General features: G+C 74.2%; 30 protein-coding genes (1 of these 30 running past the window's edge). 13 read left to right on the forward strand and 17 right to left on the reverse strand.

The window, feature by feature from the left end:
* Positions 1–136 precede the first annotated feature (136 nt).
* Both AB5J73_RS39210 and AB5J73_RS39215 read left to right on the forward strand, forming a co-directional pair.
* Positions 137–1591: a PKD domain-containing protein gene (locus AB5J73_RS39210; protein ID WP_370963903.1), complete on the forward strand. Its 1455-nt coding sequence runs from the start codon at positions 137–139 to the stop codon at positions 1589–1591.
* Positions 1592–1607: 16 nt separating this feature from the next.
* Positions 1608–3059, forward strand: a complete 1452-nt coding sequence (locus tag AB5J73_RS39215) for a hypothetical protein (protein ID WP_370963904.1) — start codon at positions 1608–1610, stop codon at positions 3057–3059.
* A 39-nt stretch (positions 3060–3098) separates the two neighbouring features.
* On the opposite strand, the gene AB5J73_RS39220 is transcribed toward AB5J73_RS39215, so the two are convergent.
* A complete protein-coding gene (locus AB5J73_RS39220; RefSeq protein WP_370963906.1) occupies positions 3099–3566 on the reverse strand; it encodes a DUF4231 domain-containing protein in 468 nt (155 codons plus the stop codon).
* A 56-nt stretch (positions 3567–3622) separates the two neighbouring features.
* The gene (locus AB5J73_RS39225; protein ID WP_370963907.1) at positions 3623–5308 is read right to left on the reverse strand and encodes an AMP-binding protein; all 1686 of its coding nucleotides are present in this window, start codon (positions 5306–5308) and stop codon (positions 3623–3625) included.
* Positions 5309–5401: 93 nt separating this feature from the next.
* On the opposite strand from AB5J73_RS39225, the gene AB5J73_RS39230 reads away from it, so the two are divergent.
* A complete protein-coding gene (locus tag AB5J73_RS39230) occupies positions 5402–6199 on the forward strand; it encodes a LuxR C-terminal-related transcriptional regulator (RefSeq protein WP_370963909.1) in 798 nt (265 codons plus the stop codon).
* A gap of 4 nt (positions 6200–6203) precedes the next feature.
* Here the strand turns inward: AB5J73_RS39230 and AB5J73_RS39235 are convergent, their stop codons facing one another.
* The 3 genes from AB5J73_RS39235 to AB5J73_RS39245 are packed head-to-tail and all read right to left on the reverse strand — an operon-like array spanning position 6204 to position 8901.
* Positions 6204–7145, reverse strand: coding sequence for an amidohydrolase family protein (locus tag AB5J73_RS39235; protein WP_370963911.1), 942 nt, complete (start codon positions 7143–7145; stop codon positions 6204–6206).
* On the reverse strand, positions 7142–8185 hold the full coding sequence (locus AB5J73_RS39240) for an amidohydrolase family protein (protein ID WP_370963912.1): 1044 nt from the start codon (positions 8183–8185) through the stop codon (positions 7142–7144). The genes AB5J73_RS39235 and AB5J73_RS39240 overlap by 4 nt, the downstream gene beginning before the upstream one ends.
* Entirely contained in the window at positions 8182–8901 is a 720-nt protein-coding gene (locus tag AB5J73_RS39245) for a GntR family transcriptional regulator (RefSeq protein WP_370963913.1), read from the reverse strand. Before AB5J73_RS39245 ends, AB5J73_RS39240 begins: the two co-directional genes overlap by 4 nt.
* 108 nt (positions 8902–9009) lie before the next feature.
* Between AB5J73_RS39245 and AB5J73_RS39250 the strand changes: the two genes are divergently transcribed.
* The 6 genes from AB5J73_RS39250 to AB5J73_RS39275 all read left to right on the forward strand — a co-directional run bounded on the left by AB5J73_RS39250 (position 9010) and on the right by AB5J73_RS39275 (position 14571).
* Positions 9010–9852: a fumarylacetoacetate hydrolase family protein gene (locus AB5J73_RS39250; protein WP_370963914.1), complete on the forward strand. Its 843-nt coding sequence runs from the start codon at positions 9010–9012 to the stop codon at positions 9850–9852.
* Positions 9849–10379, forward strand: coding sequence for a flavin reductase family protein (locus AB5J73_RS39255; protein WP_370963916.1), 531 nt, complete (start codon positions 9849–9851; stop codon positions 10377–10379). The genes AB5J73_RS39250 and AB5J73_RS39255 overlap by 4 nt, the downstream gene beginning before the upstream one ends.
* Before the next feature lie 25 nt (positions 10380–10404).
* Positions 10405–11601: an acyl-CoA dehydrogenase family protein gene (locus tag AB5J73_RS39260; RefSeq protein ID WP_370963918.1), complete on the forward strand. Its 1197-nt coding sequence runs from the start codon at positions 10405–10407 to the stop codon at positions 11599–11601.
* A gap of 18 nt (positions 11602–11619) precedes the next feature.
* On the forward strand, positions 11620–12540 hold the full coding sequence (locus AB5J73_RS39265) for a VOC family protein (RefSeq protein WP_370963920.1): 921 nt from the start codon (positions 11620–11622) through the stop codon (positions 12538–12540).
* An 85-nt stretch (positions 12541–12625) separates the two neighbouring features.
* Positions 12626–13330: a DUF6218 family protein gene (locus tag AB5J73_RS39270; RefSeq protein ID WP_370963922.1), complete on the forward strand. Its 705-nt coding sequence runs from the start codon at positions 12626–12628 to the stop codon at positions 13328–13330.
* Positions 13327–14571: an exonuclease domain-containing protein gene (locus AB5J73_RS39275; protein WP_370963923.1), complete on the forward strand. Its 1245-nt coding sequence runs from the start codon at positions 13327–13329 to the stop codon at positions 14569–14571. The genes AB5J73_RS39270 and AB5J73_RS39275 overlap by 4 nt, the downstream gene beginning before the upstream one ends.
* Before the next feature lie 10 nt (positions 14572–14581).
* Here the strand turns inward: AB5J73_RS39275 and AB5J73_RS39280 are convergent, their stop codons facing one another.
* Together AB5J73_RS39280 and AB5J73_RS39285 are read right to left on the reverse strand one after the other, a co-directional pair.
* Entirely contained in the window at positions 14582–16027 is a 1446-nt protein-coding gene (locus AB5J73_RS39280; protein ID WP_370963925.1) for an aldehyde dehydrogenase, read from the reverse strand.
* A gap of 116 nt (positions 16028–16143) precedes the next feature.
* Positions 16144–16533, reverse strand: coding sequence for a hypothetical protein (locus AB5J73_RS39285; protein WP_370963927.1), 390 nt, complete (start codon positions 16531–16533; stop codon positions 16144–16146).
* 139 nt (positions 16534–16672) lie between these two features.
* On the opposite strand from AB5J73_RS39285, the gene AB5J73_RS39290 reads away from it, so the two are divergent.
* The gene (locus AB5J73_RS39290; RefSeq protein ID WP_370963929.1) at positions 16673–16951 is read left to right on the forward strand and encodes a hypothetical protein; all 279 of its coding nucleotides are present in this window, start codon (positions 16673–16675) and stop codon (positions 16949–16951) included.
* Positions 16952–17050: 99 nt separating this feature from the next.
* Positions 17051–17260, forward strand: a complete 210-nt coding sequence (locus AB5J73_RS39295) for a three-helix bundle dimerization domain-containing protein (protein WP_370963930.1) — start codon at positions 17051–17053, stop codon at positions 17258–17260.
* A gap of 29 nt (positions 17261–17289) precedes the next feature.
* Here AB5J73_RS39295 and AB5J73_RS39300 read toward each other — a convergent pair whose 3' ends face one another.
* Positions 17290–17772 (reverse strand): TspO/MBR family protein, encoded by a 483-nt coding sequence (locus AB5J73_RS39300; RefSeq protein WP_370963932.1) that lies wholly within the window; start codon positions 17770–17772, stop codon positions 17290–17292.
* Between the two features lie 136 nt (positions 17773–17908).
* On the opposite strand from AB5J73_RS39300, the gene AB5J73_RS39305 reads away from it, so the two are divergent.
* Positions 17909–19135 carry an NAD(P)/FAD-dependent oxidoreductase gene (locus AB5J73_RS39305; protein ID WP_370963933.1) on the forward strand — a complete coding sequence of 409 codons (1227 nt, stop codon included), beginning with the start codon at positions 17909–17911 and terminating at the stop codon, positions 19133–19135.
* Between the two features lie 4 nt (positions 19136–19139).
* Here AB5J73_RS39305 and AB5J73_RS39310 read toward each other — a convergent pair whose 3' ends face one another.
* From AB5J73_RS39310 to AB5J73_RS39345, 8 genes are all read right to left on the reverse strand, one after another.
* Positions 19140–19406 (reverse strand): hypothetical protein, encoded by a 267-nt coding sequence (locus tag AB5J73_RS39310; protein WP_370963935.1) that lies wholly within the window; start codon positions 19404–19406, stop codon positions 19140–19142.
* A gap of 193 nt (positions 19407–19599) precedes the next feature.
* Complete coding sequence (locus AB5J73_RS39315) at positions 19600–19797, reverse strand: MbtH family protein (RefSeq protein WP_370963936.1); 198 nt, start codon at positions 19795–19797, stop codon at positions 19600–19602.
* Positions 19797–20972 carry an MFS transporter gene (locus tag AB5J73_RS39320; protein WP_370963937.1) on the reverse strand — a complete coding sequence of 392 codons (1176 nt, stop codon included), beginning with the start codon at positions 20970–20972 and terminating at the stop codon, positions 19797–19799. The genes AB5J73_RS39315 and AB5J73_RS39320 overlap by 1 nt, the downstream gene beginning before the upstream one ends.
* Positions 20969–21355, reverse strand: a complete 387-nt coding sequence (locus AB5J73_RS39325; protein WP_370963938.1) for a hypothetical protein — start codon at positions 21353–21355, stop codon at positions 20969–20971. Before AB5J73_RS39325 ends, AB5J73_RS39320 begins: the two co-directional genes overlap by 4 nt.
* 51 nt (positions 21356–21406) lie before the next feature.
* Positions 21407–36160 carry a non-ribosomal peptide synthase/polyketide synthase gene (locus AB5J73_RS39330; protein ID WP_370963939.1) on the reverse strand — a complete coding sequence of 4918 codons (14754 nt, stop codon included), beginning with the start codon at positions 36158–36160 and terminating at the stop codon, positions 21407–21409.
* 228 nt (positions 36161–36388) lie between these two features.
* The gene (locus tag AB5J73_RS39335) at positions 36389–53983 is read right to left on the reverse strand and encodes a non-ribosomal peptide synthase/polyketide synthase (protein ID WP_370963941.1); all 17595 of its coding nucleotides are present in this window, start codon (positions 53981–53983) and stop codon (positions 36389–36391) included.
* 70 nt (positions 53984–54053) lie between these two features.
* On the reverse strand, positions 54054–55352 hold the full coding sequence (locus tag AB5J73_RS39340; protein ID WP_370963943.1) for a serine hydrolase domain-containing protein: 1299 nt from the start codon (positions 55350–55352) through the stop codon (positions 54054–54056).
* Positions 55353–56271: 919 nt separating this feature from the next.
* Positions 56272–56421 carry a hypothetical protein gene (locus AB5J73_RS39345; RefSeq protein WP_370963945.1) on the reverse strand — a complete coding sequence of 50 codons (150 nt, stop codon included), beginning with the start codon at positions 56419–56421 and terminating at the stop codon, positions 56272–56274.
* Between the two features lie 186 nt (positions 56422–56607).
* Here AB5J73_RS39345 and AB5J73_RS39350 point away from each other — a divergent pair, with 186 nt between their 5' ends.
* Positions 56608–57162: a DUF4230 domain-containing protein gene (locus AB5J73_RS39350; protein ID WP_370963947.1), complete on the forward strand. Its 555-nt coding sequence runs from the start codon at positions 56608–56610 to the stop codon at positions 57160–57162.
* Here AB5J73_RS39350 and AB5J73_RS39355 read toward each other — a convergent pair.
* Positions 57125–57671, reverse strand: the 3' portion of a protein-coding gene (locus AB5J73_RS39355) for a TetR/AcrR family transcriptional regulator (protein ID WP_370963948.1). It continues 50 nt past the right edge of the window; the window shows 547 of its 597 coding nt (coding positions 51–597); its start codon lies beyond the right edge, outside the window — the gene reads right to left on this strand; its stop codon occupies positions 57125–57127. The genes AB5J73_RS39350 and AB5J73_RS39355 overlap by 38 nt on opposite strands.

A 57671-nucleotide genomic window follows, 5' to 3' on the forward strand; every position in this document is an offset into this window, starting at 1 on the left:
AATTCCGCCCCGACCCGGTCACATCGGACGGCGCAGCGCCGATACGTCCGGCAGGGATCTTCGTCATGGGGGCGGGGTAGTTCACGAGGGGGAACGAATCGTGCTGTTTTCTTCACGCCCGAGAGGGCGGTCGGCCGTGGTCGCCGTGCTGGCCGCGGCGCTGGCCACCGCGGTGCCGGGGGTCGCGCACGCGGCGGCGGCGCCGTCGAACGACGACTTCGACAGCCCGGCCGCCGTCGCCGCGCTGCCGTTCACCGCGCAGGAGGACACCAGCGCCGCCACCGAGGCGGCCGACGACCCGGCCTGGTGCGAGGGGGACGCCGCGAGCGGGACCGTCTGGTTCCGGTACACCGCGACCCAGGACGGCCTGCTGCGCGCCACGACGACGGGCAGCGACCACCGCACCGTCCTGTCCGCGACCACCGGGGCGCGCGGGCACCTGCAGCCCGTCGCCGACGGCTGCGACTACGGGACGGACGCCACCATCACCTTCCGGGCCACGGCCGGGACGACCTACTCCTTCCAGGTCTCCGGCATCGAAACCCCGGGCGGCGCGCTGTCGTTCGCGCTCGACGCGATCGCGCCGGCGGCCAACGACGCCTTCGCCGACGCCGAGCCGGTGACCGCCCTGCCGTTCACGCGGCAGCCGGACCTCTCGCTCGCCTCCGCCGAGGCCGGGGAGCCGGAGTCGACCTGCGTGGACGACGAGGCCCAGCCGTCGGTCTGGTACTCCCTCCCGGCGGCGGACGCGGCGCGCTCGCTCACCGCCCGGGCCGAGGGGACCGCCGCGGCCGTCACCGTGTACTCCGGGAACTCGCTGGCGGAGCTGACGCAGGTCGCGTGCGACCGGAACTCCCTCGACCCGGTCGCGTTCGGGGCGGCGGCCGGCACCCGCTACGCCGTCCGCGTCACCGCGGCGCACCGCAGCTACGGGCCGACCGAGCTGGAACTGGCCGAGGCGCCGCCGCTGGACCCGTACGTCTACGTGTCACCGACGTCCGCGTCCGTGTTCGACAACGTCGGCTTCTCCGCTTCGTCGTGGAAGGCGATCGACCGGCCGCTGGGCGGGACGTGGGACTTCGGCGACGGCAAGACCGCCCCGGTCGGCACCGATACCGTTTATCACCGCTACGCGGCCGACGGCGTCTACCCGGCCACGCTCCACGCGACTTCGCCCGACGGGCGCACCGCGACCATCGCCACCCCGGTCACCGTGACCACGCACGACGTCGGGATCGCCAAGTTCGTCGTCCCCACCGCGGCTCGGCAGGGGGAAAGCAAGCCGGTCTCGGTGGACGTGACCAACACGCGGTACGCCGAGACGGTCACCGTCGTGCTGTCCAAGCAGTCCGCGGACTCCTGGACCGAGGTCGGCCGGCTCACGCTGCAGGTGCCCGCGCGGGCCACCGGGAAGGTCCGGTTCCCGTTCTCCTACACCTTCGCCCCCGAGGACGCTCTCGCCGGCAAGGTCGCGTTCCGCGCCGAGGCCCGGCTGCAGTACCCGGTGGAGGACGCCTTCACGGCGGACAACGCGGCGATCTCGATCGCCACCACCGTCAAGCCGCCCGCCACGCGCATCGCCGCCGTCTGACCAGGGGGAACACACCATGAAACCATCCATTCGCGCACTGCTCGCGAGCCTCGTGGCCGGCACGGCCGCGCTGCTGGTCCCCGGCGTCGCCCACGCGGCGGCGCCGTCCAACGACGACTTCGGCTCCGCCACGCCCGTCACCGCGCTGCCGTTCCAGGCGTCCCAGGACGCCCGCGAGGCGACGACGGCGCCCGGCGACCCGACGCCGTGCGGGACCTACACCACCTGGAACGTCTGGTACGACTACACCGCCGCCGCGGACGCGATCGTCCGGGTGACACCGTCGTCGAGCACCTCCGCGCGACCGTTCGTCGCGGTCTACACCGGTGACCGCGGTGCGCTGACGCAGGTGCCGGGCGCCTGCGCGGCGTGGGGCAACCCCGGTTCGGCGACGTTCCACGCCACCGCCGGGACGACCTACCACGTCCTGCTCGCCCAGCAGTACAACCAGGGCGACCTGACCGTCGGGTTCGCCGCGGTGCCGCCGGCGCCGAACGACGACTTCGCCACCGGCCCGGCGGTCACGGTCCCCGGGCAATACGCCGGCGACCTGACCGTGGCCTCGGCCGAGCCCGGCGAAGTCAAGCCGAGCTGCGACCCGGCAGCCGAACGGTCCGTGTGGTTCCGGTTCACCCCCGACCGCACCCGGCCGGTGAGCGTGCGGGCGATGTACGACTGGGGCCCGGGCATCACGGTGTACCGCGGCACGGCACCGGACGCACTGTCCGAAGTGGACTGCGTGGCCTCCGGCGACCGCCGCCCCGCCGTGTTCTCCGGCGTCGCCGGGGAGACGTACCAGATCCGCGTCGCCGACGACGTCGACGCCGCGTCGCTGTACAACATCGAGCTCGAGGTGGCACCGCCCCTTTCGCCGTGGGTCAGCACGTACCCGGACACCCCGACGGTCTACGACGAGGTCACCATGACGCCCTACACGGGCGACAGCCTGAACCGGCAGTTCGTCAGCGGTGAGGTGCGCTTCGGCGACGGCGGTTCGGCCCCCATCACCGGCGCGCCGATCAAGCACCGCTACGCCGCCGACGGCGAGTACCGCGTCGAGGTGACCGGTGCGACCGCCGACGGCCGCACCGGGACCGCCGCCGGCACGCTGAAGGTCGAGACGCACGACGTCGCGCTGTCGGACTTCGTCGTGCCGGCCAAGGCGCGGGTGGACGACACCAAGCAGATCAAGGTGTCGGTCTCGAACACCCGCTACGCCGAGACCGTCACGGTCACGCTGTACCGGCTGACCGACCAGGGCTACTACCAGCAGGTCGGGAAGGCGGAGCAGTGGGTGCCGGCGGCGGCGGGCCGCAAGACGGTGTTCCCGTTCGCGTACACGTACACGGCGGCGGACGTCGCGGCGGGCAAGACGTCGTTCAAGGTGGTGGCGAGCATCGACGCCCCCTACCCCGGCGACGCCCGCCCCGCCGACAACGAGCTCCTCGGCACGACGACGGTCCGCTAACCGGCTCGTGAGTGGGAAACAGGGTCAGAACCCTGTTTCTCACTCACGACCGGTGTTCTCCTGCAGCTTGCGCCGCCGGGTCGCCCAGCGCTGGGTCTCCGAGGTGACGATCTCGTCGACGGCGGCCAGCAGCGCCCGGCGGTCCGCCTCGCCGCGGCGGTCTTCGGGCAGCAGGCGGTACTGGTGGATGACGCTCCGCAGGTCCGACCAGCGGCCGATGAACTCGACCCAGTTCTCGTGCCAGTCGAAGGAGCGGCGCAACCCGGTGACGACCAGGGTGGTCGCGGCCAGCACCGCGGTGACCCAGGCCGTGGCCCCGAGCGCGGCGGCGACCGTGGTGGCCGCCGAGCCGAGCAGCAGCGCGACCTCGGTGACGCGGTTGGCGAGCCGGTTCCGGTCGGCGTTCCGCCGGTACCACCCCAGCTCCCGAAGCGCGACGGCCAGCGCGGGATCCGGCTCGTCCCACGGGTCGTCGGCGCTCTCGCCACGAGGACTTCGCGAATTCATGGCGCGACAGTAGCGCCTCGCGAGGGCTGCGCCCGTCGCCGACGTCTTGACCGGCCTCACCCCGCGAAGTCGTGCTCGGTGTACTCACCCTCGACCGGCCCCGCCCCCGCGTGCAGCTCCTCCTCGCGCTCCCGCAGCTCGACGCGGCGGATCTTGCCCGAGATCGTCTTCGGCAGGCCGGCGAACTCGAGCCGCCGGATCCGCTTGTACGGCGCCAGGTTCTCCCGCGCGTACCGCAGGATCGCGGCCGCCGTGCCCGCGTCCGGCCGGTGGCCGGCGGCGAGGACGACGTACGCCTTCGGCACCGCCAGCCGCACCGGGTCGGGCGACGGGACGACCGCCGCCTCGGCCACGGCTTCGTGCTCCAGCAGCACGCTCTCCAGCTCGAACGGCGAGATCCGGTAGTCCGAGGCCTTGAACACGTCGTCGGCGCGGCCGACGTAGGTGAGGTAGCCGTCTTCGTCGCGGCTGCCGACATCGCCGGTGTGGTAGAAGCCGCCACGCATGACCTCGGCGGTGCGCTCGGGGTCGTCGCGGTAGCCCGCCATCAACCCGAGCGGGCGGTCGCGCAGGTCGAGGCAGATCTCACCCTCGTCACCGGGCTCGCCGGTCGCCGGGTCGACGAGCACGACCGGGTAGCCGGGCATCGGGCGGCCCATCGACCCGGGCTTGACCCGCTGGCCGGGCGCGTTGGCGATCTGGACGGTGGTCTCCGTCTGGCCGAAGCCGTCCCGGATCGTGACGCCCCAGGCCCGCTCGACCTGCTCGATCACCTCGGGGTTGAGCGGCTCCCCCGCCCCGACGACCTTCTCCGGCGGCGTCTTGAGCGTCGTCAGGTCGGCCTGGATGAGCATCCGCCACACCGTCGGCGGCGCGCAGAAGCTCGTCACCCCGCACCGGTCCATCTGCGCCAGCAACGCGTTCGCGTCGAAGCGTTCGTAGTTGAAGATGAACACGGTCGCCCCCGCGTTCCACGGCGCGAAGACGTTGCTCCACGCGTGTTTCGCCCAGCCCGGCGAGGAGATGTTGAGGTGGACGTCGCCGGGTTCGAGCCCGATCCAGTACATCGTGGACAGGTGGCCCACCGGGTAGCTGGCGTGCGTGTGCTCGACCAGCTTCGGCAGCGCCGTCGTGCCGGAGGTGAAGTACAGCAGCAGGGGGTCCGACGCCCGGGTCGGGCCGTCCGGGGTGAACTCGGGCTCGCTCGCGTACGCCCGGCCGAAGTCCAGCCAGCCCTCGGCGGGCTCGCCGACGGCGATCCGGGTGTAGCCGCCGTCCGGGAACTTGGCGGTGTCGCGGTCGCGGGCCACGACGTGCCGGACGCGGCCGCGGGTGACGCGGTCGGGCAGGTCGGCCGGGCCGAGCAGGGTGGACGCGGGGATCACCACGGCACCGAGCTTCATCGCCGCGAGCAGCACCTCCCACAGCTCCACCTGGTTGCCCAGCATGAGCAGCAGCCGGTCGCCCCGGCGGACGCCCTGCGCGCGCAGCCAGTTCGCGACCCGGTTCGAGCGTTCGGCGAGCTCGGCGAACGTGTACTTCGCTTCGCTGCCGTCCTCCTCGACCAGCCACAGGGCGGGCCGCGCCGCCGACTCCGGGTCCGCGGCCAGCGCGTCGAACCAGTCGAGCGCCCAGTTGAACCCGGTCAGCTCGGGCCACCGGAACCCGGCGACGGCGGTGTCGTGGTCGTCGCGGTGCGCAAGCAGGAACCGGCGGGCGGACCGGAACGGCTCGTCAGTCATGGGCTCTCCTCGTCGAGTGCGGGGCCGTATCATCCGGAGCACCCGCCCCTGCCGACTACCCCCGAGCGGGGGTACCCCCTTGGGAGGCCCACCGTGGTGCTGCGCCCCGCCGACGGCGACCTCTACCGGCAGGCCCTGCGCGGCGTCCGGCAGCGCACCGGGGTGCCGCTGGCCTTCGCCGGCGAGCTGCGTGACCGGCGGCTGGTGCTCTCCCACTTCCTCGGCGCCCGGACGAGCGGGCTGCGCGACCTGCGGGTCGAGCCGGGCAAGGGCGTCGGCGGGACGGTGCTCGCCCGGCTGCGCCCGCACGGGGTGGCCGACTACCGGGCGGCCCGGTCGATCACCCACGACTACGACGACCCGGTGCTCGGCGAAGGCATCCAGGCGACGATCGCCGTCCCGGTCGCGGCCCGCGGCCGCGTCCACGGCGTGCTCTACGCGGCGGTCCGCGACGACCGGCCGCTCGGCGACCGCGCCACCGCCGCCCTGCTCGCCATCGCCGACGGCGTGGCCCGCGAGCTGGCGATCCGTGACGAGGTCGACCACCGCTTGGAACTGCTCGGCGCGGCCGAACCGGGCGGCCTCCCCGAGCTGCGCGCCGAGCTGGCCGCCATCGCGGCCGACGCGCCCCCGGGCCCGCTCCGCGACCGCCTGCTGCGCGCGTGCGCGCGGTTCGACGGCCCGCCCGTCCCCGAGACGTCGTTGTCCGCACGGGAACTCGACGTCCTCGGCCAGGTGGCACTGGGCTGCACGAACGCGGAAGCCGCCGCACGGCTCGCGCTGAAGCCCGAGACCGTGAAGGCGTACTTGCGCAGCGCGATGGCGAAGCTCGGCGTGCACGGCCGCCGGCAGGCCGTGCAAGCCGCCCGCCGGCTCGGCGTCCTCCCCTGACCGGTCAGCGCCGCGGGAACAGCTTCGCGCAGTTGCGGGTCGTCAGCTCCCGCCAGGTCGTTCCGGCCGGCTGCGGTGCCGCGTCGATGCTCGCCAGCTGGGCGTCCACCGCCGCCGGCGGGGTCCAGCAGAAGTCGCTGCCGTACAGCAGGCGGCCGGTGCCGAACGCGCGCTCGAACGCCGGGACCTGGTGCGGGAACGGCGTTCCCGCGATGTCGAACCACAGCTCGCCGATCTGCTCGGGCACCGTCGGGCCGGCGGTCTCCCCGGTGAACGCCGAGCGGAACAGCTCGAGGCGCCCGGCCAGCAGCGGCAGCACCCCGCCGCCGTGGGTGAAGATCCACGGGACGCCCGGGTACTGCGTGAGGACGCCCGCGAAGACCAGGTCGCTCACCGCGCGGCCGGTGTCGTAGAGGAACTCCAGCATCGGCCGCGGCCTGCCGAGCGCGATCTCCGCGGCGTGCGGGGGTGACGTCGGGTGGACGAACACCGGCGTCCGGCGGCGCTCCAGCTCGGTCCACAAGGGAGCGAACGCCGGGTCGCCGAGGTAGCGGCCGGCCGCGTTGGTCTCGACCGTGACCCCGTCGCAGCCCAGTTCGTCCACGGCGTGGGCGAGTTCGGCCAGCGCACCGTCCACATCGGGCAGTGGCAGGGACGCGAACTGCCCGAACCGGTCCGGGTGCGCGCGGCGGGCCTCCGCTCCGGTCTCGTTGACGTGCCGCGCGAGTTGCCGCGCCGCGGCGTCGTCGCCGAAGTGGACACCCGGCGACGAAATCGACAGCAGGGAAACCGCGACGCCCCAGCGGTCCATCAGCTCGAGGTGCCGCGTCGCCGACCAGGTGGGCCAGCCCGGCATGCCGTCCGGCGAGCCGTGCCCGGCCGCGATCGCGGCTTCGACGTACTCCGGGGTGAGGAAGTGCGCGTGGACGTCGACCAGCCCGGTCACGCGACGACCTCGCCGGCCGCCCAGACGCGGCGGACCTTCGCCGTCGCCGTGATGTCCCGGGTCGGGTCGCCGTCGACGAGCACCAGGTCCGCCCGCAGTCCTTCCCGTACGGCCCCGCGATCCGGCAGCCCGAAGTGGCGGGCCGGCAGCTCGGTCGCCGCGCGCAGGACGTCCACTTCGGACAGTCCGGCGCCGGCCAGCAGGCCGAGCTCTTCGTGCAGGCTCGCGCCCTGGACGACCGGGAACGGCAGCATCGGCGCGGAAAAGGCGTCCGTGCCGGCGAGGATCGGCACGCCGGCCGCGTGCAGCGCCGCGACCGAGCGGCGGCCGGCCTCGTAGCCCTCGGCGCCGAGCTTGGTCGTCAGCGCCGCCATCATCGCCAGCGTGGGCACGGCGACCTGGCCCTGCTCGGCCATCCGGGACGCGGTCTCCGCGTCGAGGACGCCGTCGCGCGGGACGTGGGTGACGACGTCCGCGCCGGCCCGGACGGCGCGGCGGAAGGCGTCGACGGACGAAGCGTGGGCGACGGTGCGCTTGCCGTGCGCCTTGCCCTCGGCGACCACGGCGTCGATGGTCGCCTGGTCGAGCAGGTCTCCCTCGATGACGACCTTGAGGTAGTCGGACCCCTCGGCGACGCGGCGCGCGACGAACTCCGCGGCCTGCCCGGGCGCGGTGAGGATCGCCTCCGCGGGCATGCCCGGCATCTTCGCGTGGTTTCCGCACGGGCCGATGGCGGGCAGGCCCGCGCTGCGGATGTCGGGCACCCGGCCGCGGAACGAGTCGACGCGCTCGCGGGGCCAGCACGCCATGTCGAGCGCCGTGGTGATCCCGTGGGCGGCCAGTGCGCTCAGGTCGTCCGGGGTGAGCAGGTGCACGTGGGCGTCGATGAGGCCGGGCAGCAGGGTGGCGCCCGCGCAGTCGACGACCTCGGCGCCGGCCGCGTCGGCCCCGAGCACCGCGTCGTCGAGCACGACGGTCGTGGGTTCGGTCAGGCCGGCGCCGTCGAAGACGCGCACACCGGTCAAAGCGGTCTTGGTCATGAGTCCTTCCCCGCGGCGGCCGGGCCCCACGAGGCCGGTTCGACGCTGAAGCTGGTCTCCATCAGGATCTCCCGCGTGCGGTTGACGTGCGCCTCGAACCGGGCGACCGCGAGGTCGGCGTCGTGCGCCAAGGCCGCGTCCACCAGGCCCTGGTGCTCACCCGCGACGTCGCGGTGCCGCTGCTCGCCGCCGGGGCCGGACCAGGCGCGGTAGAGCTCCGCGGCGTCGGACAGCCGGGTGCAGATGTCCAGCAGCACCGCGTTGCCGCACGCCTTGATCAGCGTGTGGTGGAACTCCAGGTGCGCGCGGGCCCAGTCCTCGTTGCGCCGCAGCGGCGGCCCGGGCAGGAGCATCGCCTGACCGGCGAGCCGGTGGTGCGCGGCCAGCACCTCCGACTCCCAGGTGACGCCGCCGCGCTGCACGGACAGCCGCAGCGCCGAGCCTTCGTTGATCGCCCTGGCCTCGGTCAGGTCCGTGAGCGCCTGCATCGACAGCGGCGTGACCCGGAACCCGCGGTTGCGGTCGACCTGCACGAGGTCCTTGGCCGCGAGCAGGCCCAGCGCTTCGCGCACGACGCTGAGGCTGACCCCGAAGTCGCTGCTCAGATCGGCGGGCTTCAGGCGCTCCCCCGGCGCCAGCTCGCCGTTGAGGACCGCCGACCGCAGCCGGGTGTACACCGACACGGCCAGGCTCTCGCCACCCGCTCTCTTCGCCATGCCGAGACGGTAACACACTCTCCGCTCAAGAATCGATTCTTGTCTTGACAGTCGGATATCGCGAGCAGAGTATGAATCGCATCGGCACTTCGATCGAAAGGGCCTTCCATGCGGATCGCCAACCTCGCCGGCCGGCTCGTCCTCCTCACCGGGGGCGGCGCCGTCGACGTCGAGCGCGCCAGTGCGCAGCGCTTCTCCGCCGACCCCCACGCCGTCTACGCCCGCTGGGACGAGTTCGTCGCCTGGGCGGCCGGCGTCCCGGCCACCGGCGCCGAACCGTTCGACGAGGCCGGGCTGCGGGCTCCGTCGCCGACGCCGTCCCAGGTCTTCGGCGTCGGGCTGAACTACCGCGACCACGCGGCCGAGTCCGGGCTCGGCCTGCCGGACTCCCCCGCCGTGTTCACCAAGTTCCCCAGCTGCCTGACCGGTCCCCACGGCGGGATCGCGCTCACCGGGTCCACTGTGGACTGGGAGGTCGAGCTCGTCGCCGTCATCGGCCGCGAGGCGCGGCACGTGCCCGCCGAGCGCGGCTGGGAGCACGTCGCCGGGCTGACCGCCGGCCAGGACCTCTCCGACCGGACCGTGCAGCTGGCCGGCCCGGCCCCGCAGTTCAGCCTCGGCAAGTCCGCGCCCGGGTTCGGGCCGACCGGGCCGTGGCTGGTCACGCCGGACGAGTTCGCCGACCGCGACGACCTGGAACTGAGCTCCGAGGTCAACGGCGAGCCCGTGCAGAAGGGCCGGACCAGCGACCTCGTCTTCCCGGTGGCCGAACTGGTCGCGCGGCTCTCGGCGATCCTGCCGCTGCGGCCGGGCGACCTGATCTTCACCGGCACCCCGGCCGGTGTCGGCGTGGCCCGCACCCCGCAGCGGTTCCTCGCCGCCGGGGACGAGCTGGTCACCACGGTCGAAGGCATCGGCTCGATGCGTCACCGGTTCACGGGACCGTCGTGACCACGGTCGACGCGGCCCGGTTCCGCGCGGTGATGGCCGCGGTCTGCGCGCCGGTCACGGTCGTCACCACGACCGCAGCCGGCGGGCCGCGGGGCGCCACCGTCAGCTCGTTCACTTCGCTGTCCCTGGACCCGCCGCTGGTGAGCGTCGCCTTCGACCGCCGCTCGGCGCTGCTGGCCGAGATCCTCGACGCGGGCCGGTTCGGCGTGAACCTGCTCGGCCAGGGCCAGGACGACCTCGCCGTCCGGTTCGCCACCCGCGGCGCCGACCGCTTCGGCGGCGAGACCGCGTGGTTCACCGACGCCGGCCTGCCCCGGCTGCGCGACGCCGCCGGCTGGGTGGCCTGCGACCTGGACCGGGTCGTCGGGGCCGGCGACCACCTCCTGCTGTTCGGCCTGGTCACCGCGCTCGGCCGGGCCGAGCTGCCGCCGCTCGTCTACGCCCACCGCACGTTCGGCACCCACTCGCGCTACGCCGAGCGGCCCCGCCCGCTCATCACCGACCAGATCGCCGCCTGCGCCCGCTGACCCGCCCCGGAAGGACGACGACGTCATGACCCTCGCGACCGAACAGCCCGCGCCCACGCTCGACCGGCTCCTCGCCCGCATCGCCGAACTCCAGCCGCTGCTGGAGAAGAACGCCGCCCAGGGCGAGGCCGACCGGCGCGTCGTCGAAGAAAGCATCGCCGCGCTGACCGGCGCCGGCGCGTTCAAGATCGCCCAGCCCCGCCGCTACGGCGGGTACGGGCTCCCGGTCCGCGCGATGCTCGACGTCTCCGCCGCGGTCGCCGAGGCCGACGGCGGGACCGCCTGGGTGGTCGCGCTGAGCAACGTCTGCGCGTGGCTCGCCGGCCTGTTCGGCAGGCAGGCGCAAGACGACATCTGGGGCGCGGACCCCGGCGCGAAGGTGTCCGGCGTGCTCGCCCCGACCGCCGAGACGACCAAAGTGGACGGTGGTTGGCGCGTCACCGGGCGCTGGTACTACAACTCCGGCTCGTGGCACGCCGACTGGGCGGGGCTGGGCATCCCGCTGACCGACGAGCGCGGCGAGGTCGTCGACCAGGGCCTGGCCCTGCTCCCCCGCACCGACCTCGGCTTCGAGGACACCTGGTTCGTCGCCGGGATGCGTTCGTCGGGGTCCAACTGCCTGATCGCCGACGACGTCTTCGTGCCGGCGCACCGCGTCATGTCGGTGCCGCCCGCCATCGGCGGGCAGTACGCGGTCGACGCGCCCGAAGAGGACCTGTTCCGCGCCGCGCTCGTCCCCGTCCTGACGCTGGTGCTGGCCGGTCCGCAGCTCGGTCTCGGCCGCAAGGCGCTGAAGCTGGTGAAGGAGAAGGCCGGCCGCAAGGCGGTCTCGTACACGAGCTACGCGACGCAGGCCGACTCCGTCGCCTTCCAGCTGCAGCTCGCCGAAGCGGCGATGCGGATCGACACCGCCCACCTGCACGCCTACCGGGCGGCCGACGACATCGACGCGGCCTCGGCGGCGGGCACCTACCCCGGCGTCGAAGCCCGCGCCCGGGTGCGCGCGGACACCGGCTGGGCGGTCGAGAACATCACCCGCGCCATCGACGTCCTGCTTTCGGCGCACGGCGCGGGCAGCTTCGCCGACGTCAACCCGCTGCAGCGGATCTGGCGCGACTCGGCGGTCGCCGCCCGGCACGCGATCGTGCTGCCCGCGGTCAACTACGAGGTCTACGGCAAGGCGCTGCTCGGGCGCGACGACCAGATCACCCCGCTCATCTGAACCCGCGGAGGAACCGGCATGAGCCTGCACCGCCTCACCAAGATCACCATCGGCGTCCCGGACGTCGACGAAACCGCCAAGTACTACACGGAATTCGGCCTGACGCCGACCGAGTCCGGGTTCGCCACCGCCGACGGCGGCGAACAGCTGGAACTGCGCCAGGCCCGGCAGCGCCGGCTGCTGACCCTGGGCATCGGCGCCGACGACCCGGACGACCTCGGCCGCATCGCCGCATCGCTGGCCCGCCTCGACGTCGAAAGCCGCGTCGAGAGCGGCGAACTGTACACAAAGGACCCGGTGACCGGGCTCGACGTCGTCGTGTCGGTCGCGCCTCGCCTGCGCCAGGAACCGCCGGAACCGGCGGCGTACAACCAGCCCGGCTCGATCCGGCGCGCGAACACCCGCGCCCCCGGCATCGACCGCGAGCCGCCGGTGCGGCCGCGCAAGCTCGGCCACGTCGTGTTCGGTTCGACCGACCAGGCCGCGACACAGCGGTTCTTCACCGAAGGCCTCGGGTTCAAGGTCAGCGACGAGGCCCCCGGCCTGGCCGCGTTCATGCGCTGCTCGACCGACCACCACAACGTGCTGGTGCAGCAGGCCCCGGTGAGCTTCCTGCACCACACGTCGTGGGAGGTCGACGACGTCGACGAGGTCGGCCGCGGCGCCACCGCGATGCTCCAGGGGCACCCCGAGCGCCACACGTGGGGCCTGGGCCGGCACTACATCGGCTCGAACTTCTTCTGGTACCTGCGCGACCCGGCCGGCAACTTCTCCGAGTACTACTCCGACATCGACTGCATCCTCGAAGACCAGCTGTGGGAACCCCGCGTCGTCGCCGGCGAGAAGAGCCTCTACGCGTGGGGCCCGCCACCCCCACCGTCATTCCTCGCACCGGAGGACCTGGCAGACCTGATGACCGACGCCCACGACGGCGCGTGAGCGAGCCGGCCGCAGCGATTTCCGGCCACCTGTAACAACCCTCCCGCGTCGGCGACTTGATCTCAGTCGACGAAGGAGGCGGTCGGTGACGGACCTGACCATGGTGGAACCATTCGAAAAGCTCGAGGCACTGCGGGCGCCGGGAAGCGCCGTGCTCTGCGTGGGCACCGGTGACCACGAGGCCGAGGTTCTGGCGGCCTGGCACGTGAGCCCCGGTGGCGACCCCACCGGGGCTTGGCTCGTTCCCGTGGCCGAAGCGTTCACCGCACCGGATGCGGCACGGCGTCTCCTGAGCCTCGTCGAGCGGCGTGCGATCGCCGCCGTCCACCCGGAGGATGTGCAGGACTGGCTCAAGCGGCTGTCCGCCGCGGCGGACTCCGGCATCGAGGACGGCTGGTGGCTGCCGCAGCTGTTTTCGCCGGTGGAAGCATTCCGCGAAGCCGCGCAGCGAAGGCAGCGGTACGACCGCACGGTCGAGGCCGCGCGCCAGGAAAGCAAGACGATCACCCCGCTGGAGTGGACGCACGACATCCCCCTCGACCCCGAGATCGAGGACTTCGCTTCGCTGCAGCGAGTCGCCCGCATTTCGCCCGCACCCGGGACGCCCGTGGTGTCCGAAGCCCTGTCGATCGCGCGCACGCTGAGGTGGCTGGTGTCGGTCTGGGCGGAAACCGAGCAGGTGAAGGGCCGGCGCCGGTACGTCCAGGCCGAACACGGAGACGCCGAACCGCTGCCGCCCCGGTGGCTGGCCGCGGTGCAGGCCGCCGGCGCCAACCGGCTGCCGCTGTGAAGCCCGTGCACGGCTACGCCGTCATCGACACCGAGACCACCGGGATCCGCACCGGCCGGCACCACCGCATCGCGGAGATCGCGGTCGTCCACGTGGACCCGCACGGGCGGATCACCGACGAGTGGGTGACGCTGGTCAACCCCGATCGCGACCTGGGTCCCCAGGCCATCCACGGCATCCGGGCCGCCGACGCACGCCGGGCGCCCCGGTTCGGGGACCTCGCCGGGGAACTCGTCCAGCGCCTGAGCGGGCGCGTGGTGGTCGCGCACAACTGGGCGTTCGACGCGATGCACCTGCGTGCGGAATTCGGCCGCCTGGGCATCGGCACACCGTTCGAGACCGACGCCGGGCTCTGCACCATGCGCGCGGCAGGCCGGGCGCGCCTGGGTTCCGGGCGGTCCTTGGTGGACTGCTGCGCGGCCGCCAGGCTGCCCGAACGCTCGTGGCACACCGCCCTCGACGACGCACGAGGAGCCGGTGACCTGCTCGGGTTCCTCCTGCGGTCCGCGCCGAACGCGGTCGCCGTGACCGAGACCCACCTGCGTGCGGCGAACTGGGCCTGGCCCCGGCTCGCCCGAAGCACGGTTCGCACTGTTCAGCGCACGGCGGTCGGGCACGTCGAGCCGCACTTCCTCGCCAGGCTCGTCGAACGGATGCCGCGAGACGGCGAACCGGTGGTCGACGCGTACTTCGCGATGCTCGACGACGCCTTGCTCGACCGGCAGATCTCGGCGACCGAGGGTGACGCGCTCGTCGGCCTCGCCCACGACCTCGGCCTGCACAAGAACGAGGTCGTGGCTCTGCACCTGAGCTACCTGCGGGACTTGGCCCGCGAGGCCTGGGCGGACCAGGTGGTCACCGACGACGAGCGGAAGGACCTGCTCACGGTCGCCACGCTGCTGGCACTCGATTCCGGGATCGTCGAAACGATCCTCGACGAGGAACGCGACGCCGGGCAGGCACCGGTGCCGGGCCACGACCGGAAGGTGGGCGGACTCGTCCTGCGGCCGGGTGACAAGGTGGTGCTCACCGGGGACATGCGCCGGGGACGCACGGAGATCGTGGCCGACGCCGCCGCGGCCGGGATCCGCGTCACCACCGCGGTCAGCGAGCAGACGCGGGTACTCGCCGCGGCCGACCCCGACTCCCTGTCGGGCAAGGCCAAGCGAGCGCGTGAATGCGGTGTCCCGGTGGTCTCCGAAGCCGCCTTCCTCCAGGCACTCGCCAGGCTCGGGCGATGAGCTGATCCGGTCAGCGGGGCAGGTGCACCGTCTGCAGTGCCTGGTACGCCGTCAGCCCCTCCGGGCCCAGCTCGCGGCCGAGGCCCGAGTCCTTCACCCCGCCGAACGGGGCGGCCGGGTCGACCGTGTACGTGTTGATGCCGATCGTTCCCGTGCGGATCCGGCTCGCGACCGCTTGGCCGCGGGCCGGGTCGGTGGTCCAGACCGTGCCGCCCAGGCCGTACGGGGAGTCGTTGGCGATGGCGATCGCCTCTTCGTCGGTCTCGTACTTGATGATCGACAGGACCGGGCCGAAGATCTCTTCGCGGGCGATCGTCGAGTGGTTGTCGACGTCGGCGAACACCGTGGGCTCGACGAACCACCCGCGGGACTGGCCGGCCGGGCGGCCGCCGCCGGTGGTCAGGCGGGCGCCCTCCGCCAGGCCCTTCGCGATGTAGCCCTCGACGCGCTCGCGCTGGGCCGCCGAGGCCAGTGGGCCGATCTGGGTCGCCGGGTCGAGGGCGTCGCCGACGGCGAGGCTCGCCGCGAAGCCGGTGAACGTCTCGACGATCTCGTCGTAGCGGCTCGCCGGGGCGAGGATGCGGGTGGTGAGGTGGCAGGTCTGGCCGTTGTTGACCAGCGTCGACAGGAACAGGTCCTGCGGGTTCGCGGTCAGGTCGGCGTCGTCCAGCACGATCGCCGCGGACTTGCCGCCCAGCTCGAGCGTGACCGGGCGCAGCAGCCGGCCGCACGTCTCGGCGATCTGCCGTCCGGCGGCCGTCGAGCCGGTGAACGCGACCTTGTCCACCCCCGGGTGGGACACCAGGTGGGCGCCGCCCTCGCGGCCGCTCTGCACGATGTTGAGCACGCCGGGCGGGAACCCGGCCTCGTCGACCGCCTCGGCGAACAGCTGCGCGTCCAGCACCGTGCCCGGGCTCGGCTTGAGGACCAGCGTGCACCCGGCCGCCAGCGCCGGGCCGAGCTTGAACGCGGCCAGCGTCATCGGCAGGTTCCACGGCACGATCGCGCCGACCACGCCGACCGGCGTCCGCCGCACGCGGACCTTGCCGCCGAGCAGGCCGTCCCGCGGCTCGTCGAGCACGGCGGTCCGGATCAGGCCCGCGTAGTAGCGCAGGATCAGCTGCGGGAACCCGCCCTCGACTGCGTTGGCGATCGAGATCGGCAGGCCGTTCTGGCTGCTGACCCGCCGCGCCGTCTCCCCGGCGCGCGCGTCGAGCGCGACCGCCAGCCGCTCCATCACCGCCGCGCGCTCGGCCGGCTCCCAGGAGCTCCAGCCGACGGGGTCGTCGAACGCGGTCCGGGCGGCCGCCACCGCGGCGTCGATGTCGGCCTCGACCGCTTCGGGCACCCGCCCGATGACCTCTTCGGTGCTGGCCGAGACGACCTCGATGGTCCGGGCCGAAGCCGGCGCGACCCACTTGCCGCCGATGTACAGGGATTCGTAGACCAGGTCCACGGTCCGACTCCGTCCTTCGACCGGGCATTGCCGCCAGTAAAGCAGCGCGCGGTCGCCGGGGATTATCCGTTCGTGCGGTGCTCCGGGAACCGCTCGATCGATCGGCCGGACCGGCGTCAGCGGTGCGCCCCCGCGGCGCGGAAGGAGGCGATCCGGATCCGCAACCCGCGCAGGTGGACCAGGTCGATGGCGAACCCCGCCGCGGGCTCGTCGAGCCGGCACGGGCCCGTCAGGTGGACGAACTCGTCCACCGGGTCGAAGCGCGGTTCCGACCACACCGCCGCGTCGCCCGCCCCGGCCTCGCGGCGGGCGCGGGCCAGCCAGTAGACCGGCAGCTTCATCACTTCGCCCAACGCCTTGTCCAAGGCGGCGAGGTCGGTCTCGGCGACCGCGAGTCCCCGGCCGTCCTGGACGCGGGGCGCCCCGGACGAGGCGGCGTGGGTGAACGTCGCGGTGTCGCCGGACGCGGTGATCGTCCAGTCGGCCACGGTGGTGCGGGTGGGCATCACGGCTCCCTGCGGTCGCGGCCCCCAGGTCGGGACACCGTAGTCGATCATCCCGGTTCGACGGCGCAAGCGCCCGACATGTTCAGCTGCCGTTCACCGGATCATCACCTCGCGGCCGGGGTTGTGCGAGGCTGATCCCATGCACGATCAAGCACCGAGATCCGTGGCCGAACTGGCCGCGGACCCGGACTGGGTGGTCACCCGCACCGGCACGACCGGGCAGTGGCTCACCGCCGAACGCACCCTCGACCGGAACGGCCACCGGCGGCTCGTCGGCCTCACCCCGATCCGGCCCGGCACGGTCGCGCTCATGCTCTGGTCCGGCGGCGACGTCGTCGAGCACTTCCGCGGCACCGAAGCCGAGGCGTGCGCCACGGCCCACCGGTGGGCGGCCGAGTTCCTGGCCGGCGAGCGGTAGGACCAGGGCCGGCCTGGATCTCGTTGTTCACCTCCGGTTCACCTTCCGGCCGTCTCATGGGGAATGTTCCCGGTACGACGGTCAACCGGAAGGTGCACGATGAGCACACTGGACACGATGGCTTCCGAAGCGCTCGACACCCACTTCGCCCAGCTCGAGGACCGCTTGGGCCACGACTACGCGCACGTCGCGCGGCCCCGGCTGCACGACCTGGTCGACGGCGAACGCGCCCGGTTCGCCGGCGCCCGCATCCACGCCTTCGTCCCGATCCTGGTCGAACGGGCCGTCCGGGCGGCGCTGACCCGCTGAGCCGACCGCGATCGTCGTCCTCGGGTCGGTTACGGGTTGAGGACGACGATCGCCGCGTTCAGGGCCGTCGCGAACAGCGTCCACGCCAGGTACGGCACCTGCAGTGCCGCCGCCACCTGCGACCGGCGGCGGAACACCACCAGCGTCACCGCGACGACGACGTCGAGGACCACGATCTCCACCAGCGCCAGCGAGTAGGCGCCCGCCGCGAAGAACAACGGTGTCCACGCCGCGTTGAGGACCAGGCCGGCCGCGTACCACGCGAACTCCCGGCGGGTGCCCGACGCTCGCCAGAACAGCCAGCCCGACACGGCGATCAACAAGTACAGCACCGTCCACACCGGACCGAAGAGCCACGACGGCGGTGCCCACGACGGCTGGACGAGCGCGCCGTAGACCTCGCGCGACCGCGTCGCCGCGAGGCCGCCGACGACGGCCACCGCGGCCACCGCGGCGAGGAAGCCGGCCAGGACCGCCACCGGGGCGGGGCGGGAGCGGGGCAGTGTCGTCACGGCGGTTCTCCTCCGGGCTCTCGATGCACGGGCGATGCGGGATACCTCGAAGCCTAGGGCCGAAGCCGCGCGATCGCGCGGTGAAAAGCTACTCACGACCGATGCGGTCCAGCCCGATTCGTTGCAGTATCGATCCATGACCACCCACGAAACGGACGTCGTCGTCATCGGCGCCGGGCTCGCCGGGCTCGCCGCCGCGCGGCGCCTGCACGAGGCCGGGCTCGAGTGCGCGGTGCTGGAGGCCGGCGACGACGTCGGCGGGCGCGTGCGCACCGACGTCGTCGACGGCTTCCGGCTCGACCGCGGCTTCCAGGTCCTCAACCCCGCCTACCCGGCGATCCGGCGGCTCGTCGACGTCGGCGCGCTGCGGCTGGGCCGGTTCTGGCGCGCGGTCCGCGTCGCCGACGACGACCGCGTCTCGCTGCTCGGGCACCCGCTCGACGCCCCGAAGGCGCTGCGTGACGTCGCGGCGCGCCGGTACCTCTCGGCGAAGGACCTGGTCGCGCTCGGCACGCTCTCCGCCCGCGTCGCCGCCGGCCCGGCCCGCGCGATCGTGCGAGGCGACGACGGGACGACCGCCGACGTGCTGAGCGGCGCCGGGCTGTCCGACCGGGCCGTGGCCACTGTCCTGCGCCCCTTCCTGTCCGGCGTCTTCCTCGAAGCCGAGCTCAGCACTTCGGCCCGGTTCTTCCAGCTGGTGTGGCGGAGTTTCCTGCGCTCCGCGCCGTCGCTGCCCGCCGGCGGCATGGGCGAACTCCCCCGGCAGCTGGCCCGGCACCTGCCGGCGGGTTCGCTGCACACCGGCACCCCGGTCGAGCGGATCGGGCCGGGCGAGGTGCGCACCGCCGGCGGCGACGTCTGGACCGCGCGCACGGTCGTCGTGGCGACCGACGGCACGACGGCGTCGCAGCTGGTCGACGGCGTCGCGGAGCCGCTGTGGAACGGCGTGACGACCTGGTACTTCGCGCCGGACGAGCGCCCGTCGCGCGAGCCCGTCATCATGGTCGACGCCCGGGGCGGCCCCGTCGTGAACACGGCCGTGCTGAGCGAAGTGTGCCCCTCCTACGCACCCCCGGGAGCCGCGCTGGTGAGCGCGTCGGCGCTGACCCCCCTCGCGGAGCCCGAGGTCCGGCGGGCACTCGGCCGGATGTACCGCGCCGACGCGACCCGCTGGCCGCTGGTCGGCCGGTACGAGATCCCGCACGCGCTCCCGGCCATGCCCGCGCCGCACCCGATCCGCCGCGAAGTCCGCTGGGGCGAGGGGATCTACGTGTGCGGGGACCACCGCGACACGAGCTCGCTGCAGGGTGCCCTCGCCTCGGGCGGCCGGACGGCCCGCGCGGTGCTGGCCGACCGGTCGTGAGGGCTCAGCGGAGTCCGACGAGCAGCCGGTCGGCGGTGTCCCAGTGCTCGAACTTGCCGTCCTGCGCGAGGGCCTGCGGGATGACCCACTTCGCGAGCATGTCCATCGGGCCGGCCGCCACGAGCCGTTCCGGTCCGTCGTAGTAGCTGTTCCGCCAGTCTTGGACGATACGGCAGGCCGCGTCGATCTCGACCGAGTAGTACTCGTGCGTCACCGGGTCGATGACGTGCACGCTCAAGCGGGACCGGTCGGCCCAGGAGGGGATTCGCACCCGCAGCGCGAAGGTGCCGGAGCCGCCGACACGGCTCCCCGTCCCCGCGGACCTGCGAACGCGAGAGGAGGAGCGCCGGCAACGACGCGATCGCACCGTCCCCGAAGCCGATCGACCCGGAATTCCGGCGGCTCGCAGGACTCGCCGGCCGGCCGGGGCGGTCTCGGCGTGGGAAACCGCCCCGGCCCGCGGCTTACCGCGCCGCCATGCGGTCGCGGAGGCTGCGGGGGCGCATGTCCGTCCACACTTCGTCCACGTGGTCCATGCACTCCTGGCGGGTGCCCGTCGTGCCGTCCGGGCGCCAGCCCGCCGGTACCTCCTTGTCCGCCGGCCAGAGCGAGTACTGCTCCTCGTCGTTGACCAGGACCTGGAAGGTGGTGTTGTCGTCCATCAGGGGTTCCTTTCCGTTGCGGGACCGGGTGTTTCTTCGAGCTCGCGTGCCTGCGTGGCCGCGGGGAAACCGCGGAGGGTGCCGCTGCACGTCGTCAGGATGGTGACCACGGCGATGGCCGCCGCGCAGGTCAGGACCGCCGCCGGGCCGGGGAGGGCCTCCACCAGCCAGCCGCCCAGTGCCGGGCCGAGCGCCGCCGCGAGGCCGCCCGTCACGCCGAGGACTCCGCCGAGGCGGCCGCGGAGGTGGTCGGGGGTGAACAGGAGCTGGTAGGTGCTGATCGTCGTGTTGGCCGCCGGCGGCAGGAACGCGATCACGGCGAACAGCGCGCCCATCACGTATCCGTTGTGGACGAAGACGGCGAGCGGGGTCAGTACCGTCAGCGCCCAGAACACCCCGGCGATCAGCAGGTACGGGCTGAGCTTGCGGTGCAGGTACGGCGCCGCGAGCGAGCCGAGGATCCCGCCCGCGCCGAGCATCGCCGCCATCACGCCGATTTCGCCGGACGGCACGCCGCGCTCGTTCGCCAGCACGATGATCACGAGGTAGTACGCCGAGAAGAACAGGTTCAGGCTCACCACGCAGAAGACCGTGACGCGCAGCCGCGGCTGCTGCCACACCCACCGCAGCCCTTCGAGGATCTCCCGGCCCAGGTGCGCGGGCGCCCGCCCGGCCGGCGCCGGACGGCCCGGCAGCCGCACGAACACCAGCGACACGAACGCGAAGACGTGCGCCACCACGTCGAAGGCGAACGGCACCACCCGGCCCACCGCGAACAGGAACCCGCCGAGCGCGGTGCCCGACAGCTGCCCGGCACTGGTCCTGGCCGCGTTCAACGCGACCGCCGCCGGCACCTGGTCGTCCGGCACCAGCCGCGGCAGGCTCGCTTCTTCCGCCGGCTCGAACAACGCGCGGCACACACCCATCACGACGGCGACCGCGACCAGCAGCCCGACACCGCCCACACCCGCCCACAGCGCCAGCACCAGCCCGGCGGCCGCGACCGCTTGCACCGCCTCGCACCCGAGCATGACCAGCTTCCGCGGCCAGCGGTCGACCAGCGCCCCGGCGGGCAACCCGGCGACCAGCTGGGCGATCGCAACCGCACCGACGACCAGGCCCGACTGCGCGGCGGACCCGGTGAGGGCCAGCACCAGCAGGGGAAACGCGATCATGGTCGTGCTGAAGCCGGCCTCCGAGACGACCTGGCCGGTCCACAGCAGGCGGTAGTCGCGGTTACCCCGGAGCCGCGCCGACAGCCGCCGCCGATCGGCGGCGGCGGCATGGTCAGGGGCAGCGCCGGAACCGCTGCCGTCCCCGGCGCGGCCAGACGCAGCGCCGGAACCGGCGGTGCCGGCACCCGCATCCCCGGCACCGGCAGCGCCAGCGCTCGCACCGGCAGCGTCCGCGGCACCAACGCCGGCGCCGGCAGTGCCGGCGTTGCCCGCAGCGCCAACGGCGGCACCGCCACCGGCACCGGCACCGGCACCACGGCCACGGCCAACGCCAGCGTCGGCCACAGCGCCCCCACCGGCGCGAAGCCGATCAGCCGCGGCATCGTCGGCCTGGTCGCCTTCCGTCATACGGCTGGGCAGGTGGTCGCCGCGGGTCACGGGCGGTCTCCTCGGCAGTCGGCCGCGATTGCGCGCAGTGCGGCGGCGAAGTCGGTCGCGACGGCCGTCACCGTGGCTCGCTCGTGGAGGTCCGGCCGGTAGTACCAGGAGAACTCCAGCCGCCCGTCGCGGACGCCGCCGACGACCTCCAGGACGTGTGGTGGCCGGTTGGCCGGGTCCTGTTCGCGGCCGATCGGGGGGTAGGCGCGCAGGTACAGGCCGTCCCCCTCCCCCGCGTGGTCGCCCTGGCCCAGGTAGTTGAACGCCACCTCCGGGGTCTGCCCGCCGAGGTCCGGGTCGCGGAAGCAGCGCAGGGCGCCGAACCCGAAACCGTTGCCCGGTACCGCGCGCAACTGGCGGCGGACCGCCTTCACGAGATCGCGCCACCCCGCGGCCGGGTCGATCGTCAGCGCCACCGGGAACAGCGTCGTGAACCAGCCGACGGTCCGCGACAGGTCCGCGCCCTCGAGGATTTCCTCGCGGCCGTGCCCTTCCAGGTCGACCGACACGGCCGGCTCGCCCGTCCAGCGGGTGAGCGCCCGGGCCAGCGCGGCGAGCAGGACGTCGTTGATCCGCGTCCGGTACGCGCCCGGCGCCAGGTGCAGCAGCGCATCGGTGGCCCGCTCGTCGATCGCCACCGCGACGAGGTCGGCGCCCGGCGGAGCCGACGTCCGGTCGCGCGGGACCGCGCAGCCGGGCAGGTCGCGCGCCCAATGCTCGCGTTCGCCGTCGAGGCCGCCGGAAGCGGTGAACTCCCGGAGCCGGTGCGCCCAGTCGCGGAACGACGTCGTCTTCGGGCCGAGGTCGGGCTTCTCCCCCGCCTGGATCTGCCGGTACGCCCGCTCCAGGTCCTCCAGCAGGATGCCCCACGACACCGCGTCGACGACGAGGTGGTGCGCGGCGAGGAACAGGAGCCGGCCGGACAGCAGCGCGCGCAGCTGGGGCGGGTGCGCGAGGTCGAAGCTCGCCTGCGCGTCGTCGGCGGCCCGCTCGAGGTCGTCCTCGGGCACCACCCGCAGCACGGCGCCCGCCTCCACCGGCGCGTTGTGCTGCGTCCAGCCGTCCCCGGTCCGTTCGAACCGCAGCCGCAGCGCGTCGTGGTGCGCGATCACCGCGTCGAGCGCCTGCCGCAGGGCTTCTTCGTCCACCGGCCCGGCCAGCTCGACGAGCACGGACTGGTTGAAGTGCGCCGGGTTCGCCGGTTCCCCGTCGAAGAACCACTGCTGGATCGGGGTCAGCGGGACGTCGCCGACGACGGCCTCCCGCTCCTCGACGGCGGCCTCGGCCTCGTGCACGACGGTGGCCAGCTCGGCGACCGTCTGGTGGGTGAACAGGTCCTTCGACCGCATCGCCAGCCCGGCCTGCCGCGTCCGGTGCACGACCTGGATGGCGAGGATCGAGTCCCCGCCGAGCTCGAAGAAGTTGTCCGTCACGCCGACCCGCGGCAGGCCGAGCACGCCGGCCCACACCGTCGCCAGCAGCTCCTCCCGCTCGGTGCGCGGGGCCACGAACTCCGCGGTCCGCACCGCCGTCAGGTCCGGCTCCGGCAGCGCCCGCCGGTCGACCTTGCCGTTCGCGGTCACCGGCACGGCGTCCACCGGCACGAACACCGACGGCACCAGGTAGTCCGGCAGCGTCTCGCCCAGGTGGGCACGCAGCTCGGCCACCTCCCCGACGACGTAGGCGACGAGCCGCTTGTGCCCGTCGAGCTCCCGGGCGACCACGACGGCTTCCCGCACGTCCGGGTGCGTCCGCAGCGCGGTCTCGATCTCGCCGAGCTCCACCCGGAACCCGCGGATCTTGACCTGCTCGTCGACGCGCCCGGCGAAGGACAGCTCGCCCGCCGCCGTCCAGCGCACGACGTCGCCGGTCCGGTACATCCGGGTGCCCGGCGCGCCGAACGGGTTCGCGACGAACCGGTCCGCGGTCAGGCCCGGCCGGTGCAGGTAGCCGCGGGCCAGGCCCGGGCCGCTGACGTACAGCTCGCCCGGGGTCCCGATCGGCACCGGCCGCAGCGCCGCGTCCAGGACGTGCACCGCGGTGTTCGGGATCGGCCGGCCGATCGGCGGGGTGCCGCCCGGTTCGAGCGGCGCGCTCCACGAGGTGACGACCGTGGCCTCGGTCGGGCCGTAGGCGTTGATCATCCGGCGACCCGGCGCCCACCGCCGCACCAGCTCGGCCGGGCACGCGTCCCCGCCGACGAGCAGCGTGCGGAAGTCCGGCAACGCGACGTCCGGCACGGTGGCCAGCGCGACCGGCGGGATCAGCGCGTGCGTGATCCCCTGCTGCCGCAGGACATCCGCGAGCTGTTCGCCGAGCAGCGGTCCCTCGGGCGGCACGACCAGCGCCGCCCCGGCGGGCAGCGAGAGGCACAGCTCCAGGATCGACGCGTCGAAGCTCGGGGAGCTGAACGCGAGCACCCGGTCCCCGGCGCGCACGTCGCAGTGCTCGACCTCGGCCGCGGAGAACGACGCCAGCCCGCGGTGGGTCACGACGACTCCCTTGGGCAGGCCGGTCGAACCGGACGTGTAGATCACGTACGCCGGGGCGTCCGGGTCGACCGGCCGGCCGAGGTTCGTGTCCGGGTGGCCCGGCGCGTCGAGCTCGGTGTCGACCACGAGCACCGGCTCGGCGTCCTCGAGCATGAACCGGATGCGCTCGGCCGGGTAGCCGGGGTCGACCGGGAGGAACGCGGCGCCGGTCTTGGCGACGGCGAGTTCGGTGACGACCAGCGCGACCGACCGCGGCAGCAGCACGGCGACGACCCGCTCCGGCCCCGCGCCGCGCTCGGCGAGCAGCCGGGCCAGCCGGTTCGCCCGCGCGTTCAGCTCCGCGAAGGTCACCGCCTCGTCTTCGGACACCAGGGCGGCCGCGCCGGGGGTGCGGTCCGCTTGCGCTTCGGCCAGCTCGGCCAGCGACGCCGGCGGGACGGCCCGCGCGGTGGCGTTCCAGGCGCGCAGCCGGTCCGCTTCGGCGGCGGGCAACGGCGGCAGCGCCGCCAGCGGGCGGTCCGGGTCGGCGACGAGGGCGGTCAGCAACGCCCGCAGGCGGGCCACCAGCCGGTCGATGGTCGCCGGGTCGAACAGGCCGGTGTTGTAGTTGATCGCGCCGTTCAGCGCGCCGCCGTCGTCCTCGAACTGCACGAGCAGGTCGAACGGCGCCGACGCCGCCGGCAGCGCGACCTCGCCGGCGACGAGCGCGCCGCCGCCGGGCCGGTCGCCGGTGTTCTGCAGCACGACCATGGCCTGGAACAGCGGGGTCCGGCTCGGGTCGCGGACCGGCTGCACCGCGTCGACCACCCGCTCGAACGGCACGTCCTGGTGCGCGAACGCGTCGAGCACGGTCTCGCGCACCTCGGCCAGGAACTCCCGGAACGACCGCCGGGTGTCCACTGTGGACCGCAGGGTCAGCGTCCCGACGAAGAAGCCGACGAGCCGCTCCAGCTCGGCGCGGTCCCGGCCGGCCGTGACCGTGCCGACGGCGACGTCGTCCTGCCCGGCCCACTGGGCCAGCAGCACCTGGCAGGCGGCCACCAGCGTCATGAAGAGCGTGCCGCCCTGGGCACTCGCCAGCTCGCGCAGTTTCGTGGCGACGCCGGCCGGGACGTCGAAGCCGAGCCACTCCCCTTCGGTGGTGCGCACGGCCGGGCGCGGCCGGTCGGTGGGCAGCTCCAGCGGGGCGAGCCCGGCCAGCCGGTCCCGCCAGTACGCCAGCTGCTCGGCCGGTTCGGACCGGTCACGCTGCCAGGCCGCGAAGTCCGCGTACTGCACCGGCAACGGCGGCAGGTCCGGCTCGTCACCGCGGAGGTGGGCGGCGTAACAGGTGTCGAGCTCGGTGGCCAGCACCCCGGCCGACCAGCCGTCGGTGACGATGTGGTGCAGCGCCAGCAGCAGCACGTGCTCGCCGGGCGCCCGCCGGAACAGCCGGGCCCGCAGCAGCGGTCCGGTGCGCAGGTCGAACGGCCGCAGGGCTTCCCGCGCGAGCGCCTCCTCGGCGTAGTCCTCGACGGGCAGTTCGACCGGGTACGGCTCCCGCACGTACTGCACGCCGCGTCCGTCGACCGCGCCGAACGTCGTGCGCAGCGACTCGTGCCGCGCCACGAGCGTGTCCAGCGCCCGCCGCAACGCCTCGACGTCGAGGTCGCCGCGCAGCAGCAGCGCCGTGGGCGACAGGTACTCGGTACCGCCCGGTTCGAACTCGTCGAGGAACCACAACCGCTGCTGGGCGAAGGAAAGCGGGAGGGCGCCGTCGCGGGCGACGACCGGGATCGGGTCCACCGCGACCCGCCCGGCCGGCAGGGCGGCGGCGAACGCGCCCAGCGTCGGCGCGGTGAAGAGCACGCGCGGCGAGACTTCGACGCCGAGTTCGGCGCGCACCCGTGAGGTGATCTTCATGCTGAGGAGGGAGTCGCCGCCCAGCTCGAAGAAGCTGTCGGCGACGCCCACCCGGTCGACCCCGAGCACGCCGGCCCAGATCGCGGCCAGCCGCTGTTCGGTGTCCGTCCGCGGGGCCACGAACCCGGCGGCGGCCTCCCGCCCGGGGGCGGGCAGCGCGCGGCGGTCGACCTTGCCGTGCCGGGTCAGCGGCACCGCGTCGAGGGCGACGTACGCCGTGGGCACGAGGTGGCCGGGCAGCCGCTCCCGCAGCCAGTCGCGCAGGCCGCCGGTCTCGCCGACGACGTAGGCGACGAGCCGGCCGTCGCGGGCGGCCACGGTCGTGTCGGCGACCGCCGGGTGCCGGCGCAGGACCGCTTCGACTTCGCCGGGCTCGACGCGGAAGCCGCGGATCTTGACCTGGTCGTCGACGCGCCCGCGGTAGTCGAGCCGGCCGTCACCGGTCCAGCGGACGCGGTCGCCGGTGCGGTACATCCGGCTGCCGGGCGGGCCGAAGGGATCGGCCACGAACCGGTCCGCGGTCAGCCCCGGGCGGCCGAGGTAGCCGCGGGCGAGCTGGGGCCCGGCGAGGAACAGCTCCCCCGGCACCCCCGCGGGCACCGGCTCGCCGCCGTCGTCGAGCACGTACGCGGCCAGGTTCGGCAGGGGCCGCCCGATCAGCGGCCGGTCCCCGGTCACCGGCTCGTGGACCGCGTCGACCGTCACTTCGGTGGGGCCGTAGTAGTTGTGGCAGGCCACGCCGGACTCGGCCAGCTCCCGCCAGAGCGCTTCGCCGGTCGCCTCGCCGCCGACCATCACCGTGCCGGGCCGGTGCTCGCCGGTCAGCAGCCCGGCGTCGACGAGCTGGCGCAGGTAGGCCGGGGTGAGGTCGAGCAGGTCGATCCGGTGGTCGCGGAGGTAGCGGACGGCGGCCGCCGGGTCGAGCCGGGTGTCGTCGTCGAGCACGTGCAGCTCGTGCCCGTCGGCCAGCGCCAGCAGCCCCTCCCACGACGTGTCGAAGGACAGGGACGCGGTGAGCGCGAACCGCTGCCGCGAGCGGCCGAAGAAGGCTCCGCGGTGGGCCGCCAGGAGGTTCACCAGGGCGCGGTGTTCGACCACGACGCCCTTCGGCGTGCCGGTCGAGCCGGAGGTGTAGATGACGTACGCGGCCGAAGGCGGGCTGAAGGGGACTTTCAGCTCATCCGACGCCGGGAACGTCCCCTTCAGCTCATCGGGTGCGAGGACGACCACCGGCCGGGCGTCGTCGAGCAGGAACCGGACGCGTTCCTCGGGCAGGCCGGGGTCGATCGGCAGGTACACCGCCCCCGCCTTGAAGATCGCCAGGACCGCGACGACGGCGTCGGCCGAGCGCGGCAGCGCCACCGCGACCACCCGCTCCGGTCCGGCTCCCCGGGCGGCGAGTTCGCGCGCCAGGCGGGTGGCCCGCGCGTCCACCTCGGCGAAGTCGAGGACCGTGTCGCGGAAGACGAGCGCGGTCTCGTGCGGGATGCGGGCGGCGGTCGCCTCGAACACGTCCAGGACCGTGCCCCCGGGGGTTTCGCGCGGCTCGCCGCGACCCCGGGCCAGCAGGTCGCGCCGGTCGGCGGGGGTCAGCGACGACAACGCGCCGAGGCGGCACTCCGGGTCCGCGGCGAAGGCGCGGACGAGCCCGGCGAGCTGCCCGGCCAGCCGGTGCGCCGTGGCGGCGTCGAACAACCGCGGGTCGTAGGACAGTTCCAGGCCGAGCCGGTCGTGCAGGTACGCGGTCAGGTTCAGCGGGAAGCTCGTGGTGTCGAGGGAATCGACGTCGGCCACGCGCACGCCGTCCTGCCCGCTGTCCTCGATCGGGTAGTTCTCGAACACCACGACGCTGTCGAACAGCGCGGTGCCCGCCGGGACGCCGGAGAACGCCTGCACCTGTGACAGGGCCAGGAAGTCGTGGCGCCGCGCTTCGGCCTGCGCGGTCTGCAGCTCGCGCAGCCACTCCGCCGCCGGTTGTCCACTTCGGACCTCGACGCGGGTGGGCACGGTGTTGATGAACATGCCGATCATCGCCTCCACGCCCGGCAGGTTCTCCGGGCGGCCGGACACCGTGGTGCCGAACAGCACGTCGGATTCCCCGGCGTAGCGGGACAGCAGGACCGCCCACGCGCCCTGCACGACGGTGTTCACCGTCAGCGCGGCCGCTTTCGCCGCGGCGTGCACGCCGGCCGACTCCTCGGGCGTGAGCTCGACGAGCACCGCGTCCGCGGACTCGGCGCGGTGGGCTTCGCGGGGCTGCCGGTCGTAGGGCAGCGGCGTGGGCGTGGTGAACTCGGAAAGCGCCGCGCGCCAGTGGTTTTCGGCCTCGCTGTGGTCCTGGTCGGCGAGCCAGGCCAGGTAGTCGCGGAACGGCCTGCGGGGCACCAGCCGCGCGGCCCGGCCGTCGGCGATCGCCGCGTACTGCTCGACGACCTCGCCGAAGACCTGCGCCGTGCTCCAGCCGTCGAGCAGGACGTGGTGGGAGGTCCACAGCAGCTGGACCTCGTCGTCGGTGAGCCGCGCGATGGCCAGGCGCATCAGCGGCGGCGACGTCAGGTCCATGCCCGCCGCCAGGTCGGCGGCCAGCAGGTCCGTCAGGGCCGCCTGCTGCTCCTCCGGCTGGCGGCCGCGCCAGTCGTGGTGCGTGACCGGGACGCGCACGTCGCGGTGGACGCGCTGGAGCGGCTCGTCGACGCCGTCCCACACGGTGCTGGTGCGCAGGATCGGCGTGCGGTCGACGACGCGCTGCCACGCCTCGGCGAGCGCCGCCGGGTCGCCGACCCCGGCGAGGCGCAGCCGGAACTGGTCGAAGTAGGCGTTCGAGCCGTGGTCGACCAGGCTGTGGAACAGCATGCCGGCCTGCAGCGGGGTGAGCGGGTAGATGTCCTCGACTTCGCGGCCGTCGCCGGCCAGGCGGTCGACGGCGGCCTGGTCGAGCCGGGCCAGCGGGAAGTCCGACGGTGTGCGCCCGCCGGCGCCGGCGCAGTGGGCGATGATGCCGCGCAGGCCTTCGATGGTCTCTTCGGCGAGGGCGCGGACGGTGCTTTCGTCGTGGACTTCGGTCGAGTACTCCCAGGTGAGGTGCAGTTCGCCGCCCTCGACGACGCCGATGACGTCGAGCAGGTAGGGCCGGGTGCCGTCCGGGTCGGCGTCGTGCCCGAGGCTCTCGCCCCGGCCGCGGTACCAGCCGTCGTCGTCGGTCCCGACGTCCCAGCGGCCGTGGTAGTTGAAGGAGATCCGCGGTGTGGGGTGGTCGCCGAACCCGGCGTCGCCCAGGTAGCGCAGGGCTTCGTACCCCGCCCCCTTGTCCGGGACCGCGCGCAGCTGTTCCTTGACGCTCTTGAGGACTTCGCCCCAGCCGCCGCCGGGGACGGTGAGCGCGAGGGGGTACTGGGCGGTGAACCAGCCGATCGTGCGGGACAGTTCGAGCGGCGCGGCGAGCTCCTCGCGGCCGTGGCCTTCCATCGCTACGACGACGCGCTCGCGGCCGGTCCAGCGCGCGAGCGCGCGGCCGAGGGCGCTCAGCAGGACGTCGTTGACCTCGGTCCGGTACGCCGCGGGTACGTCCTGGAGGAGCGCCGCGGTCTCGGTCCGGCCAAGTGACACCGAGACCGCGCGCCCCGATCGGGCGGTGGCGCGGCCGGAGTAGTCGACCGGGATGTCCGTCCGCGCCTCGCGCAGGGCAGTTTTCCAGTACTCGGCCTGGTTGTCGAGGCGTCCTCGTGCCGCGTGCCCGGCCAAGGTGCGGGCCCAGTGCGTGTACGACGTGCCGACCGGCTCCAGGACCCGGCCGTGGTAGGCGCGGTCGAGGTCGGCGAGCAGGATGCGCCACGAGACCCCGTCCATCACGAGGTGGTGCGCGGTCAGGAACAGCTGCGGCGGGCGGCCGGCGAAGGTGAACAGCACCGCGCGCCACACCGGTCCGGCGGCGATGTCGAGCGAGGTCTGCGCGCGCAGCGCTTCGGTGTGCAGGGCGGCCGGCACGTCGTCCACTTCGGACAGATCGACCTGCCGCAGCAGGTCGGCGTCTTCGGTTTCGGCGGGCTCCTGGGTCCAGCCGCCGTCGACGCGGGAGAACCGCATCCGGAGGGCGTCGTGGCGCTCGGCGACCCGGCGCAGCGCCGAAACGAGGGCGGGAACGTCCACCGAGGACAGCACGAGGTGGACGGACATGGTGAGCCACCACGGTTCGGGCAGGTGCTCGAACAGCCACGACTGGATCGGCCCGAGCGGCGCGGGTCCGCCGGGGTCGGCCGGGACCGGCACCACCGGGGCGCCGGCCGTGACGACGCGGGCGAGTTCCGCGACGGTCTGGTGGCGGAACAGGTCCTTCGACGACACCGTCAGCCCGGCCTGCCGCGCCCGGGCGACGACCTGGATGCTGAGGATCGAGTCGCCGCCGAGGCCGAAGAAGTTGTCCTCGACGCCGACCCGGTCGACGCCGAGCACCGCCGACCACACCGCGGCGAGCGTGGTCTCGACGTCCGTGCGCGGGGCCACGTACCGGGTTTCGGTGCGCGCCCCCGGCTCGGGCAGCGCGCGCTGGTCGAGCTTGCCGTTGGCGTTGAGCGGCAGCTTCTCCAGCGGCACGAACACCGCCGGGACCATGTGCGCGGGCAGCGACCGGGCGAGGAACTCCCGCAGCGCGGTGGTGCCGGGGACGGCGCCGGTGAGGTAGGCGACCAGCCGCCGCGCGTCCCCGGTGCCGTGCGCGAGCACCGCGGCGCCGGTGACGTCGGGGTGCGCGCTGAGCGCCGCCTCGACCTCGCCGAGCTCGATGCGGAAGCCGCGGATCTTCACCTGCTGGTCGGCGCGGCCGCGGTAGTCCAGCTCGCCGCCGGCGGTCCAGCGCAGCAGGTCGCCGGTGCGGTACATCCGCGTGCCCGGCGCGCCGAACGGGTCGGCGACGAACCGGGACGCGGTCAGGCCCGCCCGGTTCAGGTAGCCGCGCGCGAGACCGGCACCGGCGACGTACAGCTCGCCGGTGACGCCGGGCGGGACCGGCGCGAGATCGGCGTCGAGGACGTACGCGCGCAGGTCCGGGATCGGCACGCCGGCGGTGGCCGGGCCGTGCTCGTCCAGCGGGCGGTAGGTGACGTGCACGGTGGTTTCGGTGATGCCGTACATGTTCACCAGCCGCGGCCCGCCGGGGTGCCGCCGGCGCCATTCGGCGAGCCGGGACGCGTCCAGCGCCTCGCCGCCGAAGATCACGTACCGCAGGCTCAGCGGCGCGGACGGCAGCGCGCCCAGCCGGTAGAACGCCGAAGGTGTCTGGTTCAGCACGGTCACCCGCTGCTCGGCCAGCAGCGTGAGGAACTCTTCCGGCGAGCGGACGGCGTCCGCCGGCACGACGACGAGCCGCCCGCCGTGCAGCAGGGCGCCCCACAGCTCCCACACCGAGAAGTCGAAGGCGTAGGAGTGGAACAGCGTCCAGACGTCCTGCTCGCCGAACTCGAACCAGGGCGCGGTCGAGGAGAACAGGCGGGTGACGTTCGCGTGCGGGACGAGCACGCCCTTGGGCACGCCGGTCGAGCCCGAGGTGTAGATGACGTAGGCGGTGTTGCCGGGGTCGACGCGGACGCCCGGATCGGTGTCGGGGTGCCCGTCGGCGGCGGCGCTGTCGACGACGCACACCGGCTTCGCGTCGGCCAGCATCGCCTCGATCCGGGCGGCCGGGTAGGCGGGGTCGATCGGCAGGTAGCCGGCCCCCGCCTTCAGCACGGCGAGCACCGCGACCACGAGGTCGGCCGAGCGCGGGAGCCGCAGCGCGACCAGCCGTTCCGGCCCGGCGCCCTCGGCGGCGAGCCGGTGGGCGAGGCGGTTGGCGCGCCGGTCCAGCTCGCGGTAGGTCAGCTCGGTGCCGCCGCTGGTGACCGCGACGGCGTCCGGCGTGCGGGCGGCCTGCGCGGCGAACAGCTCGGGCAGCGTCGGCGCGGGCGCGGGGACGGCGGTGGGGTTCCACCGCGTCAGCACGAGGTCGCGGTCGGCGGCGGTGGTCCAGGGCAGCCGGGCGAGCGGGCGGTCCGGGGTCGCGGCGATGCCCGCCAGGAGGGTGTCGAGCCAGCCGGTCAGCCGCTCGATCGTGGCCGCGTCGAAGAGGTCGGTGTTGTAGTTGACGACGCCGTCGAGCCGCCCGGCCGTCTCCTGGAAGTGGACCATCAGGTCGAAACCCGCGGTGACGACCGGCGGTGCCAGCTCTTCGACGCCGAGCCCGGGCAGGTCGGGCCGCGCGTCCGGGGTGTTGTGCAGCACGACCATCGCCTGGCACAGCGGGGTGCGGCTGGTGTCGCGGTCGGGCTGCAGGTCGTCGACGACGCGGTCGAACGGGACGTCCTGGTGGGCGAACGCGTCGAGCACGGTGTCGCGGACGCCGTCGAGGAAGTCGCCGAAGCCTTCGCGCAGGTCCACTGTGGACCGCAGGACGAGGGTGTTGACGAAGAAGCCGACCAGGCCCTCCAGTTCGGTGCGCTCGCGGCCGGAGACGACCGTGCCGACGGCGATGTCGCGCTGCCCGGACCAGCGGGCGAACAGGAGCTGGCAGGCGGCGAGCAGGGTCATGAAGAGGGTGCCGCCGTGCTGCCTCGACAGTTCCTGCAAGCGGGCGGTGGTCCCGGCGGGGATGCGGAATTCGTGCAGGGCGCCGTTCTTCGTCCGGACCGCCGGGCGCGGCCGGTCGGTCGGCAGGTCCAGCACCGGGACGCCGTCGAGGCGGTGGCGCCAGTAGCTGAGCTGCTCCTCGAGTTCGGCACCGTCCAGGCGGCGGCGTTGCCAGACCGCGTAATCGGCGTACTGGATCGGCAGCGGCGGCAGTTCTTCGTCGCGGTAGAGCGCGGCCAGCTCGCGCAGCAGCACGCCGGCCGACCAGCCGTCGGTGACGATGTGGTGGAGCACCAGGGTGAGCACGTGGTCGTCCGGGGCGAGCCGGGTGAGCGCGACCCGCAGCAGCGGCCCGGTGTGCAGGTCCACCGGGCCGGACGCGCCGGCCAGCGCGGAGCCGAGGTCGCCGTCGGTGACGGGCACCCGGACGGCGTGGGGCGGGTGGACGATCTGGACGCCGTGGCCGTCGACGGTGGCGAACGTGGTGCGCAGGGATTCGTGGCGGGCGACCAGCGCGGTGAAGGCGCGGTCGAGCGCGGCGGTGTCCAGCTCGCCGCGCAGGCGCAGGGCGGTCGGCGAGACGTACTCGGTACTGCCCGGTTCGAACTCGTCGAGGAACCAGAGCCGTTGCTGGGCGAAGGAAAGCGGCGCTTCGAGGCGGCCGCCGTCGCGCGGCAGGAGCGGGATCCGTTCGGTGGGGACCGCCGCGTCGGGGAGCTCGGCGGCCAGCCGGGCCGGGGTCGGCGCGCTGAAGATCAGCCGTGCCGGGACTTCGGTGCCGAGCGCGTCCCGCAGCCGGGCGACCACCCGGATGCCGCGCAGGGAGTCGCCGCCGAGGTCGAAGAAGTCGTCGTCGACGCCGACGCGCTCGACGCCGAGGACTTCCGCCCAGACGTCGGCGACCAGCTGCTCCCGCTCGGTGCGCGGGGCGACGTAGCCGGTGGCGGCGGTGAGTTCGGGGTCGGGCAGGGCACGGCGGTCCAGCTTGCCGTGCCGGGTGAGCGGCAGCCGGTCGAGCGCGACGAAGGCGGCCGGGACGAGGTGTGCGGGCAGCGTCCGCCCGAGGGCGGTGCGCAGCCCGCCGGGGTCGCCGACGACGTAGGCGACGAGCCGCCCGCCGCGCGCGTCCACGGCGGCGTCGGCGATGCCGGGTTGCTCGCGAAGCGCCGCTTCGACTTCGCCGGGCTCGATGCGGAAGCCGCGGACCTTGACCTGGTCGTCGAGGCGGCCGAGGTGCTCCAGGTGACCGTCGGTGGTCCAGCGGGCGCGGTCGCCGGTGCGGTAGAGCCGGGTGCCCGGCGCGCCGAAGGGGTCGGCGGTGAACCGGTCCGCGGTCAGCCCCGGGCGGCCGAGGTAGCCGCGGGCGAGCTGGGCGCCGGCGAGGCAGAGTTCACCCGGGACACCGGGCGGGACGAGCCGGAGGTGGCCGTCGAGCACGTAGGCCCGCACGTTCCCGAGCGGCCGCCCGATCACCGGCCGCTCGCTGGTGATCGGGGCGCGGGTGGCGTCCACAGTGGACTCGGTGGGGCCGTAGTAGTTGTGCGCCGAGGTGTCGGCGGCGGCCAGCTCGCGCCAGAGGTCTTCGGTGAGGGCCTCGCCGCCGACCATGAGGAACCGCGGCCGGTGGCCGCCGGTCAGCAGGCCGGCCGGGAGCAGCTGGCGCAGGTAGGAGGGGGTGACGTCGAGGAAGTCGACGCGCTCGTCGCGCACGTACCGGGTCAGCGCGGCCGGGTCGAGGCGGGTCTCTTCGTCGATCAGGTGCAGTTCGTGGCCGTCGGCGAGGAGCAGCGGGCCTTCCCAGGAGGTGTCGAAGGACAGGGTCGCGGTCAAGGCCGCGCGCAGCGGTTCGCGGCCGAAGACGGCGCGGTGGTCGGCGAGCAGGTTCACGAGTGCCGCGTGCCCGACGACGACGCCCTTCGGGGTCCCGCTCGAGCCGGAGGTGTGGATGACGTACGCGGCGTCGGCCGGGTGCGGGCTCCGGGGACGCGTGCCCCCGCGCGCGGTGGTGTCGTCCAGGACGACGACCGGGTCGGTGTCGGCCAGCAGCACCCGGATCCGCTCCGGTGGCAGGCCGGGGTCGATCGAGAGGTGCACGGCACCGGCTTTGAGCACGGCGAACAGCGCGACGATGGCGTCGGCCGACCGCGGCAGGAGCACGGCGACGACCCGGTCCGGCCCGGCGCCCCGGGCGGCCAGGTCCGCGGCGAGGTCGTCGGTGCGGGCGGCCAGTTCGGCGAAGGTCAGGCGGGTGGCACCGCAGACGAGCGCGGTCGCCTCGGGGCGGGTGCGGGCCTGGTGGTCGAGGAGATCGACGACGGTGCCGGCGGCACCCGGCCGCGGCTCTCCGGTCCCCCACACCAGCAGCCGCCGCTCCTCCTCCCCGGTCATCAGCGGCAGCTCGGCGACCGGCCGCGCCGGGTCCGCCGCGATCGCCGTCAGCAACCGCACCAGGTGCGTGACCAGCCGGTCGATCGTGGCCGCGTCGAACAGCTCCGTGCTGTACTCGACCAGCCCGGCCAGCTTCCCGCCGGACTCCTCGAACTCCACCGTCAGGTCGAAGTTGGACGAGTCGCGCCCGACGCCCACCGCTTCCACCGCGAGGCCAGGCAGCGACACGCCGTCGCCGGTCGCGGTGTGCAGCAGGACCATCACGTCGAACAGCGGGTTGCGGCCCGGGTCGCGGCCGGCGTCGACCAGTTCGTCGAAGGGCACGTCGTCGTGGGCGAACGCGTCCAGCACGGTCTGCTTGGCCACCGCCAGGTGCTCGGTGAACGGCACCGCCGGATCCACGGCCGAGCGCAGCACGACCGTGTTGACGAAGAACCCGACGACCCGCTGCAGCTCCGGCCGGTCGCGCCCCTGCACGACCGTCCCGAGTGCGATGTCGTCCTGCCCCGAGTAGCGGGCGAACAGCGCCTGGCAGCCGGCCAGCAGCACGGTGAACAGCGTCGTCTCCGACGCCCGCGCCAGCTCGGCGAGCCGCGCGAGAACGGCGTCGGGCACGGCGAACTCGGTCACCGCGCCCGCCGTGCCCCGGGTGGCCGGCCGTGGCCGGTCGGTGGGCAGGTCCAGCGGGGTGACGCCGTCGAGCTGCCGCTTCCAGTGCGCCAGCCCGGCCGGGCGCGTCGGGCGTGCGTCCTGCCAGGCCGCGAAGTCCGCGTACTGCACCGCCTGCGCAGGCAGGTCCCCGCCGCGGTAGAGCACGCCCAGCTCCTCGGTGAGCACCCCCATCGACGCGCCGTCGGTGGCGATGTGGTGGACGCTCACCAGCAGCACGTGCTCGGCCGGCCCGAGCCGGGCCAGCAGCGCGCGCAGCAGCGGCCCGCGCCCGAGGTCGAACGGCTTCGCGTACTCGGCGCGCAGCACCGCGTCCAGATCGGCGGGCGCGACGTCGGCGACGGGCAGCGCGACCTCGTACGGCGGCTCGATCCGCTGCACGGGCTCACCGCCGGCCTCCGCGAAGGTCGTGCGCAGCGGTTCGTGCCGGGCGACCAGCGCGGTGAGCGCGGCCGCCAGCGCGGCGACGTCGAGCACACCGGTCAGGCGCAGGGCGAAGGCGCTGTTGTACTCCGGGTCGTCCGGGCGCAACCGGCTGAGGAACCACAGCCGGCGCTGAGCGGACGACAGCGGCAGCGGGCGGGAACGGTCGGCGGCCGGGATCTCCGGAGCCGCCCCGGCCGTTCCCGCCATCCGCGCGCGCAGCTTTTCCCGCAGGTGGGCGGGGAGTGCCGCGATGCGGTCCTGTCTGGACGAGGTCATGGGGACGTCCTCACGATTCCTGGTCGGAGGCGAGGCTTTCGAGCTCGCCCGAGATGAGTTCGGGAGGCATGCCCCCAATGTGGCGTTCGGTGCGTCGAGCGCACCCGATGTGGCGTTCGGTGCGTCGAGCGCACCCAATGTGGCGTTCGGTGCGTTGGACGCACCCAACGCCACATTGGGGTGCTTTGCCCGCCGCGGGAAAGCTGCGCACGGTCATCGGGGCGCCTCTCACGATTCCTGGTCGGAGGCGAGGCTTTCGAGCTCGCCCAGGATGAGTTCCTCGACGGTGCCGGCGAGCCCGGCGATCGTGCGCGCGGTGAGCACGTCGGCCGGGGTCACGCGGACCGCGAACAGCGCGCTCGCCTTGGCCGCGATGTGCAGGCTCTTCAGCGAATCGCCGCCGAGGGCGAAGAAGCTGTCTTCGGCGCCGACGCGGGCCGTGCCGAGGACCTCGGCCCAGATCGCCGCGAGGGCCCGTTCGGTGTCGGTCTCCGGCTCGACGTGCCCGGCCGCGGCGACCGGGGCCGGCAGCGCGCGCCGGTCGACCTTCCCATTGGCGCTCACCGGGATCCGCTCCAGGGGGACGACCGCCGACGGCACCAGGTAGTCCGGCAGCACCCCGGCCAGGAACGCGCGCAGCTGCTCCGGGCCGGCGTCCGAAACGACGTACGCCACGAGCTGCTTGGCCCCCGGCCGGTCTTCGCGGACGACGACCGCCGCCTGCGCCACCGCCGGGTGGCGGGCCAGCACGGCCTCGACTTCGCCGGGCTCGACGCGGAAGCCGCGCAGCTTGACCTGGTCGTCGGCGCGGCCGAGGAACTCCAGCGTCCCCGCCGCCGTCCAGCGCACGACGTCACCGGTGCGGTACATGCGTTCCCCGGCCGGGCCGGCCGGGTCGGCGACGAACCGGTCGGCGGTCAGGCCGGGCCGGCCGCGGTAGCCGCGGGCCAGGCCCGCGCCGGCGAGGTACAGCTCCCCCGGGACACCCGGCGGCACCGGCCGCAGCGAGCGGTCCAGTACGCGAGCGCGCATCCCGTCCAGCGGCCGGCCGATCGGGATCCGGTCCGGGACCACGTCGGCCATCGGGTGCGCGGTGGCGAACGTCGTCGTCTCGGTCGGGCCGTAGCCGTCGACGACGCGCAGCCCCGGGCACGCGCCCAGGACCCGCCGCACCGCCGCCGCCGGCACGACGTCCCCGCCGGTCCAGATCTCGCGCAGCCCGGCGAAGCAGTCCGGGGTTTCCTGCGCCAGCACGCGGAACAGGCCCGCGGTCAGCCACATCGCGGTCAGCCCGTGCTCGCGGATCAGCGCCCGCAGCGTCACCTCGTCGACGCCGTCGCCGGGCGCGGCGACGACCGTGCCGCCGGTCAGCAGCGGCACCCACAGCTCGTACGTCGTCGCGTCGAACGCCAGCGGCGAGTGCAGCAGGACCCGCTCGTGCGCGCCGCCGCGGAAGCGGGCGTCCGCGGCCAGCGCGGCGACGTCGCGGTGGCGCACCGCGACGCCCTTCGGCGTGCCGGTCGAGCCGGACGTGTACATGACGTACGCGACCTGCTCCGGGTCGACGCCGACCGCCGGGTCGGCGGCGGGCTCGTCGTCCACGGAGGACAGCAGGATGGTGCCCGCGTGCGGGTAGTCCGCTTCGGCGACGACGAACCGGACGCCGTCGAGCAGCAGCCGCTGCCGCTCGGCCGGTGCGCGCGTGTCGAGCGGGAGGTAGGCCCCGCCCGCCTTGACCACGGCGAGTTCGGCGACCACGGCCCCGGCCCGGCCGACCGCGAGACCGACCGGCTCCTCCGGCCGCAGCCCGAGCCCGACCAGCCGGTTGGCCAGCCGGTTCGCGCGGCGGTTCAGCTCGGCGTAGCTGACCGCCCGGCCGTCGAGGACGGCCGCGACCGCGTCCGGGCGGGCCCGGACCTGCTCGGCGAACAGCGCCGGCAGCGAGCGGGACGGCGGCTCGGCACCGGTCGCCGTCCACTCGCGCAGCAGCCGGTCCTCGGCCGGCGTGGTCATCCGGACCGCGGCGACCGGCCGGTCGCCGTCGGCGGTCAGCTCCCGCAGCAGCGTGAGCAGGTGCCCGGTGAGCCGGGTGGCCGTCGAGGCGTCGAACAGCGCCGGGTCGTACCCGAAGTCGACCGCCAGCTCCCGGCCGGGCGACGCGACGACGGTGAGCGGGAAGTTGGTCGTCTCCCGCGCCGAGAGGTCGCGCACGGTCAGGCCGTGCCCGGCTTCGGCGGCGGTGATCGGGTAGTTCTCGAACACCACCAGGCTTTCGCACAGGTTCACCCCGCCCGGCAGCCCGGCCCAGCCCTGGACCCGGGCGAGCGGGAGGTGGCCGTGCCGGCGGGCCTCGGCCTGCGCGGCCTGCAGGCCGGCGAGCCACCCGGCCACCCCGGCACCGCGGTCGACGGCGACCCGGACCGGCAGCGTGTTGATGAAGATGCCGGTGATCTCGTCGACGCCCGCGATCTCGGCCGGGCGGCCGGACGCGGTCGCGCCGAACACGACGTCGTCGTGCCCGCTGTAGGCCGCCAGCAGCAGCGCCCACGCGCCTTGCAGCACGACGTTGTGGGTGAGGCCGTGCCGCTTGACGAACGCGTCGAGCCGCGCGGTCTCGGCCTCGGTCAGGCGCACCGGCAGCCACTCGGACGAGCAGGGGACGCCCGCGGCCGCCCGGTCGCCCGGGATCGGCGTGGGGCCTTCGACGCCGGCGAGCGCGGCCCGCCAGAAGCGTTCGGCGTCCTCCTCGTCCTGGGCGGCCAGCCAGGCCGGGTAGTCCCGGAACGGCGGCCGGACGGGCAGCGGCTGTCCGGCGTAGGCGGTGCAGACGTCCGAGAGCACCTGGAAGACGCTCCAGCCGTCGAGCAGCACGTGGTGGAACGTCCACAGCACCTGGACTTCCGTCGCCGAAACCCGGGCGAGCGCGACCCGCATCAGCGGCGCGACGGCGAGGTCGAGCCCTTGCGCCCGAGCCTCGGCGAGCAGCTTCCGCAGTTCTCCGGCCGCGTCGAGGCCGGTCCAGTCGAGGTGGCGGACCGGCAGCCGGACCCCGCGCCGCACGAGCTGCAGCGGCTCCTCGACACCGGCCCAGACGAAGGCCGTGCGCAGGACCGGGGTCCGGTCGACGACCCGCTGCCAGGCTTCGGCGAGCCGCTCCTGGTCGGTGACGCCGTCGAGCACGAACGTCGCTTGCTCGACGTACATGCCTTGCCCGGTCTGCGAAAGGCCGTGGAAGACCATCCCGCCCTGCATCGGCGTGAGCGGGTAGACGTCCTCGACCGCCCGCCCGTCGCCCACCAGCTCGTCCACTCCCGCCTGGTCGAGCCCGGCGAGCGGGAAGTCCGACGGCGTCCGGCCACCGGCGTCCGGCGCGGCGCAGTGGGCGATGATCTCCCGCAGCGCGGCCAGCATCCGGCCGGCCAGCGCCTCGACGGTGGCCCGGTCGTGCAGGCCGGTGGCGTGCGCCCAGGTCAGCTCCAGCGTCCCGCCGGTGACCCGGCCGACCACGTCGAGTGCGTGGGTGCGGGGCGCGTCCGGGTCGACGTCGGCGTCGAGCGCCCCGGCCCGGAACGGCCCGTCGCCGGTGCCGTCGAAGCGGCCGAGGTAGTTGAAGCTCACCAAGGGGTCGATGTCCGGGGCGGTGCCGGTCAGGTACCGCAGGGCGCCGTACCCGATGCCCCGCCGCGGCACCGCGCGCAGCTGCTCCTTCACCGCCTTCAGCGCCTCGCCCCAGTCTTCGGGGACGTCGAGGGCCACCGGGAACACGCTGGTGAACCAGCCGACGGTCCGCGACAGGTCGACGTCGGCGAAGATCTCCTCGCGGCCGTGGCCTTCGAGGTCGATCACCGGCGCCTGCCCCGTCCACTCGCGCAACACGCGGCCGAGCGCGGCCAGGAGGACGTCGTTGACCTGCGTGCGGTAGACGTCGGGCACGTCCCGCAGCAACGCCCGCGTCTCCTCGCCGGTGAGCCGGACGGTCACCTCGGCGGTCCCGCCGATCGTGGCCGGCCCGTCCCCGTCGGCGGGCAGCGGCGGCACCGGCGGGAGGGCCCGCCAGTGCGCCAGCTCGTCGTCGAAGCCGCCGGCCGCCGCGTGCCCGGCCAGCCGCCGGGCCCAGTCGAGGTACGACGTCGTCTTCGGCCCGAGTTCGCCGCCGCGGTAGGCGGTTTCGAGGTCCTCCAGGAGGATCCGCCACGACACGCCGTCGACGACGAGGTGGTGGACGGCGAGCAGCACCCGCCGCCCGTCGGCCACGGCCGCCAGCAGCGGCCCGTGCTCGGCGTCGAAGTCGACGTCGTCGGGGCACAGCTCGGCCGGCCAGACCGGTTCGCCGTGCTGGACGCGCCCGCGCGGCGTCTGCTCGAACCGCAGGCGGAGCGCGTCGTGGTGGGCCCAGACCGCGGCCAGGGCCCGGCGCAGCGCGGGTTCGTCGACGTCTTCGGCGAACTCCAGCACCACGCGCTGGTCGAACCGGTCCGGCTGGGTGGCGAAGTACCAGCGCTGGATCGGGGTCAGCGGGGCCGTGCCGGTGACCGGGCCCTGCTCGGCGCGCGGCTCGGCGACGCCGCCGGCGTGGGCGGCCAGCGCGGCGAGGGCCGGGTGCCGGAAGACGTCGTGCGGCAGCAGGGTCAGCCCGGCGCGGCGGGCCCGCGACACGACCTGGATGCTGAGGATGGAGTCGCCGCCGAGTGCGAAGAAGTTCGCGTCGGCGCCGAGGTCGCCGGTGCCGAGCACGTCCGCCCAGATCGCGGCGAGCGTCCGCTCGGCGTCGGTGGTGAGGGCGGTGCGCGCGCCGGCCGCGCCGAAGTCGGGGGCGGGCAGGGCGCGCCGGTCGAGCTTCCCGTTGACGGTCAACGGGAAGCGGTCGAGCCGGACGAACGCGGCGGGCACCATGTAGTCGGGCAGCGTCCGGCCGAGGAACGCCGCGAGGTCGTCCGCCTCCCCGGTGTGGTAGGCGACCAGGCGCTTGATCCCGTGGTCCTCCCGGGCCAGCACGGCGGCCTGGCCGACGTCCGGGTGCGCGGCCAGCGCGGCCTCGATCTCGCCGGGTTCGATCCGGAACCCGCGGACCTTGACCTGCTCGTCGGCGCGGCCGGTGTACTCCAGCTCGCCGCGGGCGTTCCAGCGGACGAGGTCGCCGGTGCGGTACATCCGCTCCCCCGGCGGCCCGAACGGGTCGGGCCGGAACCGGTCGGCGGTCAGGCCGGGATCGCCGAAGTAGCCGCGGGCCAGTCCGGCGCCGGCCAGGTGCAGCTCACCGGGCGCGCCCGGCGGCACCGGGCGCAGGTCCGCGTCGAGGACGTAGGCCCGCATGTTGTCCAGCGGCTTCCCGATCGGGACGGCTTCGGGCACCGCGCCCGGCATCGGGTGCGAGGTCGCGAACGTCGTCGTCTCGGTCGGGCCGTAGCCGTCGACGACGGTGGTCTCCGGGCAGGCCTCCCGCACCCGCCGGACCGCGGCGGCGGGGACGGCGTCGCCGCCGGCCCAGACCTCGCGCATCCCGCGGAAGGTGTCCGGGGCTTCCTGGGCCAGCAGCCGGAACAGGCCCGCGGTGAAGAACGCGCCGTGGACGCGGTGCTCGGCGATGATCCGCCGGTAGGTGTCGACGTCGAGGTCGCCGGGCGGGGCGACGACGACCGTGCCGCCGTTCAGCAGCGGCACCCACAGCTCGTACGTCGAGGCGTCGAACGCCGGGGACGCGTGCAGCAGCACCCGTTCGTGCGCGGCGAACCGCCGGTCGGCGGCCAGGGCGACGACGTCGCTCTGCCGCACGGCCACGCCCTTCGGCTTGCCCGTCGAACCCGAGGTGTACATGACGTACGCGAGGTTCTCCGGAACCACCTCCCGCACCGGGCTCTCCGCGCGCGGCCCGCCGGGCACCACCAGCTGTCCACTGTGGACCTCGGTGGCGGTCCCGGCCCGGACCTCGTCGGTGACGAGGATCGGCACGCCGGTCAGCAGGGTCTTCAGCCGCGGCGCCGGCGCCCGGGTGTCGAGGGGCAAGTAGGCCGCCCCGGCCAGGACGGTGGCGAGTTCGGCGACGACCAGGTCCGGCGAGCGGTCCAGCAGCACGCCGACGACCGTCTCGGGTCCGGCGCCGAGGGACGCCAGGTGCCGGGCCAGCCGCCCGGCGCGGTCCGCCAGCTCCGCGTAGCTGATCTCGATGTCGTCGCCGGCGAGCGCGACGGCGTCCGGGGTCCGGGCCACCTGCGCGGCGAACAGCTCGGCCAGAGTGCCGTCCGGCACCGGGTGGGCGGTGTCGTTCCAGGCGACGAGCACCTGGTGGCGATCGGCCGCGGTGAGCAGGTCGATGCCGTCGAGCGGGCGGTCCAGGTCTTCGGCGAAGGCGTCGAGGACGCCGGTGAGCTGCCGGGCGATCCGCTCGGCCGTCGCGGTGTCGAACAGGTCCGGGTCGTAGCCGACGTCGAGGGTGATCCGCTCCCCCGGCGAGGCGACGACGCTGAGCGGGTAGTTGGTCGCCTCGGCGGCGTCGACGTCGCGCAGCCGCAGCCCGTGCGCCGCCCCCGCGGCGGCGTCGACCGGGTAGTTCTCGAAGACGACGAGGCTGTCGAAGAGGCTGCCCGTGGTCCCGCTCCACGACTGCAGCTTCGTCAGCGGCAGGTGCCCGTACTTGCGGGCCTCGACCTGCCGGGCCTGCAGCGCGGCGAGCCAGTCCGCGACCGGCGAGCGGTCCGCGGTGACCCGCACCGGCAGCGTGTTGATGAAGATGCCGGTGATGTCGTCCGCGCCGGGCAGGTCGACCGGACGGCCGGACACGGTGGTGCCGAAGCAGACGTCGCGTTCGCCGCTCAGGCGGGACAGCAGCAGCGCCCACGCGCCCTGCAGGACGGTGTTCATCGTCAGCCCCGCGCGGCGGGCGGCGTCCTGCAGCCGGGCCGAGCTCTCCACCGGCACGCGCAGCCACTCCGACGAGCGGGTCGCGTGGGCGTGGGCCGGGGCCCGGTCGAAGGGCAGCCGGGCGGGCGCGGCGAGGTCGCCGAGTTCGCCGCGCCAGTACCGTTCCGCCTCGGCGTCGTCCTGGCGGCCGAGCCAGGCGGCGTAGTCCCGGAACGGCGGCCGCTCGGGCAGCTCGTCGCCGGCGTAGGCGGCGAAGACGTCCGACAGCACGCCGAAGACGCTCCAGCCGTCCAGCAGCACGTGGTGGAACGTCCACAGGACGCGGACTTCGGTGTCCGAGAGCCGCACGAGGGTCAGCCGCAGCAGCGGGCTCGCGGTGAGGTCGAGCCCCTCGGCGCGGTCGGCGGCGACGACGTCCTGCCAGGCCTGGTCCTGCTCGGCGCCCCGCCGGTCGAGGTGCGTGACCGGGACGGTGACCTGCCGCTGCACGACCTGCACCGGCTCGGGGACGCCTTCCCAGACGATCCGCGTGCGCAGCACCGGCGTGCGGTCGACGACCCGCTGCCACGCCCGGGCGAGCGCCTCGGGGTCGGTGACGCCTTCGAGGACGAAGGCGACCTGCTGGAAGTAGACGCGCTCCTCGCGCTGGGCGAGGGCGTGGAAGACCATGCCGCCCTGCATCGGGGTCAGCGGGTAGACGTCCTCGACGGTCCGGCCGTCCCCCACCAGTTCGTCCACTGTGGACTGATCGAGGCGCACCAGCGGGAAGTCCGACGGCGTCCGGCCGCCCGCGCCCGGGTGCGCGCAGTGCCGGACGATTTCGCCCAGCGCCGCCGCCATCCCGGTGGCGAGCCGTTCCACAGTGGACTCCTGGTGCACACCCTCGGCGTAGTACCAGGTCAGTTCCAGCTCGCCGTTCTCGACGCGGCCGACGACGTCGAGCAGGTGCGCCCGCGCGGACCGCGGGCTCTCGTCGGATTCCAGCCGGCCCGAGCCGAACCGGCCGAGGTAGTTGAAGCTCACCTGCGGGTCGATCGCCGGGACCGTCCCGGTCAGGTACCGCAGGGCGCCGTAGCCCACGCCGCGCCGCGGCACCGCGCGCAGCTGCTCCTTCACGGACTTGAGCGCGGTGCCCCAGTCGTCGGGGACGTCCAGCGCGACCGGGAAGACGCTGGTGAACCAGCCGACGGTCCGCGACAGGTCGACGCCGTCGAAGACGTCTTCGCGGCCGTGGCCTTCCAGGTCGACGACGGGCACCCCGCCGGTCCAGTCGCGCAGCACCCGGCCGAGCGCGGTCAGCAGGACGTCGTTGACCTGCGTGCGGTAGGCCGCGGGCACCTCGCGCAACAGTGCTTCGGTCTCCGCCTCGGAAAGCCGGACGGTGACCGAGCGCATCGACGCGGCCGTGTTCGGCCCGGAACCGTCGACCGGGACGGACGTTTCCCCGGTCAGGGCGCGCCAGTGGCCGAGTTCGTCGTCGAACCCGCCGGCGGCCGCGTGCTCGGTGAGCCGGGTGGCCCACTCGCGGAACGACGTCGTGCGCGGCCCGAGGTCGATCGGTTCGCCCTCGAGCGCCTGGGCGTAGCCGCGGTCGAAGTCCTCGGCGAGCACGCGCCACGAGACGCCGTCGACGACGAGGTGGTGCACGGCGAGACGGACTTCGCGGGCGGAGACGTCGAGGCGCACCAACGGGGTCTCGGCGCCGACCGGGCCGTTCTCCTGCTGCTCGCCGGTGAACCGCATCCGCAGGGCGTCGTGGTGCGCCAGCAGCGCGTCGACGGCCTGGCGGGCCGCGGCCACGTCGACCTGGTCCGGGCCGAGGCGGACGAACTGGTGGAAGTGCTCCGGCTCGGCGGTCTGGGTCGCGAAGAACCAGCGCTGGACCGGGGTGAGCGGGACCGGGCCGCTGACCGGGCCGCGCTCGGCGGCGGCCTCGGCGATGCGGGCGGCGGCCGCCAGCGCGGCCGGGGTGCGGTGGGTGAACAGGTCGCCCGGCAGCAGTTCCAGCCCGGCGCGCCGGGCCCGGGACACGACCTGGATGCTGAGGATCGAGTCGCCGCCCAGCTCGAAGAAGTCGTCGGTGACCCCGACGCGTTCGACGCCGAGCACCTCGGCCCAGATCGCGGTCAGCTCCCGTTCCCGGTCGCTGCGCGGCGCGACGTGGTCGCGGCCGCCGAAGTCGGGCGCGGGCAGGGCCTGGCGGTCGAGCTTGCCGTTGACGTTGACCGGGAAGCGGTCGAGGCGGACGAACGCGGCCGGGACCATGTAGTCCGGCAGCGTCCGGCCGAGGAACTCGGCCAGCCCGGCCGTCTCGCCGACGACGTAGGCGACGAGCCGCTTCACGCCACCGTCCGCGCGGGCCAGCACCGCGGCCTGCACGACGTCCGGGTGCTCGCCCAGCGCGGCTTCGATCTCGCTCGGCTCGACGCGGAAACCGCGCACCTTGACCTGCTCGTCGACCCGGCCGACGAACTCCAGCGCACCCTCGTCGTCCCAGCGCACGAGGTCGCCGGTGCGGTACATCCGCTCCCCCGGCGGCCCGAACGGGTCCGCGACGAACCGCTCGGCGCTCAGACCGGGGCGGCCCAGGTAACCGCGGGCCAGGCCGGCGCCGGCGATGTGCAGCTCGCCGGGCGCGCCCGGCGGGACGAGCCGGAGCTCGCCGTCGAGGACGTAGACGCGGGTGTTGTCCAGCGGCGCCCCGATCGGCACGACGTCCGGGACCTCGCCGGGCAGCGGGTGCACGGTGGCGAACGTCGTGGTCTCGGTGGGCCCGTAGACGTCGGCGACCAGCGTGTCCGGGCAGGCGGCCTGGACGCGGCGCAGGGCGACCGCGGGTACGGCGTCCCCGCCGGTCCACACCTCGCGGACACCGGCGAAGACCTCCGGAGCTTCCTGGGCGACCAGCCGGAACAGGCCGGTGGTGAGGAACGCGCCGGTCACGCCGTGGGTCGTGAGCACCCGGCCGAGCGTGTGCACGTCGAGGTCGCCGGACGGGGCGAGGACGACCGTGCCGCCGCCCAGCAGCGGCACCCACAGCTCGTAGGTCGCGGCGTCGAACGCCTGCTGGGAGTGCAGCAGCACGCGGTCGTGCGCGGCGAAGCGCCGGTCGGCGGCCAGGGCAGCGACATCGCGGTGGCGCGCGGCCACGCCCTTCGGCGTCCCGGTCGAGCCCGAGGTGTAGATGACGTAGGCGAGCTGGTCGCGGTCGGTGGTGACGGCGGGCGGGGTCGCCGGGGCGTCGTCCGCGCCGGTGACGATCACTCCACTGTGGACGCTTTCGGCGGTGGCCAGCCACTTCTCGTCGGCCACCAGGACCTCGGCGCCGGCCTCGCTCAGCAGCAGCCGCAGCCGCTCGGCCGGGGCGCGCAGATCGAGCGGCAGGTAGGCACCGCCGGCCTTCACGATCGCCAGCTCCGCGGCAACGAGCGCGGGCGAGCGGTCCATCAGCACCGCGACCCGGTCCTCCGCCCGGACGCCGAGTTCGAGCAGCCGGTTGGCCAGGCGGTTCGACCGCGCGTCCAGCTCGGCGTAGGTGACGGACTCGTCGTCGGTGACCAGCGCGACCGCTTCGGGGTCGCGCCGGACGGCGGCGGCGAACAGCTCCGGCAAGGAGCCGCCGGGAATCGGGCACGCGGTCGCGTTGCGGTCTTCCAGCAGCTCCCGGGTCTCCGCGGCGGACAGCATCGGGATCCGGGTCACCGGCTCGTGCGGGGCGGCGGCGAACCCGCGGACCAGCGCGGCGAGGTGGTGCGCCAGCCGTCCGGCGAGCGCGGTGCCGATCACGGCCGGGTCGTGGTTCAGCACCAGCGACAGCCGGCGGCCCGGGTAGGCGACGACGCCGAGGGGGTAGTTGGTGCGTTCGGCCGCCTGGACGTCCCGCAGCCCGGGGACCTCCGCGGCGGGGTAGTTCTCGAAGACGACGATGCTGTCGAACAGGCTCTGCCCGGAGCTTTCGCCGAGGGCTTGCAGCCGGGTCAGCCCGACGTGGCCGAACCGACGCGCCTCGGCCTGGTTCGCCTGCAGGTCGCGCAGCCACTCCGCGACCCCGCGGTCGCGGTCGAGCCGCACCCGCACCGGCAGCGTGTTGATGAACAGGCCGGCGATGTCGTCCGCGCCGGGCAGCTCGGCCGGGCGGCCGGACACCGTCGCGCCGAAGCACACCTCGGTCTCGCCGCTGTAGTGGGCCAGCAGCGCCGCCCAGGCGCCCTGCACGACCGTGTTGACCGTCAGGTGGTGCCGCCGCGCGAACGCCTCGACCGCGGCCGACGCTTCGCCGTCGAGTTCGACCGGGACGCGGCCGGTGGAGCTGGCCGTGTGCGCGCGGGTGGCGGTCCGGCCGCCCGGCAGCGGGGTCGGGGTCACGCCGGCGAGTTCGGCCCGCCAGTGGGCTTCGGCGCGGTCGTCGTCCTGGGCGGCGAGCCAGGCGGCGTAGTCGCGGAAGGGCCGCCGGGCGGGCGGTTCCGCACCGCGCAGCACCGCGAGGACGTCGGACAGGACGCCGAAGACGCTCCAGCCGTCGAGCAGCACGTGGTGGAACGTCCACACGACCCGCACCGAGGTGGCGGTGTCCTTCGCGATGACCAGCCGCATGAGCGGCGCGCGCGTCAGGTCGAGCCCGTCGGCGAGGTCGGTCGCCAGCAGCCGCCGCAGCTCCGCGTCGGCGTCCGCTGTGGACCAGTCCGGGTAGGACACCGGGACTTCGGCGGTCCGCGGGACGATCTGCAGTGGCTCCGGTACGCCCTCCCAGGCGATCCGGCTGCGCAGCACCGGCGTCCGGTCGACGACCCGCTGCCAGGCCTCGCCGAGCCGCCGCGGGTCGGGGACGTCGTCGAGGGTGAAGGAGATCTGTTCGAAGTAGTTGCGGTCGCCGTGGCGGGCCAGGCCGTGGAAGACCATCCCGGCCTGCATCGGGGTCAGCGGGTAGGCGTCCTCGACGTCCGCGCCCAGCGCGTCCACCCCGGCCTGGTCGAGCCCGGCGAGCGGGAAGTCCGACGGCGTGCGGCCGCCCGCGCCCGGTTCGGCGCAGTGCCGGATGATCCCGCGCAGGGCGTCGAGGAAGCTCTCGGCGAGCCGCGTGACGGTGGCTTCGTCGTGCACGCTCTCGGCGTAGTGCCAGGTGAACCGGAGGGTGTCGCCGTCGGCCTGGCCGACGACGTCGAGCAGGTGCGGGCGGCGGCCGGCGAGGTCGGCGTCCAGGGACACGTCACCGGGCGGGCCCGCGTAGAAGCCGCCGGGCAGGTCGAACCGGCCGAGGTAGTTGAAGCTCACCTGCGGGTCGACGGCCGGGGCGGTGCCGGTGAGGTACCGCAGCGCGCCGTAACCGATCCCCCGCCGGGGAACCGCGCGCAGCTGCTCCTTCACCGACTTCAACGCCTCGCCCCAGTCTTCGGGGACGTCGAGGGCGACCGGGAACAGGCTGGTGAACCAGCTGGCCGTGCGGGAGAGGTCGACGTCGTCGAACAGCTCCTCGCGGCCGTGGCCCTCCAGGTCGATCACCGGCACCGCACCGGTCCAGTCCCGCAGGACCCGGCCCAGCGCGGTCAGCAGGACGTCGTTGACCTGCGTGCGGTAGACGTCGGGCACGTCCCGCAGCAGCGCCCGCGTCTCCTCGGCGGAGAGCCGGACGGTGACCGCGCGCTCCTCGGCGACGGTGTTGAGCCCGGCCCCGTCGACCGGGAGCGGGGTGACGGCCGGCAAGGCGTGCCAGTGGCCGAGCTCGTCGTCGAAGCCCCCGGCCTCCGCGTGCGCGGACAGCCGCGCGGCCCACTCCTGGAACGACGTCGTCCGCGAGCCGAGGTCCCCGCCGCGGTACGCGGTTTCCAGGTCCTCCAGGAGGATCCGCCACGAGACCCCGTCGACGGCGAGGTGGTGGGCGGCCAGGTGCAGCACGCGGCCCGACAACGACCAGCGCAGCAGCGAGTGCCCCTCGCCGGCGGCGGCGTTGTGCAGCCGCCAGGTGCCGTCGTCGCGGGTGAACCGCGTCCGCAGGGCGTCGTGGTGCTCCACGAGCGCGGCCACCGCCGCGGCGAGCGCGGCTTCGTCGACGTCCTCGGCCAGCTCGACCGAGATCGCCTGGTCGAACCGGTCCGGCACCCGCACGGTCTCGAAGAACCAGCGCTGGATCGGCGTCGGCACGACGGCGCCGGACACCGGGCCGCGGACCGGGCCCGCCCCGGCCTCGGCGACCACCGCGGCCAGTGCCGCGACCGTCTGGTGCCGGAACAGGTCGGCGGTGGTCACCGCGAGCCCGGCCCGCCGGGCGCGGGCGCTGACCTGGATGCTGAGGATCGAGTCGCCGCCGAGTGCGAAGAAGTTGTCGTCGGCGCCGACGCGTTCGACGCCGAGCACCTCCGCCCAGATCCCGGCGAGCACGGCCTCCCGCGCGGTGCGGGGCGCGCGGCCACCGGCCTCGAAGGCGGGTTCCGGCAGGGCCCGCCGCTCGACCTTCCCGTTGGCGCTCAACGGCAGCTCGGCCAGCACGACGATCGCCGACGGCACCAGGTAGTCCGGCAGTGTGCGCCCCAGCGCGCCGCGCAGCGCCTCGGTGTCCACAGTGGTCCCGCCGGCCGGGACGACGTAGCCGATGAGCCGCTTGCGCCCACCGGTCACCCGCACGACGACGACGGCCTGCGCCACCGCGGGTTCGGCGGCCAGCGCGCGTTCCACTTCGGCGGGTTCGACCCGGAAGCCGCGGATCTTGACCTGGTCGTCGGCGCGGCCGGCGAACTCGAGGGTCCCGTCGGTGCGCCAGCGGGCGCGGTCGCCGGTGCGGTACATCCGCTCGCCCGGAATCCCGAACGGGCAGGCGACGAACCGGTCCGCGGTCGCGCCGGGCCGCCCGGCGTACCCGCGGGCGAGGCCGGGCCCGGCGATGCAGAGCTCGCCGAGCGCGCCACGCGGTACCGGGCGCAGGTGCTCGTCCAGCAGGTACCCGCGCATGCCGTCCAGCGGGGTGCCGATCGGCACGGTTTCGGGAACCGCGCGGGTCATCCGGAAGGACGTCGCGAACGTCGTGGTCTCGGTCGGGCCGTACCCGTCGACGACGGCCAGGCCCGGGCAGGCACCCAGGACGCGGCCCACGGCGTCGGGTGGGACCACGTCGCCGCCGGTCCAGACTTCCTTCAGCCCGGCGAAACACTCCGGGTCGTCCTCGGCGAACAGGCGGAACAGCCCCGCCGTGAGCCACATCGCGGTGACCCCGCCGGCCGCGGTCAGCGTCCGGACCGCGTCGGCGTCCAGGTCTCCCGGCGGAGCGACGACGACGGTGCCGCCGGCCAGCAACGGCACCCACAGCTCGTAGGTCGACGCGTCGAACGCCAGCGGCGAGTGCACCAGCACGCGCTCGTGGGCGTCGCCGGCGAACCGCGAGTCGGCGGCCAGCGCGACCACGTCGGCGTGCCGGACCGCCACGCCCTTCGGCAGGCCGGTCGACCCGGAGGTGTACTCGACGTAGGCCAGGTTCTCGGGGTCGATCGGAACGTCGAGCGCCGCCGCCGGTTCCGCCACATCGGACACGACCAGCGTCTGTCCGTCGTGGACGGTCGTCGCGGTGTCGTACCAGTGGTCGTCGGTGAGCAGCAGGTCCGTGCCGTCGAGCAGCAGCCGCAGCCGGTCGGCCGGGGCGCGCAGGTCCAGCGGGAGGTAGGCGCCCCCGGCCTTGAGGATCGCCAGCAGCGCCACGACCAGGTCGGCCGAGCGGTCCATCAGCACGCCGACGCGGTCCTCCGGCCGGACGCCCAGCCGGACCAGCCGCCGGGCGAGCCGGTCGGCCCGGGCACGCAGCTCCCGGTAGTCCCAGCGGACGTCGCCGAAGACCACGGCGGGCGCGTCCGGGTGCTGTACCGCGCCGCGGTCGAACAGCCCGGTCACGGTGTCCCGCGGAGCGGCGGCCGCGGCCGGCAGCAGGAACCGGCGGTCGTCCGGGGTGAGCAGCGGGAGCGCGCCCACCGGGCGGGCGGGGTCGGCGGCGATGCCCTCGAGGAGCACTTCGAGGCTCGCGGTCAGCCGGGCGATGGTGGCCGCGTCGAAGAGCGCGGTGGCGTACTCCACGGTGACCCGCAGGCCGTCGTCGCGCGGCCAGAACTCGATCACCAGGTCGAACCGGGCGGACGGCCGCGGCAGGTCGTGCTCGCGCACCCGCAGCCCGGCCACCTCGCGCGGCCGGACCAGCGGCGTCTGCAGCACGACGACGGCCTGCACGAGCGGGGTCCGGGACGGATCGCGGTCCGGCTGGACCTCTTCGACGACCCGGTCGAAGGGGACGTCGCCGTGCGCGAACGCCGCCAGCACGGTCTCCCGGAACGCGCCGAGGAAGTCCGCGAACGGCCGCTCGCCGTCCACTTCGGACCGCAGGACGAGGGTGTTGACGAAGAACCCGGTCAGCGGTTCGAGTTCGGGCCGGTCACGCCCGGCCACGGCGGTGCCCACGGCGATGTCGCGCTGCCCGCCGTAGGCCGCCAGGAGCAGCTGCACGGCCGCGGTCAGGGTCATGAACGGCGTCGCCCCGAACGGCCGCCCGGCGTCGGTGACCCGGCGCACGAGACCGGCGGGCAGGTCGTGGTGGTGGACCGCGCCCGCGGTGTCGCGCTGGGGCGGTCGCGGCCGGTCGGTGGGTACGGCGAGCGGTTCGAGGCCGTCGAGCCGGTCGCGCCAGTAGGCCGCCTGGCTGTCCACTTCGGACTTCTGCTGCCAGCGCGTGTAGTCGCGGTAGCCCAGCGGAAGCGGCGGCGGGGTGTCGCCGGCGTACAGGTCCAGCAGCTCGCCGGTGAGGATGCCGATCGAGCGGCCGTCGGTGACGATGTGGTGCTGGCACAGCACGAGCAGGTGCTCGCCGGGACCCTGCGGGTAGAGCACGGCCCGCGTCAGCGGCCCGGTGCGCAGGTCGAACGGGGTACCCAGCTCGGCCGCGAGGACGTCGTCGTCCGCCGGGCCGTCGGCGAGCCGCAACGGGATCTCGCCGGCCGGGGCGATCCGCTGCACGCCTTCGCCCGCCACGGAACCGAACGTCGTCCGCAACGATTCGTGGCGGGCGCACAGGGCGGCCAGCGCCCCGCGCAGGGCTTCGACGTCGAGCGGGCCGGACAACGCGAGACCGACGCCGGTGTTGTACTCGGCGCTGCCGCCCGCCAGTTCGTCCAGGAACCACAGCCGCCGCTGGGCCGGGGACAGCGGGAGCACCTCGGCGGGCGGTGTCACCGGGATCGCGGCCTCGTCGGCGCGGGGCGCGGCCTCGATCAGGCGGGCCAGGCCGGCGACGCTCGGCTCGTCGAAGATCGCCCGGGCCGACAGCCGCACGCCGAACGTCCGGCGCAGCCGCGAAAGCGCCTGCACCGCGAGGATCGAGTCGCCACCGGCGGCGAAGAAGTCGTCGTCGACGCCGGGGCCGGGCCCGCCCAGCACGCCGGTCAGCACGCGGGCCACCTCGCGTTCGGTGTCCGTCCGCGGCTCGGTGCCGCGCTCCCCCGGGTCCGCGGGCGGCGCGGGCAGTGCCCGGCGGTCGACCTTTCCGTTGCCGCTCAACGGAAGCGCGTCGAGGACGACGAACGCGGACGGGACCATGTAGTCCGGCAGGGCCGCGGCGACGACGTCGCCCAGGCCGCCGGGCTCGGCGTCCGGCGCCAGGACGACGTAGGCGACCAGCCGCTTGGCACCGGGCCGGTCCTCCCGGGCCACGACCACGGCCTCGGCGACGCCGGGCGCGGCGGCGAGCACCGTCTCGATCTCGCCGAGCTCGACGCGGAAGCCGCGCACCTTGACCTGGTCGTCGGCGCGGCCGAGGAACTCGAACGCACCGTCGGGGTTCCGGCGCACCAGGTCTCCGGTGCGGTACATCCGGTCGCCGGGCGCCCCGGCCGGGTCGGCCACGAACCGGTCCGCGGTCGCGCCGGGCCGGGCCCAGTACCCGCGGGCCAGCCCGACCCCGGCCAGGTGCAGCTCACCGGGTTCGCCCGGCGGGACCGGGTTCAGCGCGCCGTCCAGTACCCGCACGCCGACGTCGTCGAGCGGGCGGCCGATCGGCACCGCGTCGGGCACCCGGTCCGCCGACGGCATCCGGTGGCTGGTCGCGAAGGTGGTGGTTTCGGTGGGACCGTAGCCGTCGACCACGGTGAGGCCGGGGCAGGCGCGCAGCACCCGCCGCACGGCACCGGCCGGGACGACGTCCCCGCCGGTCCAGACCTCGTGCACGCCGCGGAAGCAGTCCGGGGCTTCCTGCGCCACGATCCGGAACAGGCCGGCCGTCAGCCAGAGCGCCGTGACGGCGTGCCGCTCGAGGAGCCCGCGCAACGTCTCCACGTCCAGGTCGCCGGCCGGGGCGACGACCACCGTGCCGCCGGTCAGCAGCGGTACCCACAGCTCGTAGGTGGTCGCGTCGAACGCGGCGGGCGAGTGCAGCAGCACCCGGCGGTGCGCGTCGCCGGCGAAGCGGCGGTCCGCGGCGAGCGCCGCGACGTCCCGGTGCCGGACCGCCACGCCCTTCGGCGCGCCGGTCGATCCCGACGTGTGCATGAGGTAGGCGAGCCGGTCACCGTCCACCCGCGGCAGTTCGCGATCCCGCTCCGGCAGCCGCTGCCCGGCGGTCAGCACCGGTCCACTGTGGACGCGGGCGGCGCGCTCGGGTTCGTCGGTCAGCAGCACCGAAACCCCGGCGGTGGCGAGCACGAGCCGCAGCCGGTCGTCGGGGGCCCGCAGGTCGAGCGGCACGTAGGCACCGCCGGCGAGCACGACCGCCAGCTCGGCGACGACGAGCTCCGCCGAGCGCCGCAGCAGCAGGCCGACCCGGTCCTCCGGGGCCAGCCCCAGCCGGAGCAGGTGGGCGGCGAGCCGCTCGGCGCGGTCGGCCAGCTCGGCGTAGGTGAGCCGGTCTTCGCCGTCCACCGCGACGGCATCGGGGGTTTCGCGGACCCGGGCGGCGAACAGCTCGGTCAGTGCCCCGGTTCTCGCCGGGGTGTCTTGCACGGTCATCGTCGATCGCACCTTCCGGGCGCAGGCTGAGGAGCCCGCCGGCACGGCGGGCACGGGGAGGGGTCTCGGTTCAGCAGCGCCGCGCGAGGCGGCCGCCGATTTCGACCGCGGTCGAAGCACCGTCGTCGCCGCGGAAGCGGCCGCACGGCGTGGCCCGGCCGGTCGCGGGGTCGCGGACGGTGAAGCTGCCGTCGTCGTACCGGGCGAGCTCGGGGTAGACCTCGCCGTCGACGACGAGCGCGGCCCCCTCGCCGTCGCGGCGGACGGTGTAGTCGATGACACCGTTGCGGTAGCTGCCGAAGTCGCCGTCCGGGACCGGTACAGGCAGCGCGCCGGGCACGCCGAAGCGCTGCTCGGGCAGGTCGAGGCCCAGCTCGCGCAGTTCGCCGGCGACGTCGTGCCACATGTCCGTGCCCGCCGCGCCGTTCGCGGTGAAGGCGACCACGCAGGCGCCGGCCTGGTCGATGCGCAGGTGGCAGGAGGTGCCGTCGGCGGTGCCGTCGTGGCCGAGCCAGGCGTCGTCCCCGGTACCGAAGTGGGCGATGCCCAGGCCCCAGCCGTCGGCGAGCCCGAACGGCTCGGCTTCCGGGACGGGCCGGTGCATGTCGGCGGCGGTCACGACGTCGAGCAGCCCCGGCTTGCCCAGGTGGATCCGGCCGAGTTCGACCAGGTCCCGCGCGCTGAGCGCCAGCGCCCCGGCGGGTTCGAGCATCGGCGGCAGCACCTGCTCGACCGGCCGCGCCCCGGCCGGGCCGGTGGCCCGCCCGTGCCCGGAGACACCGCGCCCGCTTCCGGCGTAGACCGGTTCGATCTTCGACGGCCGCAGGACGATCGCCTCGACGGCTTCCCGCCAGGTCATCCCGGTCACCGCTTCGACCACGGCCCCGACCAGCGCGTACCCGAGGTTCGAGTAGGAGAACGCGGTGCCCGCCGGGCAGACGGGGACCGCCTCGCGCACCTCGCGCAGGCAGCCCGCGGTGGGATCGGCGGGGTCGGACGGCAGCCCGCTGGTGTGGCTGAGCAGCCGGCGCGGGGTGAGCGCGCCGGCCAGGCCGGCCACGCCCAAGACGTCTCCGACGGGTTGATCCAGCTCCAGGTCGTCGTCGGCGACGAGCGCCAGCACGACGGTCGCGGTGGCGACCTTCGTCACCGAACCCGTCGGCACCGCGGAGTCCTCGGTCATCGGCGTACCCCGGTCCTGGTCCTCGACACCGGTCTGGACCACCACCGGCTCACCGTCCCGCAGGACAGCGAGCTGCGCACCCGGCACCCGGTGCCGGCGAGCCGCGCGGTCGAGCACCGCGTGCAGCCCCTCCGCCGTCACCAGCTGCCTGCCCGAAGCGTTGTGACCGTCCCGCACGGATTGCATGACCCGACCCTCCGATATCGCCACGAATAACCCACCCAACGCGAATGCCCTCGACTGCGGCCGCCCCGCGCAATCCCCACCAGCGCACCTCGCGGGGGCCACTGGAATTAATACGCTGCCCGTTCGCCGCTGATCGTCAGTACCGCCAATCGTGGGATGCAAACATACGACCACCCCGGTTCGGAGTTACCCAACGTAGCAAGCACAACGACAGCATTCCACAAGTTGAGCAGCCATTTACCCGACGGTTTCCCGCGCCGGTGGACACGTCGAACGACGGCGGGCACCGGCAAATCACCGGACCACCCTGCCGACTGGTCATACAGCCACTTCGAGGCTGCAGAAGGCTGTTACCCGAGGGCGGAAGGGGTCAAACAAACGTCCTCGGGCCACTTTCGAGCCCCGGGTTTCCGCTGCACCTGACAGGCCTGTCAACTGCGGAAACGCGGATATTGATCTTTTTCCGCAACATTACTCGCCGGTCAAGCAGCACACCCGGACGCACGTGCACTGTATCGTGCACCCCGGACCGGTCTTTATTTCGCATAATTTGCCGCTCGTCCCACGAACCGGGAAACAGGACAACAACCGGATCACCCGATTGGACCGTAACGAAATAGGCGCCGGAATTCGGAGGGTCACCGGCCGCTTTCACGCTTCCGAACGTTCACCGACGCGGCCGCGTTCGTTAGTCGGAAGCGTCCGCGAATGGGACGGATCGGCCGCCGAGGGTGCGGTCGGCCGGGCGCGCTGCCTTACCACAGCAGCGGGTCGGCGGGTACCGGAAAACAGCCTCGCCAGCGCGCCGGGTTGCCGCGGAAGGGCAGGCGCTACGCCGCGCCGAGCACCGCGCGGTCCGGGAAGCCGGTCAGCACGCCGGGGACATGACGGGTGACAGTCGCCGCGGTGCGGCCGGGCGTTACACCGCCGTCCCGCTTGCGGTCCAGACCACCGCCGGTCCGGCCGGTGCGCCGAGCTTCGTGCCCTTGCGGTAGCCGCCGAAGATCAGGCCGAGGACCAGGATGACCAACGCGATCACCAGCACCCACAGCAACAGAGACTTGCGCACGGCGGTTCCCATCGTCGGCGGACTCGGCCCCGCGAACGTACCCACGGGACCGGTTCGCCAAGCGCGTGCTTGGGTATTCCTCCCGGCATGGGTGCATGGGGCAAGCGGCTCATCGGAATCGCTGTGGCGGTAGTGGTCTTGGCGGCCGCCGCGCTCGTCGGATCGGCGGTTCACCTGTTACCCCAGTTGCGCAATCCGTTCGCCCAGCAGACCGAGGAGCACTCCGGTCCGGTGCTGCTGCAGTCGATCGTCGAGCTCTCGCGCTACGAGGCCGCCAGCGGGTCGTTCCAGGTGGTCGTCGACATCACCACCAGCTCGGTGCTGCCCAGCTTCCTCGTGGGCAGCGACACGATGTTCATCGGTGTTGGCACGGACAACGCCTACGTCGACTTCTCCGGGCTGAAGGGTGACGCCGTCCAGGTTTCCGACGACCGCCTGTCGGCCACGATCACCCTGGCGCACGCCCAGCTGGAGCCGGCGACGCTGGACGTGCACGAGTCCCACGTCTACGCGCAGCAGCAGGGCTTGTTCACCCGCGTCAACGAGTTCCTCAACGGCAACCCGAATTCGCAGCAGGCCCTGTACGAGCTCGCCCAGAAGCAGATCCAGGCCGCGGCCGCGAAGAGCACGCTGGTGGCCGACGCGGAGCGGAACACGAAGGTGATGCTGACCGGACTGCTGCAGTCGCTGGGCTTCAAGAACATCACGGTGAACTACGCCGACAACCCGGCCGGCGGCTGAGGACGGGCAGGACCAGGTCGTCGACGACGTGGTCGAGGAACTCGGGTTCCAGCGGCAGCCGCCACAGCCAGCGCATGAACACCACCGACGCGACCACCTCCTCGAAGAGGCCGGCGTCGACCGGGGCGAGCAGTTCACCGCGCTCGACGGCCCGGTCGACCACCTCCTGCGGGAGCCGCGCGCCGCTGGAGAACCGGGTCTCGAGCTCGTCGATCAGATCCGGGTCGGCCGCGCGGGCCTGCACCAGGCCGACCGCGAGCCGGCCGTCGAAACCGCGGAGCACCTCGGCGAAGCGGTGCACGTGCGCGGCGAGGTCGCCGCGGAACGTCCCGGTGTCGACGGACCACGCCGTCCGGTTCGCGTGGTAGCGGGTCATGGCGGCGATCGCGATTTCGCGTTTGTTGCGCCACCGCCGGTAGATCGTGGCCTTCGAGGTCCCCGACCGGGCGGCGACGGCGTCGATCGTCATCGACACGTACCCCGCCTCGGCGATCAGCTCCAGCACCGCG

Source organism: Amycolatopsis sp. cg9 (assembly GCF_041346945.1).
GTDB lineage: Bacteria > Actinomycetota > Actinomycetes > Mycobacteriales > Pseudonocardiaceae > Amycolatopsis.

What these genes read in the sequence shown, in the direction of transcription:
- AB5J73_RS39215 (WP_370963904.1), top strand. Translation starts at nt 1,608, where the DNA reads ATGAAACCATCCATTCGCGCACTGCTCGCGAGCCTCGTGGCCGGCACG.
- AB5J73_RS39325 (WP_370963938.1), bottom strand. Translation starts at nt 21,355, where the DNA reads ATGCCGCGGCTGATCGGCTTCGCGCCGGTGGGGGCGCTGTGGCCGACG.
- AB5J73_RS39340 (WP_370963943.1), bottom strand. Translation starts at nt 55,352, where the DNA reads ATGCAATCCGTGCGGGACGGTCACAACGCTTCGGGCAGGCAGCTGGTG.
- AB5J73_RS39240 (WP_370963912.1), bottom strand. Translation starts at nt 8,185, where the DNA reads ATGACCAAGACCGCTTTGACCGGTGTGCGCGTCTTCGACGGCGCCGGC.
- AB5J73_RS39285 (WP_370963927.1), bottom strand. Translation starts at nt 16,533, where the DNA reads ATGCCCACCCGCACCACCGTGGCCGACTGGACGATCACCGCGTCCGGC.
- AB5J73_RS39250 (WP_370963914.1), top strand. Translation starts at nt 9,010, where the DNA reads ATGCGGATCGCCAACCTCGCCGGCCGGCTCGTCCTCCTCACCGGGGGC.
- AB5J73_RS39220 (WP_370963906.1), bottom strand. Translation starts at nt 3,566, where the DNA reads ATGAATTCGCGAAGTCCTCGTGGCGAGAGCGCCGACGACCCGTGGGAC.
- AB5J73_RS39305 (WP_370963933.1), top strand. Translation starts at nt 17,909, where the DNA reads ATGACCACCCACGAAACGGACGTCGTCGTCATCGGCGCCGGGCTCGCC.
- AB5J73_RS39320 (WP_370963937.1), bottom strand. Translation starts at nt 20,972, where the DNA reads ATGATCGCGTTTCCCCTGCTGGTGCTGGCCCTCACCGGGTCCGCCGCG.
- AB5J73_RS39225 (WP_370963907.1), bottom strand. Translation starts at nt 5,308, where the DNA reads ATGACTGACGAGCCGTTCCGGTCCGCCCGCCGGTTCCTGCTTGCGCAC.
- AB5J73_RS39245 (WP_370963913.1), bottom strand. Translation starts at nt 8,901, where the DNA reads ATGGCGAAGAGAGCGGGTGGCGAGAGCCTGGCCGTGTCGGTGTACACC.
- AB5J73_RS39260 (WP_370963918.1), top strand. Translation starts at nt 10,405, where the DNA reads ATGACCCTCGCGACCGAACAGCCCGCGCCCACGCTCGACCGGCTCCTC.
- AB5J73_RS39290 (WP_370963929.1), top strand. Translation starts at nt 16,673, where the DNA reads ATGCACGATCAAGCACCGAGATCCGTGGCCGAACTGGCCGCGGACCCG.
- AB5J73_RS39265 (WP_370963920.1), top strand. Translation starts at nt 11,620, where the DNA reads ATGAGCCTGCACCGCCTCACCAAGATCACCATCGGCGTCCCGGACGTC.
- AB5J73_RS39335 (WP_370963941.1), bottom strand. Translation starts at nt 53,983, where the DNA reads ATGACCGTGCAAGACACCCCGGCGAGAACCGGGGCACTGACCGAGCTG.
- AB5J73_RS39330 (WP_370963939.1), bottom strand. Translation starts at nt 36,160, where the DNA reads ATGACCTCGTCCAGACAGGACCGCATCGCGGCACTCCCCGCCCACCTG.
- AB5J73_RS39295 (WP_370963930.1), top strand. Translation starts at nt 17,051, where the DNA reads ATGAGCACACTGGACACGATGGCTTCCGAAGCGCTCGACACCCACTTC.
- AB5J73_RS39315 (WP_370963936.1), bottom strand. Translation starts at nt 19,797, where the DNA reads ATGGACGACAACACCACCTTCCAGGTCCTGGTCAACGACGAGGAGCAG.